This is a genomic window from Brevibacterium renqingii, assembly GCF_017808095.1.
GTDB lineage: Bacteria > Actinomycetota > Actinomycetes > Actinomycetales > Brevibacteriaceae > Brevibacterium > Brevibacterium renqingii.
Genome location: NZ_JADBHG010000005.1, coordinates 227,088 through 284,758, shown reverse-complemented (window position 1 = coordinate 284,758; position 57,671 = coordinate 227,088). Strand labels below are relative to the sequence as shown.

Genomic DNA, 57,671 nt, shown 5'->3' with positions numbered 1-57,671 from the left:
GCGGCACCATCCACCTCGTCGACACCGGGGTCGACACCGGCCCGATCATCACCCAATACGTCGTGCCCATCGGAGATGACGACACCGAAGAGACCGTCCACGAACGCATCAAGACCCGTGAGCGGGACGAGCTCGTGCGCCTGCTTGAACACCTCGCTCACACCGATCTCGTCATCGAGGGCCGACATGTCCGCGGATATGCCGCCTCGGCGACGGCCGCAAACTGAACCCCGCCGTGAGAAGAGTCGACCGGCAACCGAACCTCGAGGAGGATCTGTGACAGGAACCCGCGCGATCAAGAGAGCGCTGATCAGCGTCTACGACAAGACCGGCCTGGAGGACCTGGCGCGCGGACTCCATGCCGCCGGAGTCCAGATCGTGTCGACCGGGTCGACGGCTGCGAAGATCGCCGAGGCGGGAGCGGACGTGACGAAGGTCGAAGAGCTGACCGGGTTCCCCGAATGCCTCGAAGGGCGGGTCAAGACTCTGCACCCGCGAGTGCACGCCGGCATCCTCGCCGATTCCCGCAAACCCGCGCACCGGGACCAGCTCGCCGAACTCGAGATCGAACCCTTCGACCTCGTCATCGTCAACCTCTATCCCTTCACGGACACGGTGGCCAGCGGCGCCGGGTTCGATGAGTGCATCGAACAGATCGACATCGGCGGACCATCGATGGTGCGTGCGGCCGCGAAGAACCATCCCACGGTCTCGGTCGTGACCGATCCGGCCGACTACCCGGCCGTGCTCGAAGCCGCAGAAGGGGACGGGTTCGATCTCGCGGCCAGGCGCTCCTTCGCCGCCCGGGCCTTCGCACATACGGCCGCCTACGACTCTGCGGTCGCCTCGTGGTTCGCTTCCGAACTCGCCGAGGACAGCCAAGCGGCATTCGCCGGGGTCACCGGTGAGAAGATCGCGGACCTGCGCTACGGGGAGAACCCGCATCAGGCCGCCGCGGTCTACTCCGACGGCACTCGCGGCATCGCGGGCGCCGAACAGCTGGGCGGCAAGGCGATGTCGTACAACAACTACACCGACACCGACGCCGCGATCCGCGCGGCCTTCGACTACGACCAGCCGGCCGTGGCCATCATCAAACACGCGAACCCGTGCGGCATCGCCGTCGGTGAGACCGCGGCCGCTGCACACAGGGCCGCTCACGAGTGCGATCCGCTCTCGGCCTACGGCGGAGTGATCGCGACGAACCGTGAGGTCGACGCCGAGCTGGCCGGTTCGATCAAACCGATCTTCACCGAATGCCTGGCGGCGCCGTCGTTCAGCGACGAGGCCCTGGAGATCCTATCGGCGAAGAAGAACCTGCGGCTGCTCGAACTCGGCGAGATCGACGTTCCCGCCTCGGAAATCAAGCCGATCAGCGGCGGTTTCCTCGTCCAGGACCGCGACGCCTTCCAAGCCGAGGGCGACCGGCCGGAGAACTGGACGCTGGCTGCGGGCAAGGCCGCGACACCAGAGGTCCTCGCCGATCTCGCGTTCGCGTGGAAGGCCGGACGAGCCGTGAAGTCCAATGCGATCCTGCTGGCCAAGGGCCAGGCCTCCGTCGGCGTGGGCATGGGGCAGGTCAACCGGGTCGACTCGGCGAGGCTGGCCGTCGAGCGTGCCGGTGCCGAACGCGCAGCCGGCTCCGTCGCCGCATCCGACGCCTTCTTCCCGTTCCCCGACGGTCTCCAGATCCTCATCGACGCCGGAGTCACCGCCGTGGTGCAGCCGGGCGGATCGATCCGCGACGAGGAAGTCATTGCGGCCGCTGAGGAGGCCGGCGTCACGATGTACCTGACCGGGAGCCGCCATTTCTTCCACTGAGATGAAGCGACCTCACCCCCGCCACGCGCGGCGGGGGAGAGGCCCGATCGCCAAGCGATGGATCTACTGGAAGCGCCGGTATGCGCACCCCACGCGCCGCGATTGGGTGCTGCTCGGGTGTCTGCTGGGAGCCGTTGCCGCGGCTGGGTGCTCATTCGTCGATTTCCGCTTCGGCGCCGTCGTCCTGGCTGCCGTGCCGGCCGGCCTCGCCGTGTTCCGAGCGATGCCTCCGCCGTGGAACGAAGTGTGGACCAACCGCTCGAAGGCCGTCGACATCACCACCTGTCTCCTCTTCGCGGTGCTGCTGGTCGCCCTGGCGTTCCTCGTCCCACCGTCTCGGTGACGCAAGACAGGTCCCACCGTCCCGGTGATGCAAGACGGCTTGAGCTGACGACCGCGTCGGCCGGCTTTATGTGCATTCGCTGAGAAATGAGACTGTGCGGTGTCGCAACCTCGCTATAGATGGCAGGGTGAAAGACGTCAAGAGGTTCGCTTCGAACCTTTTCCGTTTGAAAGGAGACAGTATGGGACTGGACGATCTGACGAACAAAGCCAAGGACGCCATGAATAGCGACAAGGGTGAGCAGATCAGCGACCAGGGCCTGGACAAGGCTGCTGACGCCGCCAACAATGTCACCGGTGGAAAGTTCGAGGACCAGGTCAATAAGGGCCGCGACGGAGCCGATGGCAAGTTTGGCAACGAATGATCTTCACTCCATAGCCGCGTCCGGCATGGAACAGGCGCCGAGGAGAACTCATGTTCTCCTCGGCGCCTTCTTCGTCTGCCCTGCCCCGCGCGCAGGGTTCAGGTGGGCTGTTCGTCAGCCGAGTTTCTCAATCGGCGCGTAGCGCAGCAGCAGCCGCTTGGAACCGGCCGAACCGAAGTCGACGACCGCGACCGTCTTATCCCCGACCCCATTGACCTCGGTGACGGTGCCGAGACCGAAGGACTCGTGCGAGACCTTCTCTCCGACCTCGACAGTGATCACCTCGCGGTTGGGACGGATCCGATTGGGGAATCCGGCCACCGGCGCAGAGGAGCCGGCGCTCGCACGCGATCGGGAGGAACTGCCCGAGGAATGAGAAGATCCGAAACCGCGTGAGGATCCGGAATAGCCAGTCGAATAGCCGCCCGAACCGTATCCGCCGGAGAGCCCACCGGGGAGACCACCGGAGAAGCTGCCCGTGTTCTCCCAGGTGATGAGGTTCTCCGGGATCTCGGAGAGGAAACGGCTCGGAGGATTGTACTGCGGCTGACCCCACATGCTGCGGGTCTCGGCCCGGCTGACGAGCAGGCGCTGTCGGGCACGCGTGAGGCCGACATAGGCCAGACGTCGCTCCTCGGAGAGCTCCTGCGGGTTCTCGAACGACCGGGAATGGGGGAACCCGCCGTCCTCGAGGCCGGTGAGGAAGACGACAGGGAACTCCAGCCCCTTGGCCGTGTGCAGAGTCATGAGCGTGACCTGACCCAGTTCGGCGTCGGGGATCTGGTCGGTGTCCGAGGCCAGAGCCACCTGCTCGAGGAACTGATCGATGGCCGCAGGGCCCACGCCGGGCGCGGAGCTCGCCTCCGCAGCTGCGGCAGCGGAAGCGTCCTCGCTGTCGGCAGCACCCGAGTCGGCGCCCGTCTCGGTGTCGTCGCTGGCACTCTCGATCGCCTCGGCGTCGGAGACGACAGCGGCCTGCCGGGTGGCGACGAAGTCCTCTGCCACGGCGACGAGCTCGGCGAGGTTGTCCACTCGGGACTCGTCCTGCGGGTCGGTGCTCTTCTGCAGCGATTCGAGATAGCCGGACTGTTCGAGGATCGCCTCGATGACCCGCGACAGCGGAGACGACTCCGCCGTGGAGCGGAGGTCCTGCATGAGGTCGTAGAACCTCTGCACCGAGGTCATGGCCCGTGTGCTCAGGTTCGGGATCTCCTCGAGGCGTCCCAGAGCCGTATAGAAGCTGATACCCTCCCGGTCGGCGAAGTCCGCGATGAGACCTTCGGTGCGATCGCCGATGGAGCGTTTGGGGACATTGAGGATGCGCCGCAGGTTGACGTCGTCATCGGGATTCGCGATCACCCGCAGATAGGCCAGAGCATCCTTGATCTCCTTGCGTTCGTAGAAGCGCGTGCCTCCGACGACCTTGTACGGAATGCCCGAGCGCACGAGGGCGTCCTCGATCGCTCGCGACTGAGCATTCGTGCGATAGAAGACGGCGAAGTCGCCGTAGGTGTAGCTCTCCTCGTCGATGAGGTCATCGATGCGGTCGACGATGAACCGGGCCTCGCCCTGTTCGTTCTCGGCCACCCAGCCGACGATCTGCTCGCCCGTGCCCTCGGACGTCCACAGCTTCTTCTCCCTGCGGTCCTCGTTGTGAGCGATGACCGCATTCGCGGCGTCGAGGATGTTCTGCGTCGAGCGGTAGTTCTGCTCGAGGAGAATGGTCTCGGCGTTCGGGAAGTCCTTCTCGAACTCGACGATGTTGCGCACCGTGGCGCCGCGGAAGGCGTAGATCGACTGATCGGCATCGCCGACGACGGTGAGCTCGGCGCCCGTCGCACCGCCGGCGCAGTCCCCGGCCAAAGCCCTGATGAGCGCGTACTGCGCCGGGTTCGTGTCCTGGTACTCGTCGACGAGGATATGGCGGAAGCGCCGACGATAGGAATCGGCGACCTCCGGGAAGGCACCGAAGAGGTGGACGGTTTCGGCGATGAGGTCGTCGAAATCGAAGGCATTGGCCAGACGCAGCCGGGACGTATAGCGCTTGAAGACGTCCGCGAGCACCTCGTCGGCGGGGTTGTTCGGGCGGGGGACGAAGTCATCCGGGGTCTGCAGCTCGTTCTTGAGGTTCGAGATCCGGTGCAGAACGGACCGTGGAGCGTACTTCTTCGAGTCGAGGCCCAGTTCCTTGAGGATCTGTGCGACGAGACGCTGCGCGTCCTGTGCATCGTAGATGGTGAAGTTCGTGCTTCTGCCCAGGACCTTCGCCTCGCGACGCAGAATCCGCACGCACGCGGAGTGGAACGTCGAGACCCACATGGCGCGGGAGGCCGGCCCGACGATGGAGGACACGCGCTCGGCCATCTCTTTGGCGGCCTTGTTCGTGAAGGTGATCGCCAGCACCTCGCCCGGATGGGCGCGTCCTGTGGCCAAAGCGTAGGCGATGCGACGAGTGAGCACAGAGGTCTTGCCCGAACCGGCGCCGGCGACGATGAGCAGCGGGGAACCGGTGTAGATCACGGCTTCGCGCTGTCGCGGGTTGAGTCCGGTCAGGAGTTCGGCCGCTCGGGGGTCGGCGCCGGCGGCATGGTCGGTGTGTTCGGCTGCAGCAGTCATGTCGTCCCCAACGATACCGCCCGGGTCGGACACGGGACGATTCCCCTCACAGACAGCAGACGGCGGCCCTGACACCTCGCGAGGTTGTCAGGGCCGCCGTCAGGTGGTTCGGCAGCGATCAGTGGACGAAGACGGCCACGAGGACGTTGATGACCGCGAAGGCGAACGTCAGGTGCGCCATCGTCGCCGAGGGGTTCTTCACCGCCGTCGCCGCAGCACCTTCGGAGGGGGTGCCTGCAGTGAAGTCCTTCTGCTTCCTGTTGCCGATGAAGGCGAAGACAGTGACGAGGATCGCCATGACAAGCTTGATGCCGAGCTTCATATGGTTGACGTCGCCATCGCCCATCTCGGCCAGACCCATGAGCAGCAGGCCGGTGACCAGCTGCAGATAGGCGCCGTGCAGCATTCCGGGCATGACTCTGGGGGAGCGGATGACGGTGAAATAGCCACCGACGATGATGGCCATACCCAGCAGATGCAGGGTCAGAAGAATCTCGCGTAGAATTTCCATAGAGTTAATCGTAGTGGCATGATGGTGTCTCGTGAGCGCGGGCCCTCTACTGGTGCACGCTGTTCCGCCCTGGTGTAATGGCAGCACGCCGGCCTTTGGAGCCGTGCAGTATAGGTTCGAATCCTATGGGCGGAGCTGGCCCAATCCGACATGCGAAGGATTCAACTATGTCGCAGACTCGTCCGACCGCCGTCATCGTTCTCGCCGCGGGCCAAGGCACCCGAATGAAGTCTTCTCTTCCCAAGGTGATGCATCCCCTCGGCGGTCGTTCCCTGCTCCATCATGCCGTCTCGGCTGCGGCCGGCACCGCTCCCGAGCATCTCGTCGTCGTCGTCAGACATGAGCGCGAGCGGCTCGTCTCTCACCTCGACTCCCTGCCTCTGGCCGCGGAGCGCTCGCTGCTCATCGCCGATCAGGACGAGATCCCGGGCACCGGTCGCGCCGCCGAATGCGCGCTCACCCGGCTGCCCGAGGACATCAGCGGCACGGTCGTCGTCACCTACGGTGACGTGCCCCTGCTCACCGCGGAGACCATCGACGGCCTCGTCGAGGCCCACGAATCCTCCTCCAACGCCGTGACCGTCCTCTCTGCCGAGGTCGATGACCCGACCGGCTACGGCCGCATCGTCCGCGACGCCTCCGGAGCCCTGCTGCGGATCGTGGAGCAGAAGGACGCGAACGAGGACGAACGCGCCATCAGCGAGATCAACTCGGGAATCTACGCCTTCGACGCCGACGCCCTCAAGAAGGGCCTGGCATCCCTGACGACCGACAACGTGCAGGGCGAGAAGTACCTCACCGATGTCATCGGATTCTCCCGTGAGGCCGGCCTGCCCGTGGCCGCCAGCGCCACCGATGATCTGTGGCAGGTCGAAGGCGCCAATGACAGGGTGCAGCTGGCGAACCTGGGCAAGGAGCTCAATCGCCGCCAGTGCGAGAGATTCATGCGAGCCGGAGTGTCCATCATCGATCCGGACACCACCTGGATCGATGTCGACGTCTCGATCGCCGAAGACGTGACGATCCTGCCCGACACCCAGCTGCTCGGTGCCACCGACATCGCCACCGGCGCCGTCGTCGGCCCCTCCACCACGCTCAAGGACACCGAGGTGGGGGCCGGGGCGCACGTGGTGCGCACCCATGGCGAACTCGCCGTCATCGGCGCCGGAGCGGATGTCGGCCCCTTCGCCTATCTGCGTCCGGGCACCCGCCTCGGCGAATCCGGCAAGATCGGCACTTTCGTCGAGACGAAGAACGCGGACATCGGCGCCGGCGCCAAGGTTCCCCACCTGTCCTACGTCGGTGACGCCGAGATCGGCGAGGGCACGAACATCGGAGCCGCTTCGGTGTTCGTGAACTACGATGGGGTCAACAAGCACCGCACCGTCGTCGGCAAGCATGCACGCATGGGCTCGGACAACATGTATGTCGCCCCTGTCACCGTGGGCGATGGCGCCTATTCGGGTGCGAGCACGACCGTGCGCAAGGATGTCCCTGCAGGAGCGCTGGCCATCTCCGTGGCTCCGCAGCGCAACCTGGAGGGCTGGGTCCAGACAAATCGTCCCGGCACGCTTGCGGCGCAGGCGGCCGAAAACGCATCCGAAGGGGAACGGATTAGTGAATGAGATAACGACGGCGGGCGATAAGAAGCTCGTCCTGGTCAGCGGTCGGGCGAATCCCGAACTCGCCGAACAAGTCGCGGAGAATCTGGGGACCGAGCTCCTCCCCACCGACATCTACAACTTCGCCAACGGAGAGATCTACGTCCGGTACTCCGAGTCGGTCCGCGGCAGTGACGTCTTCGTCCTCCAGTCGCACTGTGCGCCCATCAACGAATGGCTGATGGAGCAGCTGATCATGGTCGACGCCCTCAAACGCGCCTCGGCCAAGCGGATCACCGTCATCGCCCCCTTCTTCCCGTACGCGCGCCAGGACAAGAAGCACCGCGGACGCGAACCCATCTCCGCCCGTCTCGTGGCCGATCTGTACAAGACGGCCGGCGCCGACCGCATCATCACCGTCGACCTGCACACCGCGCAGATCCAGGGCTACTTCGACGGCCCGGTCGACCACCTCATCGCGATGCCGATCCTCGCCGGCTACGTCAAGGACAAGTATCCCGGCGAGCTCGCCGTGGTCTCTCCCGACGCCGGTCGCATCAAAGTCGCCGAGAACTGGTCGAACTCGCTGGGTGGGGTGCCGCTGGCCTTCATCCACAAGACCCGCGACATCACACGCCCGAACGAGACGAAGGCCAACCGCGTCGTCGGTGAGGTCGAGGGGCGCACCTGCGTCCTCGTCGACGATATGATCGACACCGGCGGCACCATCGTCCAGGCCGCCGACGCCTGCATGGCCGCCGGCGCGAAGGGCGTCATCGTCGTGTCCACTCACGCAGTGTTCTCCGGGCCCGCCGTCGAACGCCTGTCGAACTCCGTGGCCGAAGAGGTCATCGTCACCAACACGCTGCCGCTGAGCGAGGACAAGGTGTTCGACAAGCTCACCGTGCTCTCGATCGCTCCGCTCATCGCCCGTGCCGTGCACGAAGTCTTCGAGGACGGATCGGTCACCAGCCTGTTCGAGGTCTGAGAGACTCTCCTCTCCGGGCAGGGGACTGCGCCGGTGGGACACGGGCCCCGAGTCGATGATCGGCTCGGGGTCCCGTCGTCTTCGGGGTCGTTCTACACTGGAGGCAACACCTAAGCGAAGGGATCCGCGACGATGTCGTCTCACGATTACAACCGGTACCGGGTGGACGTGGAAGGCGGGCAGCTGTCCGTGGGCGTCTGGGAACCCGTGGCCTCCGGGCCCGGACACGTGCCGACGGTGTGCGTCATCCACGGCATCACTTCGAACCATCTCTTCTTCGCCGGACTCGTCTCCGCTCTGCCCGGAGTCCGCGTCATCGGCCCCGACCTGCGCGGCCGGGCGGATTCCCGGACCCTTCCCGGGCCGTTCGGCATGCGTGCCCACGCCGAGGACGTCCTCGCCGCCGTCGACGCCTTCGCTGAGGACGGGCCCGTGACTCTCGTCGGGCACTCCATGGGCGGATTCGTCGCGATGACTCTGACCGGACTGAGCCGCCGCACCGGAGCCGAGGCGGTCCGACGCTTCCGCGGCCCCGTGCTCATCGACGGCGGCCTTCCCCTGCCCGTGGGACACTCGGGCGGCGGAGAGCCCGTCGATGACCTCAACGACGAAGACCTCGACACCGATGATCTCATCGCCGCAGTGCTCGGACCCGCCGCGGAGCGGCTGTCGATGAGCTTCTCGACGGTCGAGGAGTACCTCGCGTTCTTCGCCGCTCACCCCGCATTCGTCGACGGTCTCGACACCGTGGCCACAGAGAGCTTCGTCTACGACCTGGCGGCCAAGGACGATCATTCCTTCCAGCCCTCGACCTCGATCGAGGCGATGCAGGCCGACTCCGCCGATATGTACACCGGAACCGACTACCGGGAGGCGCTGCAGACGATCATGGGAGACGAGGAGTCGCAGTCCGAGGTCGTCTTCCTCTACGCCGAACGCGATCTCGTCGCCTCGGAGCCGGGACTCTACCCGCCCGAGCTCGTGTCCGACTACGCGCGACAGTGGCCGCATCTGAGGGCGATCGACGTGCAGGGAACGAACCACTACGACATCCTTCTGACGGAGACCGGCATCGACACCTGCGCCGCTGCCGTCGGCGACCGACTTGGTGCCGCGCCGGACGGTGCCGTAGAATAGCCTGGTTGCCTCGGCGAGGGAGACCCCGGTCTCCGTGATCGACGCGGCCGACGTCCCACGAACTGCGCGAACCGATCGGATTCGACGGTCGACGGTTCGCAGCGGATCCAGGCTGTTTCGCCGTGGTGCTCGAAGGTAAGTTCACCACGAAGGAGAGAAAATGGCTGACTTCAAACTTCTGGCCGAAGCTCGCAGCGAGTTCGGCAAGGGCGCAGCGCGCCGCATCCGCCGCTCCGGCCGCATTCCCGCCGTCATCTACGGTCACGGCGGAGACCCCGTGCACGTTTCGCTCGAGGGCCATGCCACCATGATGGCGCTCAAGCACGCCAACGCCCTGCTCGAGATCGAAAGCACCGACGGTGCCAAGAACGTTCTGGCCATCGCCCGTGACGTGCAGATCGAGCCGGTGCGCCGCGAGATCGAGCACCTCGACCTCATCATCGTCAAGCGCGGTGAGAAGATCGAGGTCGACGTGCCCGTTCACGTCGTCGGTGAGGCCGCACCCGGCACCATGGTGTCGCAGGAGGAGTCGACCATCGCCGTCAAGGCTGATGCGACCAAGCTCCCCGAACTCATCGAGGTCACCGTCGAGGGACGTCCCGCCGGTGAGCACGTGCTCGCAGGCCAGGTCGAGCTGCCCAACGGCGTCGAGCTCGTCGCCGACGAGGAGCTGCTCATCGTCAATGTCTCCGAGGAGATCGAGATGGATGTCGAGTCCGACGCCGAGGAAGAGGGTGCCGACGCCCCGGCCGAGGCAGAGGCCGCCGACGAGAAGGCGGATGCGGAAGCGGGCTCCGAAGAGGAGTGAACCCATCTCGGCACAGCACCTCGGTGCTGTGGTGAGCGCAGACTGAATACGGATTTCGGTGGGTCGTCGATCGGGCGGCCCACCGAATCCGTATCCGTCCGGGGCTTCTCGGACACCACCGGTCCCGGCCGGGCAGCGGACACAGATGAGCGGAGGACGGCAATGACGAACGAGGCATGGTTGGTCTTCGGGCTGGGCAATCCCGGCCCGAAATACGAAGCGACCCGTCACAACATCGGACAGATGGTCATCGTCGAACTCGCCTCGCGGATCGGGACCTCGCTGACGCGGACGAAGCTGCGGTCGAACGTCGGAACCGGCCGACTGCCCACGGGCAGCACACCGGGACTGCCCGGCCCGCGTGTGATCGTGGGCACCTCGACCGGCTACATGAACGACTCGGGCGGCCCGGTGCGACAGCTGGCCGACTTCTACGGCATCGCCACCGAGCGGATCATCGCCGTCCACGACGATGTGGACATCCCCTTCGACGCCATCAAGGCCAAACTCGGCGGGGGAGAGGGCGGGCACAACGGTCTGCGCTCGATGACCTCGGTGCTGGGGACGAAGAACTACCTGCGCGTGCGAGCGGGAGTCGGACGTCCCTCGGGGCGACAGGACACCGCCGACTACGTGCTCCGGCCGTTCTCGAAGGAGGAGCGGACGACACTGCCGATCTTCGTCTCCGATCTCGCCGACGCCGTCGAGATCCTCATCAATGACGGGCTGGAAGCAGTGCAGCAGAAGTTCCACTCACGCTGACGGTCTGACCATCGCAGCCGAGCGGAGGGGGCTCACTTCCTGCCAGCCGGTTTCTGCCGCCTGCGGTGGAGGAGCCAGGCGGCGAAGACGCCCCCGGCGAAACCGAAGAGATGCCCCTGCCAGGAGATGTCATTGGCCTGCGGCAGCATGCCGAAGACCATGGAGGCGCCGTAGGTGATGAAGATGAAGAAGCCGATCGCGAAGTAGACGATCTTGCGCAGAACATCATCGGTGAACCAGGTCCGCACGGCCAGGTAGCCGAAGAATCCGAAGACGATGCCGGAGGCGCCGACGATGTGCTGACCCGGCAGGGTGGTCAGCCACGCTCCGAGACCGGAGCTGAGCGCGGTGATGCCCGTGACCTGCCAGAATCGCCGCGACCCCTCGAAGGCGATGACGATGCCGAGGACGAGGAACGGGAATGTGTTGGCCACGAGATGGCCGAATCCGGAATGGAGCAGAGGCGAGGTGACTAGACCGTAGAGGGAGAGCGGGTTCCATGACTGCAGGCTGAAGGCGTCGAGACCGAGCGGGAGGACGGTGTCGACGATCTCGACTGCCCACATGACGGCCAACAGCACGAGCACCGGGACGAACCGCGACAGGTGGTGGTTGCGATCGACGCTGGTGTTGAGGTGCGCCACGGGTGGGTGCGAGGCACGACCGGACTGGGGAGAGCCGACGTCGGAGGCATCGGAGCCGAAGAGGATTCGGGCTTCCTCTGCGGAGAAACGGGGGGAGTGGTTGGAACTCATGCTCCAATTGTGTGCGATGAAGATTGGAGAACCCCGAAAAATCGGGGTTGTCGGATAAACGTGACCGTACCGTTAGTCCCGTTATCCGTCCGAAATGTTCTCAGCCCAGCCGTCGGTGGTCGCATCCGCTCCGCGGCCGCGGTCACGGCCGATTGTCGGCCCCGGTCTCAGCCGGTCCGAGTGCCCACCCGCGTCGAGCCGAGAGACTTGCCTTCGGCATCGAGCGCTTCCACCACGATCGTCGACCCGTGCGGAGTGATGTCGGCGGCGGTCTCGAACCCTGTGCGCTCGACCTCGGCGTTCTCAACGAGCTGGTCCTCGCCGTCGCCGCTGAGGATCCTCCAGGAGGCGACTTCGGTGGCGCCGTTCCAGCTCATGTGGATGCGGGTGACCCCGGCTCGGGGCTCGGACTTCGTCGCTGTCGGCGGTGCGGACGGCTGGGCATGCCAGTCGAAGCGGTAGGCACGGTAATTCGAGCCGCCGGTGAAGGTCAGGTCGGTGAGCAGCTTCCCGTCCTCGGAGAACTCCGAGACATAGGGCTGCGAACCCCAGCCGATCACGACGTTGCCGTTGTCGAGCTCCTGCAGATTGCCCTGACTGCCCGAGGACCGATCGTCGGGCGCAGGATACTCGGTGACCACCTCGGCGCGTCTGTGCTTCTCGTCGACGTCGAGACGCAGACCGCGGGTGTCGCCGAGCCGCGGTGCGGCATGGTTGTCGAAAAGTGTCAGTGTGCCGTCGGCGCGACGCTGGGCGTCGTGCTGCCACGCGAAGGTCGCCCCCTGACCCATCTCGAAGTCCGAGGCCTTGCCTCCGAGGACCCAGTTCAGCTCCGCCGTCTTCCGATCGAGCTGATAGACGGCATGCGTATTGCGGGCCGAGACGAGAAGTGCTGAGCCGTCATCGTCCTCGCTGACCGAGTTGAGGTGGATGTAGTCGAAGGGCTCGTCCTTCGTGCCCTCGCCGTCCTTGAGCTCGGCCTCGGTCTGCTCCACCGGAACGTCGTCGAGAGAACGCCATTCGACGAGGGGTTCGCCGGTGGCGATGTCGACCTCCTGAGCCACGCCCTCCCAGACCCAGCCGTCGTCGTCTCCGCCGATCTCGCTGAGGTCGGCCTGCGTCTTGACATAGGAGAGCAGGAACATGGTGTCGTCATCGGTGATCGTCGTCTCGTGCAGATCCGATGTGTCCTTGGCCAGCTCGCCGCCCATGCCCACCCGCGCGATCTCCTCATAGGAGGAGTTGAGGACGACGACCTCTCCGGCCGTGTGAGGGGTCTCGGCCAGGCCCTCCCACCAGGTGAGCACGGGCTGGTCCTGATATTCCTGGACGCGCAGATCCCACAGGGTGCCCGAATTCTCGCGCACCCAGACGGGGTCGCCGGCCGCATCGAGGATGAGCCCGCCCACCCAAGACTTGTCGTCGGTCTTCGTCTGCCCCTTCGGGGCCAGGAAGGTCTTGAGATCACCGTTGTCGTCGGGGAAGGCACCGGAGTCGATGTCGACCTTCGGCGGTGCGAGATCAGGCCGGGTGTGGAAGTCCCAGCGTTCGGCGATCTCGACGTCGTCGTCGGCATCGCTGGTGCAGCCTGTGAGCAGGAGTGCCGTGGCGGCCAGTCCTGCCAGGAGGGTTCTCATCATGGCCATGCACTCATCCTCACACGTTTCCGTCGCTTCCGCTCGGTCTCCCACCGCGGCGGGGCGGACGTGGGTGTCAGGTGCGTGGCCTAGAATGTTCGGGTGCTCAACGGACTCGATCTCACACGCCAGAATCCCACCATCACCGGACTCGTCGAAGCCTTCAACGATCCGAGCACGAGCGGTGGGACGATCGATGCGATCAAGGGACTGTGGCCCTCGATCCTGCGCCGGACCGTCACCGCCGCTGCGGCCGCGTCATCGGGTCAGGACGAGGGTGAGGGAAGGATTCGAGCAGCGGATGCCGCGGCCTCGGCGCCGCAGCTCATCGTCACCGCCACCACACGTGAGGCCGAGGATCTCGCCCAGGCGCTGGCCGACTGGGTGCCCGCCGCGACTATTGCGATCTTCCCCAGCTGGGAGACTCTGCCGCACGAGAAGCTGTCGCCGCGATCGGACACCGTCGGCCAACGGCTCGAGGTGCTGCGTCGCCTCACGCATCCTCGCACCGACAGGGAACTGACCTTCATCATCGCTCCCGTCCGGGCCTTCCTCCAGCCCTTGGCGAAGGGCCTCGGCGACATCGCTCCGGTGGAACTGGCGGTCGGCGACGAATGCGAGATCGACGAGCTGTCCGAACGGCTCACCGAACTCGCCTATTCGCGGGTGGACATGGTCTCTCGGCGAGGCGAGTTCGCCGTGCGCGGCGGCATCGTCGATATCTTCCCGGCCACCGCGGAGCGGGCGCTGCGTGTGGAGTTCTTCGGCGATGAGGTCGACGAGATCCGCGAGTTCTCGGTCAGCGATCAGCGCTCCGTTCCCGCGGACGACGAGGCGGATCCTCTGCGCCTGTCGGCACCGCCGTGCCGAGAGCTGCTCCTGACCGACTCGGTGCGGGCCAGGGCGGCCGAACTCGCCGAGACCGTGCCCGGTGCGGCCGATATGCTCGAGAAGATCGCCGGCGGAGTCGCTGTCGAAGGCATGGAATCCCTCTCCGCCGTCCTCGCCGACGGGATGGAGCCGATCATCGCGCTGCTGCCGGCCGAGTCGAAGATCATCATCACCGAGCCCGAGCGCGTCGAGGCTCGGGCGGCGGACCTCGTGGAGACGACGAACGAATTCCTCGAAGCAGCCTGGACCGGAGCCGCGGCTGGGGGAGAGTCGCCGATCGACCTCTCCGCCGCGAGCTTCCGCACGGTGGCCGAGATGGAGGAGGGCGCTCGCCTCATCGGCCTGGCGTGGTGGGAGATCGGCGGTTTCGCCGCCGATGAGGAACTGGCCGGTCCCGAAGAGAACATCTTCGCCGTGCCGGCTCGAATCCCAAAGGGATATGCCGGAGACGTCGAAGCGATCCTGGCTGACGTCAAGGGACTCATCCACGACAGATGGCGCATCCTCGTCCTCACCGAGGGGCCCGGCCCGGGCAGGCGGATGGTCGAGGTGTTCTCCGAGGCCGGTGTGCCTGCGAGCTTCGTCGACGACCCCACAGATCTGCCCGAAGCCCTCGTGACCGTGACCACGGCGGCGTCCTTCGGCGGCTTCGTCTTCGACGATCTCAAGCTCGCCGTTCTCACCGAGGCCGATGTCCTCGGGCGGGCTGCGGCCACCTCGACGCGGGACATGCGGCGTCTGCCCACCCGACGCAGGCGCAACCAGGTCGACCCGCTCAACCTGGCACCGGGTGACTACGTCGTCCACGATCAGCACGGCGTCGGTCGGTTCGTCGAGATGACGCAGCGGACGACGGGAAGGGGCGCGAACAAGCACACTCGCGAATACCTCATCATCGAATACGCCCCGGCCAAACGGGGCCAGCCCGGGGACCGGCTCTATGTTCCCAGTGATGCGCTCGACCAGGTCACCCGATATGTCGGCGGGGAGAGCCCGAGTCTCAACAAGATGGGCGGCGCGGATTGGCAGACGACGAAGGCCAAGGCGCGCAAGGCCGTCAAAGAGATCGCCGGAGAGCTCATCCGCCTCTATTCGGCGAGGCAGGCAACGGTCGGACACGCTTATGGGCCGGACACTCCGTGGCAGCGGGAACTCGAGGACGCCTTCCACTACGTCGAGACCGCCGACCAGCTGACCACTATCGACGAGGTCAAGTCGGACATGGAGAAGACGGTGCCCATGGACCGTCTGATCTGCGGCGATGTGGGCTACGGCAAGACAGAGATCGCAGTCCGCGCCGCGTTCAAGGCGATCCAGGAAGGCAAGCAGGTGGCAGTGCTCGTGCCGACCACGCTGCTGGTCCAGCAGCACTATGAGACCTTCGCCGAACGCTATTCGGGGTTCCCCGTCACCCTCGGCGCGCTCTCACGGTTCCAGACCAAACAGGAGTCCGAGAAGGTCAAGGAGGACCTGGCGGCCGGTAAGCTCGACCTCGTCATCGGCACCCACCGGCTGCTCAGCGGTGAGGTGAGATTCAAGGAACTCGGACTGGTCATCATCGATGAGGAGCAGCGCTTCGGTGTCGAGCACAAGGAGACGCTCAAGGCCCTGCGGACCAATGTCGACGTGCTCGCGATGTCGGCGACCCCTATCCCGCGCACCCTGGAGATGGCCGTCACCGGCATTCGCGAGATGTCGACCCTGGCCACGCCGCCGGAGGAACGGCATCCGGTTCTGACCTATGTGGGCAGACGTGAGGACAAGCAGATCAAGGCCGCGATCCGCCGTGAGCTCATGCGCGAGGGGCAGGTCTTCTACATCCACAACCGGGTCCGGGACATCGAGGCCGTGGCCGGGCACATCGCCGAGTTGGTGCCCGAAGCCAGGATCGCCATCGCCCACGGAAAGATGAATGAGTCTCGCCTCGAACAGGTCATCGTCGATTTCTGGGAGAAGAAGTACGACGTGCTCGTGTGCACCACGATCGTCGAGACCGGCATCGACATCGCCAATGCCAACACCCTCATCATCGACAATGCCGACCGCTACGGACTCTCACAGCTCCACCAGCTGCGCGGACGGGTCGGGCGCGGACGGGAACGCGCATATGCGTACTTCCTCTACCCGCCGGACACACAGCTGACGGAGACCGCTCACGACCGCCTGACGACACTGGCCGCGCACACGGAGCTGGGTGCCGGAATGCAGGTGGCGATGAAGGACCTCGAGATCCGCGGTGCCGGCAACCTGCTGGGCGGCCAGCAGTCCGGTCACATCGAGGGCGTCGGATTCGATCTCTACGTCCGCCTCGTCGGCGAGGCGGTGGCGAAGTTCCGCGGCGAGGACACCGAGCCCGAGGCTGACATGCGGATCGAACTGCCCGTCGACGCCCACCTGCCGGCCGAATACGTCGATCATGAGCGGCTGCGCCTCGAGGCCTACCGGAAGCTCGCGGCGGCGACGAACGAAGCCGAACTGCAGGAGGTCCTCGACGAACTCGTCGACCGCTACGGGCCCTACCCCGACGCCGTGACCGTGCTCGCCGACGTCGCCCGGCTGCGCATCCGCGCGCGTGCATCCGGCGTCAGCGACATCGTCGTCCAGGGCAATTTCATCCGCTTCGGGCCCCTCGAGCTGGCCGACTCCCAGGTGGTCAGACTCAAACGGCTGTACCCGAAGTCGCTGCTCAAGCCGGCGCTGCGGTCGGTGCTCGTGCCCAAGCCGATGGCGGGAACCGGATTCGATGCGAAGGAGATGACCGATTCGGACATCCTGCGCTGGGCCCACCAGTTCCTCGACGCGATCGTGCCTGTCGTCGAGTCCGAGGCAGCGGCCCCGGAGCAGAGCTGAGAAGGCTGTGCGAATCCGCTTCGGCACCGCCGGCAGACTGCAGACGTAGCGTAGAGTGCGCAGTGCGGAGCAGACCGCAGTGATCGATGAACTATCCTCAGCAATCGATGAAGGAGAGATGTCATGGGCGTTGACGACAGGTTCCAGAATAAGGCCGAAGACCTCGGCGGACGAGCCAAGGAGACCATAGGCGACATCACCGATGACGACGAGCTGAAGGCCGAGGGAGCAACCGACCAGCTCAAAGCCAAGGCCAAGGACGTCGGCGAATCCGTCAAGGACCTCGGAGACTCGGTCAAGGACAGATTCTCGAAGTGACCATTCCGGCCCTCACCGCATCTGCGGTGGGGGCCGTTCCTGTCAGCAGGAGGACGATTCAGCAGGAGGACGTTGCGTGGACGAGCCCACAACGGGGCAGGTGGTGGCGGCGATGGCGACTCTGCGGCAACGCTGCCCATGGTCGAGCAGGCAGGACCATCGCAGCCTCGAGAAGTATGCTCGCGAGGAGACCGAGGAGCTCATCGAGGCGCTCGAGGACTTCGGAGCCGCACCGACGGCGGACAATCGTGCGGCAGTGGTCGAGGAGCTCGGGGACGTGTTCTACCAGGTGCTGTTCCACTCCGCGCTGCTCGACGAGAGCGGAGGGCACGACTACGGGCACAGCCTCGGCGTCATCATGGACGGTCTGGAGGAGAAGCTCGTCCGCAGACACCCACTGGCCTTCGGCGACGATGCCGGCAACGAGATGGCTTCGCTCGAGGACGTGGAACGGGAGTATCGCCGAATCAAGGCGGAGGAGAAAGAGGAGACCGCGCGGCGGGGACAGGAAGGGCAGCGATGAGTCTGGAGCGGCTCCCGATCGAGGGCACGTTCAATTTCCGAGACCTCGGAGGCGCTCGCACCCGGGCGGGGGATTCCGCAGTGCGTCGCGGGATCGTGTTCCGTGCCGACGGACTGGCCCAGCTGACCGACAGCTCGCGTGCCGACATCCGTGCTCTGGGCATCGGGACCGTCATCGACCTGAGGGACATCGGCGAGCGGGCGAAGCTTCCCGATGCACTCGAGGGACTGGGGGTGGAACGGATCGAGCTGCCCGTCTTCGACGACCACTTCTTCCCCAGCCGACCGATGAGCGCCGAGGAGATGAAGGCCGCTGCCGAGGCGACCGGAATGGACCTCAGCGATCGCTCGCTGAGCCGGATCTACGATCTCATGATCACCCATTTCGGGCACAGGCTCGCGCTGGCCGTCGACACCGTGGCCGAACACTGTGCCGAGGGTGTGGTCTTCCACTGTTCCGCCGGCAAGGACCGGACCGGGGTGGTGGGGGCGTTCCTGCTCGACCTCCTCGGGGTGGGACGCGAGGAGATCATCGACGAATACGCGATCACCTCGACCCATCTCTCCGGGGGCTTTCTGCAGTCGATCACCCGGAACTTCGCCGATGCCGGCATCTCCGGCAACCTCGCTGAGACCGCCACGGCCTCCCCTCCCGAACTCATGCACGGAATCCTCGAACGGCTCGAGGCCGAGCACGGGGCCGCCTCGGCGGGGGAGGATGGAGCCGACAGTGCGGTGGAAGACTATCTGCGCAAGCACGGAATGGATCCGGCGACACCCGAACGGCTGCGTGCCCGCCTGCTCGGACCCGCGGACTAGATCCCGGACCAGAAGTCTGTGCATCGGCGGGCCCGAGTACTCGCGCAAAAAGCGTTCGTGCCGTGTCGGGCGAGAAGGAAGTGAGCCCGGACCCCCGGTGCATTATGCTGATCCGCAGGCACATGTTCCCCATGTGAAACCAAATGTGAAGGAGTACTCAGTGGCTGAGATCGTTGCCGCAAACGCCCGTGAAATCCTGGATTCCCGGGGAAACCCCACCGTCGAGGTGGAAGTGCTGTTGGCCGATGAGTCCGTCGGTCGGGCCGGAGTCCCCTCCGGTGCCTCCACCGGCGAGTTCGAAGCCGTCGAACTGCGCGACGGAGATCCGGAACGCTACCTGGGCAAGGGTGTCACCCAGGCCGTCGACGCCGTCGTCGACGAGATCCACGAGGTCATCGTCGGCCTCGAGAGCGACGATCAGCGTCTGGTCGATCAGGCTCTCATCGAACTCGACGGCAGCGACAACAAATCCCGCCTCGGTGCGAATGCGATGCTCGGCACCTCGCTGGCGGTGGCTCGGGCGGCAGCGGTCTCGGCCGATCTGCCTCTCTACCGCTACCTCGGCGGACCGAACGCACACGTCATGCCCGTGCCGATGATGAACATCCTCAACGGCGGATCCCACGCCGACTCGAACGTCGATATCCAGGAATTCATGATCGCCCCGATCGGTGCCGCAAGCTTCCATGAAGCGCTGCAGTGGAGCGTTGAGGTCTACCACGCGCTCAAGGGCGTGCTCAAGGAGCGTGGCCTGTCCACCGGGCTCGGCGACGAGGGCGGATTCGCTCCGAACCTCGACTCGAACGCCGCGGCGCTCGACCTCATCATCGAGGCCATCGACATCGCCGGTCACCGTCCCGGACGAGATATCGCCGTCGCCCTCGATGTGGCCTCCTCCGAGTTCTACAGCGACGGAGTCTACGAGTTCGAAGGCGGCAGGAAGACGGCCGAGGAGATGGCCTCATACTACGAGGAGCTGCTGGCGAAGTACCCGCTGGTGTCCATCGAGGACCCCCTCGACGAGAACGACTGGGACGGGTGGGCGACGCTCACCGAAACGATCGGTTCGAAGGTCCAGCTCGTCGGCGACGATCTGTTCGTGACCAACCCCGAGCGTCTGCAGCGCGGAATCGACAACGCCACCGCGAACTCGCTGCTGGTCAAGGTCAACCAGATTGGCACCCTGACCGAGACTCTCGACGCCGTCTCCCTGGCGCAGACGAACGGGTACACGACGATGATCTCGCATCGTTCGGGCGAAACCGAGGACACGACGATCGCCGATCTCGCTGTCGCCACGAATGCCGGTCAGATCAAGGCCGGCGCACCGGCACGGTCCGAGCGGGTCGCTAAGTACAACCAGCTGCTGCGCATCGAAGAACAGCTCGGTGACGCCGCACGCTACGCCGGCCGCAAAGCATTCCCGCGCTTCGAGGCCTGAGCCGGCGGCCCGGACCGAGGGTTCGGAACCGGGCACCGGTTGAGCTCGCCGAGGCGGGGTCGGACGATCAGCAGCGATCGCCGGCCCCGCCTCGACGTTCCTGGCGATAGGGCGCTGCGGCAGCCCGTGAGGTCGAGCATCCGCCACCGCTGCCGTCGCTTCCGAGCCGGAGCAGAATCTTCGAGCGCTGCTGGCATTCCGCACCGCTGCTTCGGGAAGAGACGGCATTTGCGGTGAGGGATCAGGCCTGTATCTTCTGTGCGGCCCGGATGGCCCGCCTGATCTCTTCGAACTTCGCCTCCTGAAACAGCTCCTTCCAGCTGATCCGCACCACCCGCCAACCGCGGTCACGCAGCCACTGCTCGCGGTGGCGCTCCCTCTCGAGCTCCTCCCGGGGAACTCCCGACCCGAGGTAGAGCTTGCCGATGCCGTCTATCTGGACGATCAGCCGTGCCTCTTGGTGGCGGAAGTCGACGCGGACGTCCGAGTGCAGGGACTCGGCGCGGAACATGATCTGCGGTTCCATTCCCGTGATGCCGTGTTGGAAGAACCTCACCGCGGCAATCGACTCGGCGGGGGACTCTCGACGAGGGTCGGAGAGATCGATCGCCGACCTGACCTTCGAGACGTTCCTCTTCTCCAGGCACTGTGCGAGAGTCTCGAAGGTCTTGGTCTTGCTCGTCAGTCCGCGGCGCAGCGCATCGTCGAGCATGGCCACGGAGATGTCGAGGTTGTAGCTGCGTGCGACGTCGATGAGTGTGCGCTCGAGGGTCGTCACCTCGGCGCCTCCGATGGTGGTCCGATGCGAGCGAGGGATGCGACTGCCGCGGACGTGGATGCTTTTGAACCGACGGTTGATGCCGGGGCGGACGACCTCGACCTGATGGGTGACGGGGTAGGCGACGGGAAGGCTGTGCATGAGGGCCGCTGAGATGTGTGAGAAGACCTCTGGCGGCGGATTCGATTTCCCTGCGTCGGTCAGTCGGTCGGAACGCTGGGCGTAATGAGCCATCACCGAGGCGTTGAGCTCTTCCACCTGGTCGCGCATGTCGCCGTGTTCAATGAAGACCTGGTGCACCTTCTCATCGATGCTGGCCCACAGAGGTCGGTGGAAGTCCTGGTCGCAGACATGTCTGACGAGGTACGTGCCCCTCGACAGCCGGCGCAGACAACAGGAACGGGCGCGTCTGATATCGCTGTGGTTGAATCCGAGCCGGACGATCTCTTCGGTACTCACTAGTTTGTACATGGATACAAAGTGCATCAAACTACATGAAAGCGCAATGGCAGCGTGCCTGCCTGTGGATAACCCTGTGGATGACTGTTCGTCGTGTGCGAAGAGTCTGAACGGCATGACGTATGTGACGGGACCAGTCCCGCGCGCCACGCACCCGCAGCGTCGAAACATCGTGCAGGAACAAGAGGTCATGGTGCCGATGGTGATGGGTGCCTCAGTACGTGTAGGCGAAGCTGCTCGTGCGAGGGTGTACCGGCAGCGGTGCGGAATCGAACACGCCATGAGGGCGAAATCCTCGCGCTGCGTGTGCGGACACGGCAGACTTGGAGATGTTGCGACACCCTTCCCCGATCCCCGGTCGCAGAGGAAAGAAGCATGGTCCCGAGCAAGCCCAGAAGAAGTGCCCCGAAATCGGCTCCTGGCAAGGCCTCCCCTCGTCGACGCCCGAAACCGGTCGTCGAAGCCGATGCCTCCGCTGACGTGCACCGGCACCGCATGTCCTGGCGCACCGGAATGTTCCTCGTCGTCATCGCCATCGTCCTCTTCGCCTTCCTCGCGCCTTTGAATTCCGCGCTGAAGCAGGCCCAGCAGATCGCTGCGCTGAACAATGAGATCGAGACCACGCGCGCCGAGGTCAAGAGCCTCGAGAAGAAGAACGAGAACCTCAAGGATCCCGAATACATCAAGAGGAAGGCCCGGGCGGACCAATACTACGTGGAGAAGGGCAAGAACGCGGTCATCGTGACCAACCAGGAGGCCGTCGACGAGGAGTCCGAGTCGGATCGGACGGTTCGCAAGCAAGCCTGGTACCTTGAATTGCTGGAGTCGATTCAAGAGGTCGGCAATACCGTGGAGAAGAGCTGATGATCACAGAGTGCACCGAGGCGGATTTCGCGATCCTGAAGGACCAGCTCGGCCGCATTCCCCGCGGAGTCGTCGGCATCGCCGCCCGCAGCGGCTCCGGTGAGCCTCTCGTCGTCGCGACGGCTCCGCGACTCGAGGACGGCACCCCGTTCCCGACGACCTACTACCTCACCCATCCGGCCTATGTGGCGGAATGCTCTCGTCTGGAGGCCTCGGGGATCATGGCCGAATGGACAGCCGAGCTCGGCGACGACGAGGAGCTCGCCGGCGAATACGCCGCCGCGCACCGAGCCTATCTGGCCGTCCGGTCGGAGATCGGCTCCGCAGCGGGTCTCGCGGAGGTCGAGGAGATCAAGGACTACTCGGCCGGCGGTATGCCCAGTCGGGTCAAATGCCTGCACGCGCTCGTCGGCCATTCGCTCGCCGCCGGTCCCGGAGTCAACCCGATCGGGGATCGCGCGCTGACGTTCATGGACGATGTGCCGCCGGTGGCCGAGACGGTCGCCGAGCCCGCTTCCCGGGCCGAGACGGACGCGCCCGGGCGTGCGGACGTCGCCGAGGCCACCGCCCCCACCGAATCGACTGACTAGGACCCGACCATGCGTGTTGCTGCCCTCGACTGCGGAACGAACTCCCTGCGCCTGCTCGTCGCCGATGTCTCCGCCGACGGCGCACTCACCGATCTTCGCCGCGAGACCAGGATCGTCCGTCTCGGCCAGGGCGTCGATGCGACGGGCGAGTTCGCTCCCGAAGCTCTGGAGCGCACTTTCAGCGCGGCAAGGGAATTCGCCGAGGTGGCTGCGGAGTATGAGCCGGAGAAGCTGAGGTTCGTCGCCACCTCTGCCAGCCGTGACGTGAAGAACCGCGATGAGTTCTTCGCCGGCATCTTCTCGATCTTCGGCGTCGTCCCCGACGTCATCACCGGCGATGAGGAGGCGCGACTGTCCTTCCTCGGGGCCACCGCCGAGCTCGGCCCAGCAGACGGACCCTTCATCGTCATGGACCTCGGAGGCGGCTCGACTGAGCTCGTCCTCGGCACAGAAGACGTCGAGGCGGCCGTGAGCATGGACATCGGATCCGTGCGCCTGACCGAACGGCACCTGCCTGTCGAGACCCCTGACGACGAGCAGATACGGGCGGCGATCGCAGACATCGATGCCCAGCTCGACCAGGCCGCGCAGATCGTCGACTTCTCGGCCCCGCGCACCTTCATCGGAGTCGCCGGCACCGTCACCACTGTCACGGCAGGCGTTCTCGGCCTCGGCAGCTACCAGCGAGAACGCATCCACGGTGCCCGCATCAGCGTCGCCGACGTCGACCACGAGGCCCGGCGGCTGCTGGCGATGGACCGCCAGTCCCGTGCGGATCTGCCGTACATGCACCCGGGGCGCGTCGACGTCATCGGTGCAGGCTCCCTGCTCTTCGCCCGCATCGTCGCACGGATCGACCGCGCGGTGACCGAGGCCGGCGGTGAGCTCGGCATCCGCATCTCTGAGACCGACATCCTCGACGGGACAGCGCTGGATCTCGCGCTGACGCGGTCGTGAGAGCGGCAGCCAGACTCGCCGCCGTCGCCTTGCTGGTCCTCGGGCTCGTCGTCGGCACCACGCACCCGGTCATCGCTGCGCCCAAAGCCGGGCCCGGTCAGTGGTTCATCAAGGACTACGGCATCGACAAGCTCTGGAAGACATCCACCGGCAAGGGCGTCAAGGTCGCCGTCATCGACTCGGGCGTGAACGCCGACCATGAAGACCTCGGCGGTGTCGTCGGCAAGTCCAAGGACTTCAGCGGACTCGGCAAGGACGGCAAGACTCCGATCGGTGGGAAGACGACGATCCACCACGGCACCGCAGTCGCCGGAGTCATCGCCGGGAAGGGGACCGGGGCGGGTCCGATCGGTGTCGCCCCTGATGCGACGATTCTCTCGGCGTCGATGTGGCTGGGCCCCGACCGGCCGAAGGAGTCCGGCTCAACCCGCGAGCAGGCCGACAAGGCCATCCGCTGGGCCGTCGACTCCGGGGCGAAGGTCATCAACATGTCCCTGGGGTGGGACGATCCGGGGTGGCCGGAGAGCTGGGACAAAGCCTTCTCCTATGCCTACAAGAAGGATGTGCTCGTCGTCGCCTGCGTCGGAAATGCCTCCCAGGGCGCGACCCAGGCCTGGTCTCCTTCGACCGTGCCTGGGGTCATCGGCGTCGGGGGGCTGGACAAGAAAGGCAAGGTGCTCGAGGACTCCACCGCTCCGGGCACCGCTGTCGACCTGATGGGGCCGGCCGAAGACATCCCGATTCCGTACTACAGCGGAGGCTACGCAGAGGGCCAGGGCTGTTCCTTCGCCTCGCCGATCGTCTCCGGAGTCGCGGCCCTCATCCGAGCGGACGACCCGAAGCTCAGCGCCGATGAGGTGAGAGCGAAGCTGCAATCGAGCGCGAAGCCGGTCTCCGGACACAAAGGAGTGAGCAAGAAGGGTGATCCGGATCCGATCGTCGGATGGGGCCGTCTCGACCCGAAGGCCGCGCTCAAGGCCGAAGTCCCCGCGAAGGTGCCCTCCGCGGAGAAGCAGCTGGAGGACTGGGTGAAGATGCACCGCCGCGGGGAAGCGAAGGCGAAGGAGACCGAAACCGCGTCGCCGGACGAGAGCGAGAGTCCGCAGGCCGTTGCACCCATGGACATCGCCTCCTCGCAGCCGACGCCCACACTCGGCTTCGTCGCCCTCGGGGCGGGTGCTTTGGTTTCGGTGGTCCTCATGGTGGCCTCGCTGCTCTCCTTCGCCCGCCGCAGACGCTGATTCCCCGGTCCGGGACAGCTCTGATCTGGGTGTTCGAAGCCTGTGGAGAAACAATTAGTGAAAGTTTTCACAAGGGTCTAGCATGGGAATATGGCACTCATCAGAAACTCAAAACTGCGTCCACGAATCCTCGTCGTCGGTGGCGGCTACCTCGGCCTGACCACCGCCCAGAATCTGCTGAAGAACCTCGGCCGGGGCGAAGCCACCGTCACCGTGGTCGACCCCAACCCGTATATGACCTACCTGCCGTTCCTCCCCGAGGTGGCAGCCGGTTCGATCGAGCCCCGCCACGCCGTTGTGCCGCTGCGTCGCAACCTGCCGGGCGCCGAGGTCATCACCGCGAAGGTCACTTCGATCAACCACGCCGAGAAGTTCGCCACCATCGAACCCGAGAACGACGAAGCATTCGAGCTCGACTACGACCACATCGTGCTCGCCGCCGGTTCGGTCGCTCGTGCGCTGCCGATTCCGGGTCTGAAGGAGAACGCGATCGCGCTCAAGCGCATCGAAGAAGCGGTCGCGCTGCGCGATCACTTCCTCTCCCGTCTGGCCGATGCCTCACTGATGGAAGACGACGAGGAACGCCGCAAGGCTCTGACCTTCGTTTTCGTCGGCGGCGGGTTCGCGGGCATCGAGGCTCTTGCCGAGCTCGAGGACATGGTCCGCTCGGCCATCGCCCAGTACGAGACGCTGACCGAGGCCGATGTGCGCTTCGTCCTCGTCGAGGCTGTCGACCGTGTCATGCCGGAGGTCGGCGAAGCTCAGGCCCGCTGGGTCGTCGAGCACATGCGTGAGCGCGGAATCGACGTCTACCTCGAGACCTTCCTCCAGGACTGCACCGATAAGCACATCAAGCTCTCCAACGGTGAGGAATTCGACGCGGACACCATCGTATGGTCGGCCGGCGTCAAGGCGAATCCGGTGCTCATCGACTCCGATCTGCCGATCAACGAGCGCGGCAACGTCACCGTCCGCGCTGACCTGCGGGTCGAAGGCGATGACGGCGTCGTCGAGGGTGCCTGGGCCGCCGGTGACAACGCCGCAGTCCCCGACCTCTCCGGCGGCGGCGTGGGCGGCTACTGCGTGCCCAACGCCCAGCACGCAGTGCGTCAGGCTCCGGTTCTGGCCGCAAACGTACTCGCTGCGCTGCGCGGAGAGACCGAATTCAAGCAGTACTTCCACAAGACGATCGGCACCGTGGCGGGCCTCGGTCTGTACAAAGGCGTCTCGCAGATGGGCGATTTCGAGGCTCGCGGTCTCCTCGCCTGGCTCATGCACCGCGCTTACCACGGCTACGCCATCCCGACCGTGGACCGGAAGGTCAAGGTCTTCGGCAACTGGTTCTTCAACGCCATCCTCGGACGGGACACCATGCCGCTGGTCGATCTCGACGTTCCGCGCAAGAACTTCGTCGAGGCCGCGAACTCGAAGCCGGCACCGAAGAAGGAGTCCGCGAAGGCCTGATCTCAGGCATTCGCAGCCGGTGCCATCCGGTATCCAGCCCTGATGAGGCGAAAGCGCCGGGGATGCAGTCATGCATCCCCGGCGCTTGCCTATTCAGCACCCTCTGCGTCAAGCGCAGCCACCGTCAAGTCCAGTCTGCGTCTGTGAAAGGCGCCGGCGACGGCAGGGCACGCTTTGCCCCCGCCTGCGGGAGCCCGGCTCAGTTCGCGACGGTGAACCGGGAGTCGATGTGCTTCGGATCGAGGATCTCGTCGACCATGGCCACAGCGAAGTCCTCTGCGGAGATCGAGTCGCCGGCCGGAACGTCGAGTTCGCTGGTATAGATGGCGGTGCGTTCGCCCGGTGCGATCTCCGGGGCGGGGGAGATGAGCGTCCACGGCGAGGGATTCGCCGAGCGCAGCAGCTCGAGTGCCTTCGTGCCGGTCTCGGACTCGGCCTTGTAGGCGGGCGGGAATCCCGGAGTGTCCTTGAGCATCACATCACCGACGAACAGCGACCCCGCACCTCCGACGACGAAGAGACGGGTGTCGCCGCTGGCCTTCGCCAGAGTCGACAGGGCATCGAGCCATTCCTGGTGGTCCCCGCCGGTGCGGCTGGGGCCGGTCGTGGACACGATGACATCGTGAGTGGCGGCCATCCGGGCGGCGAGCTCGGCATCGGACATATCGCCTGTGAGCGAACCAGCCGCATGGGGGACCTCGGTGCCGGAGCGGGTGATGGCAGTGACCTCGATTCCGCGGGAGGCCGCCTCGGCGGTGACGCGTGATCCGATCATGCCCGATGCTCCGAAGAGTGCGATCTTCATCTGCTTCCTTTCGTATGGCATCGCAGATGCGATGCGTGGAGTCGTATGCCGACATGATCACAGTATCTTTGAGATATCGAGTACCTCAAAGATACTATTGGATCATGGCCATGAGAGTTCACTGGGAAGGCGATGCCTTCGACCCCGAATGCCCGACCCGGATCGTGCTCGACCGGGTCGGGGACAAGTGGACGGTGCTCATCGTCGATGTCCTCGACGCCGGCCCGAGGCGATTCAGCGAAATCCGTCTGGCCATCGGCGGGATCACTCCGAAAGTGCTCACCTCGACGCTGCGCTCCCTCGTCGCAGACGGGCTCGTCGACCGAGAGGTGTATGCCGAGACTCCGCCGCGGGTGGAGTATTCGCTGACCGAGCTCGGGCGGTCCCTGCAGGAGCCCGTCACGGCATTGCGCCAGTGGGCAGAGGCGAATGTCGCGGCGATCGCCGGGAATCGGAATCGTCACGAGGAGAGGACCGCTCGCGTCTGAGGACTCGGACGACGAGGATCGCGGCGATGATCAGCCGCGGGTGAGCTCGCCGAGAACGGCGACGAACTGGCGCAGACGGCCGGCGACTCGGTAGACGCGAGGGGTGCCGGAATAGACCCAGTTGTTCGTGATGAGCGAGGCGCTTGCACCATTGGTCGCCTGCTTGAACTCCTTCACGTCGAGCGTCGCTCGGGTGTCGTCGATGAGCCGCCGACGCAGCTCGTCGGTCATCTGAGTCCAGTGGTCGGCCGCTTCGAAGTCGACCTCGACCCAAGCGCCGTCCTGCTCACGGCAGGCGAGTGGTCGGGAGGCGATGACACCGGTGATCTGACGAGTCTGCGAAGTTCGACCGGAGGAGTCCGGGGTGGCGGCCGCGTCCACGATCACAGCCGGTCCCGGGAGCACCTTCGAATCATCGAGAGCGGGAATTCCCTGATCTGCGAACTCGTCGATTCGCTGTGGCTCGAGGCGCCTGTCGAGAAGAAGGATGGACATGAGTCGATCATGCCCCAAACGGGGCCGGGAAGCGAGGAGCTGGGAAGGCGCCCCAATGTGCGGTCTCAGCTCGTCGTCCACCGCGCCTGATTTTGCTCTCAATTGAACAGTGTTCAATAATGACGATATGGATAGCTACTTGTCACTCGCGGAGCGGGTGCTCTCCGGTACTCCGGCTGCCGTTTCTGATGCCCGTGCGATTCTGTCGTCTCCTGATGAGGATCTGCTCGACCTCGTTGCGGCCGCAGCCCGGCTGCGGCGCGAGCACTTCGGCAATCGGGTCAAAGTCAACTACCTCGTCAACCTCAAGTCCGGTCTGTGCCCGGAGGACTGCAGCTACTGTTCGCAGCGACTGGGCTCCGAGGCGGAGATACTCAAATACTCGTGGCTGCCCCAGGCGGAGGCCAGACGGCAGGCAGAATTCGGCCTGGCCGGAGGCGCCTCACGCGTCTGCCTCGTCGCCTCCGGCCGCGGTCCGTCGAATCGGGATGTCGAGCGCGTCTCAGGCATGGTCGAGGAGATCAAGTCCGCCAGTCCCGACGTCGAGGTCTGCGCGTGCCTCGGATTCCTCAGGGACGGCCAGGCGCAGCGTCTCAAAGAAGCAGGTGTCGATGCTTACAATCACAATCTCAACACTGCGGAGTCCCATTACGCCGACATCTGCTCGACTCACACCTTCGCCGATCGCGTCGACACCGTCGACAAGGCCCGCGGCGCGGGGCTCTCTCCCTGCTCGGGCCTCATCGTCGGCATGGGCGAGACGAACGACCAGATCATCGAGACGATCGAATCGCTCAAAGCCGTCGATTCCGACTCGATCCCCGTCAACTTCCTCATCCCGTTCGACGGCACTCCTTTGGAGGGAACCAACACGCTGACTCCACAGCACTGTCTGCGGATTCTCTGCGCCGTGCGCTTTCTGTGTCCGGACCGCGAGCTGCGCATCGCGGGAGGCCGCGAGATGCACCTGCGCTCGCTGCAGCCGATGTCGCTGCACGTGGCCAATTCTCTCTTCCTCGGCGACTACCTCACCTCTGAGGGACAGGCTGCCGAAGAGGATCTCGACATGATCGTCGACGGCGGGTTCGAGATCGTCGGCACGGACAGTGCCCAGCAGCTGCGCGACGAGCTCAAGGCCTACCGGGCAGCCCAACAGGCCGCCTTCGACAGCGCAGCGCCCGTCGACACGAAGCGCGACGAGACGAGGGGCGAGGGCACAACTGCTGTCGATGCCGAGAGCGTGCCCGCCTCGGCGCCGACCGCGGCCACCACCCTGCCGTGCGGCAAACCGCTGCCGCCCGTCGGTCACGAGGCCGATGGTTCGGGTGTGAGGATTCCGACGATCCGTCGCCGAGGTGCCGGCACGGAGCTCTCTCCCAATGCCTGAGCCTGCACGGAGTCCCGGTCGAAGTCGCGCACAGGCTCGCCATCCCATGCAAGCGAGCCCGCGGACGCGACCGCAGACGCTTTCTCTCTCTCTCGAGTGCTTCAGCGGTTTCACGTCGCATCGTTGTCGGTCGGAGCCAATTCTGTAGTCCCCAGCGCTTTCAAGGACATTGTGGCTCAGGCAAGCTCTTTCCCTGAGGCGGAGTGATCCGTTCTGTGATCTCCGCAGGAGAGAAGCGCATCAGGTGCGTCGCCGATGCGGCGGATCGGCCTCCAGGGGCTCGAGCAGGGCCATTCTGATGTTCTTCGACATCAGCGTGGCCAGGAAGAGGAGGAGGAACATCATGACCGTGTTCAGGAGCACGACTGTGAGGAATACCAAGGGATCCTCGAAGCTGCCCTGGGCGACGATGACCGCGGCGGCAGTGTTGCGCTGGGCCGTGCCCAGAGCCCCGATCTGCGATTCCGTCGGCTGCGCCAGGCCAGCACCGTGACCGACGGAGAAAGCGATGAGCAGTGCCAGCACACCGGTGCCGAGCGCGACCCACATCCGCACGTCTGTGAAGACGTCGATGTTGCCGACCAAGGTGGCCGCGAGCATCGCGTACAGAGTCACATTGGACAGTCGTGCCACCCATGGCTGGACGACAGCAGCGAATGATTCAGCCGCTGCGTGCAGGACCATCCCCACCGCCATCGGGGCGATCGTCTGCAGCAGGAGGCTGGCGATCATCGCCTGCACATCGATCTCGACTCCCGTGATCAGCAGCGGCAACAGGATGGGAAGGACGATGACGGTGCCGACCATGAGCACCGTCTGCACAGTGGCCCCGGCCGCGACGTCGTTGCGGCTGCGGGCAGTGAGTTTGATGAGCAGTGGGGCACCGGCCGCGGCCGAGAAGATGATCAGGCCCGATGCGTACGGCCCATCGACGCCGAAGATGCCGATGAGGAAAATCATCAGCGCGGGGACGATGATGAAGTTGGCCAGAGCCATTCTCAGCAGGTACTGCCAGTGGCGCAGGTGAGAGAGAATATTTGCGGGCTTCTGCGTCAATCCGACATTGAGCATGGCCGAGACGACGAACACCGGCGTCAGCCAACCCACCATGGACTGCGCAAGCTCCTGCATCCGCCGACTCCTTCGCTTTCTTCTTCCGCCCCGGATATTCTCAGACTAACCGGTGGCCGGCGGGCCCTGACCGGCTGGGAGGGCGGCGTGCCGCTGTGACGACGACGAAAGGGAGTGGAAATGGCGCACAAGCGACCGAACATCCTGTACATCCTGGCCGATGACTTGGGACAGGGAGACGTCTCCTGCTTCAATCCCGACGCACAGTTCACCACGGAGAACATGGACCGCCTGGCCCGAGAGGGCATGCGCTTCACCGATTCCCATTCGACGTCGGCCCTGTGCACTCCCTCACGCTATGGACTGATGACCGGCCGCTACAACTGGCGCTCCCCGCTGAAGCGCTCGGTGCTGCCGGGAGACTCGATGGCCCTCATCGAGAAACATCGTCTGACGGTGCCCGAGTTCCTCCGCTCGGCGGGATATCGCACGGCGGTCGTGGGCAAATGGCATCTAGGACTCGACTGGCAGCTCAAAGACTCCGGCGACGATCTCGAGTCATTCGGACTCGACCCTGACGAACACCCTTGCCCCGAGCATCGGTATGGCCGGAACGGGAACTTCGACCCGCAGCACCTCTACGAAGTGGAAGGCCTCGATATCGACTATTCCAAGCCGGTGACCTTCGGTCCCGACGAGATGGGCTTCGACTACTCTTTCATCACGGCGGCCAGTCTCGACCAGCCGCCATTCGTGTACATCGAGAACGGGCAGGCGCAGGGCATTCCGACGACCTTCGGCGGGGACCAGTACCATCTCGACCGCCGCACCGACTCCCAGCAGCAGCAGATCCAGAAGGGTCCGATGGTCGACGGCTACGACGTCGCCCAGGTGGCTCCCCGCTTCCAGGCGAAAGCGCTGGAAGTCCTCGACGACATGCTCGCAGCCGACGATCCGTGGTTCCTCTATGTGCCCAGTCACCTCGTGCACGGTCCGACCATCCCGAACGAGCCGTGGCAAGGCCGCAGCGGTGTCGGACCGTACGGCGATTTCGTGCTGCAGTTCGACGACTACGTCGGACAGCTCGTCTCTCGGGTCGACGAGGCCGGGGCCGCTGATGACACGATCATCATCGTGACTTCGGACAACGGAGCCTCCGGGGTGGCCGGACTGCCCGCTCTGCGTGCCCAGGGGCATGACCCGTCGAACGGCTGGCGGGGGCACAAGACGGACATCTGGGAAGGGGGCCACCGTGAGCCGCACATCGTCAGGTGGCCTGGGCAGATCGAACCGGGATCGTGCAGTCGTTCTCTCATCTCGCACTCTGATCTGTTCGCCACGATTGCCGAGGTGCTGGGGCTGGGCGTCCCTGATGATGCGGCGGAGGACTCGATCAGCAACCTGCCGCTGTGGCGAGGGAGCGAGGGCCCCGTGCGCACGGACGTCGTCTCCCACTCGGGCGGAGGGGGCTTCGCCTTGCGTCAGGGCGAATGGAAACTCGCCTTCACCACGACCGGAGACGGCATGGATGCCGACTGGGAGGCTGCTCACGGTGGTCCTGCCACTCGTTATGTCCCGGCCCAGCTGTATCATCTCAGCGAGGATCCTGGCGAGCAGAACAATGTGATTGACGATCACCCGGAGCGTGTGCACATGATGCAGGCTGTGCTCGAGGACCACATCGCTCGCGGCAGGAGCACCCCGGGGCGGGATCAGCCGAATCATCGCAATGATCCTACGGGGGAATGGTCGCAGATCGACTGGATGAGCAGTGCGGATGAAGTGCGTGCCCGGGCGAAGAGCCAAGGTCTCGAGTGAAGACCTGCACGCCGAGTTTCTGCAGATCCCTACGAGCGCCAGCGGCTCTGCAGGTGTCGGAGATCCTCCGGCATTAAGGACTGAAACGAAGCAGTTGGGTTTCCGATGACTGCTCGATCTCCCGTTGAAGTCGACTGATCTTCGCAAATGGCATCGTCGCAGATGCCTTTTCCATGGTCCCCCCAGTGGGACTCGAACCCACACTGAATCGATTTTAAGTCGACTGCCTCTGCCGATTGGGCTATAGGGGGACACTCCAGAACACACTGTATCGGCTAACCGACGATGCCGCGATCTGAGACGCGCCGCAGACGCTTCCCCGACGGAGTTAGCCTCGAGCCATGACGACGAGCCGACCGAGCCTCCAGGCCTGGGTGATCCTCGTCGTCGGCGTCCTCACCCAGATGGCCGCCACCATTGCGATCGCCGGTCCGGCGTTCCTCATTCCCCATATGCATGCCGACCTCGGCTTCACGCTGACTCAGGCCGGCACCGTCGCCGCGGCACCCAGCTTCGGTCTCATCCTGACCCTCATCGCTTGGGGCGCCTTCGCCGACAGGTACGGTGAACGGCTCGCCATGACCTTGGGGATCGGCTTCACGGCCCTGGCCTCCGCGGTCGCAGTGCTCGTCGTCGACTCACCGATCTGGATGGTGATCGTCATCGCAGCCTCCGGAGCGGCCGCGGCATCGGTGAATTCCGCCAGCGGCCGCGTGGTCATGGGGTGGTTCCCCCGCCATCGGAGGGGACTGGCGATGGGTATCCGACAGATGTCTCAACCCCTGGGCACCAGCGTTGCGGCCGTGACCGTCCCGCCGATCGCTGCGGCCGGCGGCTTCCCCGCCTATCTGTGGTTCGTCGTCGCCGTCTCCGGGGCACTGACCCTGACCTGCTTCGCCGTCATCCGCAACCCACCGCAGGCGTCCACCCGCACCGAGGTGGCCGACCTCGACCGTGCCCCCGCCTCCGAGCCGACGGCGACCGGGAGCGGATCTGCCGGGCCGGGAGCGGCCTCGGCGGGGGAGTCGTCAGGGAGTCCTGCCTCGGGGGTCAACCCCTACCGCAGCGATTCCTTCCTGTGGCGGATCCACGCGGTCTCCGCCCTCCTGGTCATTCCGCAGTTCGCCTTCTCCACCTACGGACTCATCTGGCTCATCGCCGTACAGGGAATCGGTGCGGGAGCTGCCGGCGGGATCGTCGCCACGGCCCAGATCGTCGGTGCCCTCGGTCGCATGGTCGTCGGCGGGCTCTCCGACCGCACACGGTCGCGGGTCGGGCTCATGCGCATGGTGGCGATCGCCGCCGTGGTGTTCACGGGCGCGATCGCCTTCCTCTCACTAGATCGGATGCCGATCGCGGCGGCCATCGTCTTCGTGCTCGCCTCGGCGGTGTCCGTCGCCGACAACGGCCTCGCGTTCGCCTCCGTGGCCGAGGCGGCGGGACCTTGCTGGTCGGGGAAGGCGATGGGCGCGCAGAACACGGGGCAGTTCGTCATGTCGGCCCTGCTGGGGCCGGGCTTCGGCGCACTCGTGACTGCCTTCGGCTGCCCTCTGTCCTTCGGTGTCATCGCAATCGCACCTTTGCTCAGCCTCGGAATCATTCCCCAGCGCGACTTCGATCGCATAACCTGAAGTTCATCCGGGAGCGCCAGCACGCACCGGGCACGGCACGTGTCGACATCGGAAGGGGAGGATCTCGTGAACGATCTGTTCCAGGAGAACCTGCGGGAGTACATCGACAAACTCCGCCTCGAAGGCTATGCCGTCGAGGACAGCCAGACCACGGACCCGCACCTCATCGACCCCCTGGGCCGAGCCGTCGAGACCTGGCGCGAGGGGTATCCCTATGCAGAGCAGATGGACAGAGAAGCCTACGAACTCGAGAAGTACAGGCTGCAGGTCGAGCTGCTGAAGTTCCAGTACTGGGGTCAGGACACCGGCGCCAAACATGTCATCGTCTTCGAAGGCCGCGACGCCGCCGGCAAGGGCGGAACGATCAAGCGGTTCACAGAACATCTCAACCCTCGTGCGGCGCGCGTCGTCGCACTCAACAAGCCCTCGGACAGGGAAGCCGGTCAGTGGTACTTCCAGCGCTATATCTCGCATCTGCCCACGAGCGGAGAGATCGTGATGTTCGACCGCTCCTGGTACAACCGGGCGAACGTCGAGCGGGTGATGGGCTTCTGCACGGACGAGGAGTACGAGACATTCATGGAGCAGGCTCCCGTGTTCGAGAAGATGCTCATCGATTCCGGCGTCCACGTGACGAAGTTCTGGTTCTCCGTGACCCAACGCGAGCAGCGCACTCGGTTCGCGATCCGTCAGATCGATCCGGTGCGGCGGTGGAAGCTGTCTCCGATGGATCTCGAATCACTCGACCGATGGGACGACTACACGAAGGCCAAAGAGGAGACCTTCCGCCGCACGGACACCGACCACGCCCCCTGGATCACGATCAAGAGCAACGACAAGAAGCGAGCCAGGCTGAACGCGATGCGCTGCTTCCTCAACCAGTTCGACTACGAGGACAAGGACACCTCGGTCGTCTACGACGCCGACCCGCTGCTCGTGCGCCGAGGGCGTGACGCCGTCGACGACTGAGACAGCTGGCTTCGGCAACCGGCTGCCGACCGGTCCACGGTCCGATCAGTGACCGGCCTCGGCTCGTCGACGATTGTTGCCGGGGAGGAATCTGGTCGGTTCGCTGCGGGTGGATCCACTGCGAAATCCGACGCTGGATCGCGATGGATCCACCCGCAGCGAACGCGGGACGAGATTCCGCTGGTGCCGGGGGAGAAATTCGGCCGGGTGGAAGGGGAAAGACCACCCGGCCGGAACCGTGGAGCGGGAATCTCACCCGCAGAATCGCTGCCGATCAGCTGTTCAGGCGTCGGCCTCTTTCCGGGCCTTGCGCAGAGCGCGGCGCTTCTTGTGACCGGTGAAGCTGAAGCAGAAGAGGACGATCGCCAGGAGGACGAACAGGCCTCCACCGGCGATGCCGGCATCGACCCAGAACTGCGGCGGGAACAGCCGGATGAGCGAGTCGTCGGCGTAGAACTCCCACGTTCCGTCAGCGAAGAAGACTTTGTGGAAGCTGCGGAAGAAGCTGTCCCAGCCGAGCAGTGCGACGACGGCGACGGCACCCATGACGATGATGCTGAAGATCGCTCCCAGGCGCACTCCCGTGTGGATGCCCATGCCGCCTCGACGGCACATGTAGAGGCCGAAGAGGACCGCGCCGATGAGTCCGATGAGAGCCACGAGGTAGAGCAGGGAGATCAGTCCCTTGACATCGGCCATGTGGCTGAGCTCTTCCGAGATGAAGATCGGTTCCCCGTTGGGCATGACGACATCGGCGAGGTAGCGCCGGGAGTCGAAGTTGTGCAGATAGTCGATGACGTACGTGGCATAGTGCTCGCGATCGGCCGAGCCGAAGCCGAACCGGTCGGCAGGGAAGCCCGGGCGGAAGTACTCGAACTTCAGGAACACGCCCGAGGCGATGAAGCGCACCGCCAGTGCCAAGAGGACGAACGGGGTCGCGAGCACGATCCAGATCGTGCCGATGACGTCGAGGACCGACCGGCGCTTCTCCGGGACCTCGGGATCGCGGGCATCGGTCGAGGTCGCCGCCTTCGACACGGCCGCCCAATCGGCTTCGCTCATCACCGAGGTGCGCGCATTCGCAGGCACCTCACGTGTCTGACCGGTGTCGGCCGCTGCGAGCTGATCGCCGGCACGCGTGCTCGCGGTCGTCTGCTGGGCGTGCGGATTCGTCGAATGGGCGGGAGCCACCCGAACAGGACCCGTCGACGGTTTGGCGTCCGTGCCGTGCCCGGGGGTCTCCTCGGCGATGGGATCCGTGATGGGATCGAACGCCTCGGTGTCCGTCGACGGATCGTTGGCAGCCTCCAGCGAGGTGTCCGACTGCTTTTCGGCAGCCTTGCCGGATCCTGAACTCATCCGCCTGCTCAGGAGGTCTTCGGTGTCGTTCTTCTCATCTCCAGCCACATCCCCATTGTCAGTGAACGGCAGGACCATCTCGGGTAGGACACGCCACAGGTCCGCAGATCACCGTCGCGCGGGGAGAGGCGCCTGCGGCAGACCCGCCGGTGCCGCCCGGTCACGTGTCTCGCTCCTGCGCTCAGCCCAGGAACGCGGCCACGATGACGAGCGCGGGAACGGCGAGGACGGTGGTGATGAAGACGGCATCGCGCATGAGTGCCTCGGACTGCCGATACTGCATCGAATAGATGTAGACGTTCTGGGCCGTGGGCAGGGCGGAGGTGACGACGATGGCGAACAGGTCGATGCCTCCGTATCCGAGCATCGGGCCGCCGATCACCCAGGCGATGACGGGCTGGCCGATGAGCTTGGCGCCCGTGATGTAGCCCAACTGCGAACGTGTGCCCTTGGCCGGCAGCGCCCACCCGTCCTTGAGCGAGATGCCGAAGGCCAGCAGAGCCCCGGGCACGGCAGTGGCACCGATCATGTCGATGGGTTCGAAGACGAAGCGGGGGAGTTCGAACCCGGTCGCCGAGGCAGCCACGCCGGCGGCCGCGCCGAGGACGATAGGATTCCGCAGGACCTGGAACAGGGCGGAGTGCCAATGCGAATCGTGCTGCTTCCGACCTGCACCGTCGAGCACGGCCATGCCGATCGGTGCGAGGACGAGCAGTTGGAACAGCAGGACCGGGGCGACGTAGCCGATGTCGTGGAGCACATAGGCGGCGATGGGGATGCCCAGATTGCCGATGTTGACATAGCTGGTCGCCCAGGCCGAGAACATCGCCTCGCCGGTGCTGCGCCGGCGGACCCAGCGTGTGAGTGCGAAGAGGGCGAGGCCGACGATGATCGCCGAACCGCCTGTCGCGAACAGGGCGGTGTTGAAGATGAGGCCGAGGTCGGTGTCGGCGACGGTGACATAGAGCAGGGCCGGGGTGCCGGCATAGAAGACGAGTTTCGCGATGACCTGCTGACCGTGTGGTCCGAGCACACCCGAGCGGCCGAGGACGAAGCCGACGAGGATGACCGCCGCGATGACGGCGAAGCCTTCGAACACAGCCAGCATGGGTTACTCGCGGTCTCGCTTTCCGAGGTGGTGGGCACCGGGGGCCCGATGCCGGCCGGGAGCCCGGTGTCGATCAGGCGGCGCTGTCCGAGACGATGTAGGACGCGGCCGCGCTGACCGCGCTCACGGTGAGGACCGCGGGCCACGCACCGATCTTCTTCGCCAGGGGATGGGAGGCGCCGAACCCGCCGAGGTAGGTCAGCCCGAGTGCGGTCGCCGCAGGCCAGCCCTTCTTCGCGTACCAGGAGCGGGCGGCATAGGCGCCCGCGGCGGCGAGCACGACCCCGCCGAGCGGGCGGACCCCCGTCTCACGGGCAGTGAGGAAGCCGCCGACGAGTCCGACGGCGACGAGCGGGGCAGTGGAGACTTCGAGTGCGTCCTTCATGGACACCAGTGTAGGCAACGCAGCAGTCGGCTCGAACGTCGGTCTCACAACGAGGAACGATCGCGGACCTCGGGGAGGTCGAGGACCGCTGGGCGGTTCATGAGAGCAGGGCCTTGGCGATCCCGTTCTTCTGGATCTCGTCGGAGCCGGTGAGCATCCGGAACATCCGCAGGCGCCGCCAGATCCCTTCGATCTCGGACCCGTGGACCATGCCGGCCTTCCCGTGCAGCTGCATTGCGGAATCGACGATCGAGAAGGCCTTCTGAGCGACGAAGAGCTTGCACATGAAGGCTTCGGGCATGATCGCCTCACCGCGGTCGAGGGCGGCGAGGGCGTCGAAGGTCATCGAGCGCGCCGCGTAGTAGTCGGTGGCCATCTCGGCGAGCGTGTGCTGGACGGACTGCAGCTGGGCCATCGAGCCCGCAGCGACCTGGCGATTGCGGACGAAGTCGACAGTCAGCGTCAGCGCTCGCCGCACCTGCCCCAGGACCGTCGGGCAGTGCAGCAGCCGATTCGTGGTCACCCTGCCGAGACCGATCTTCAGTCCCTGACCGGCCTCACCGAGGAGCTGGTCGGGCTCTACGCGCACATCGTCGAGGATGATGTCGGACTCGATGTGCTGGCCGGACAGGGGGACCTCGCCCTCGACGACCTGGACGCCGGGGGAGTCGAGATCGACGAGGAAGGCCGAATACGCCTCCTCCTCGCCGGCCATGCGGGCGATGAGGATCGAGAAGTCGGCGAACGGTCCGGCTGAGGAGAACACCTTGTGGCCCGAGATGCGCCACCCCTCGCCTTCCGGCGTGGCCACGGTGTGCATCGCGCGCACATTCGACCCGGCGTCGGTCTCCGTCAGGGAGAAGCAGCATGCGCGCTCCCCGCGGACGACGGGCAGCAGATACCGTTCGATCTGGGCCGGGGTGGCGAAGCGGAAGATCGAACCCACTCGCAGAGGCCCTCCCATGTCCCCGAGCACGCTCTGGGACAGCACCCGTCCCGAGGCGGAGACCTCCTCCTTGAGGATGGCCAGATCCGTGTGGCTCAGTCCCCGTCCGCCGAGCTCCGGCGGGAGGTGGATGCCGTAGAAGCCGAGCTCATGGGATCGCTTCCACACCGTCTGCAGGGTCGCGCGGTCGAAGCGGGACTCCGGATGCAGCTCGTGCTCCTGTTCGTATTCGGCGAGCTCCCCTTCGAGGTAGGTGCGCAGGCTCGCGATGGTCTCGGCGAGCGGATGGTCGGAGTAGTCGGGGTTGAGGGTGAAGGACATGTCTGGCTCCAATCGACATGGGTGGTTGCGGCTGACCGAAGGCGGTGGGCCGGTCGCTCAGTTGACGCTGCGTTCGGCCCCGGCCCAGTAGCCGGAGCGGACCTGACGGCGATCGATCTTGCCGTTGCGGTTGACGGGCAGCTCGGTGACGAAGTCGATGCGCCGCGGCTTCTTGAAGCGGTCGAGGCGCTGACCGCAGAAGTCGATGATCGACTCCGCGCTCGGCTGCGATCCGCTGCGGGCGACGACGACGGCGGTCACGGACTCGCCCCACCGGTCATCGGGGGCACCGACGACACAGACCTCGCTGACATCGGGGTGCTCATAGACGGCGGCCTCGACCTCGGTGGAGTAGATGTTGAATCCGCCGGAGATGATCATGTCCTTCTTCCGATCGACGATGAAGACGTACCCGTCGGGGCGGATATAGGCGATGTCACCGGTGAGCACCCAGCCGTCGCGGAACGTCTCCGCGCTGAGCTCCGGAGCTCCCCAGTACTCGCTCACGCAATCGGGCCCCCGCACTGCGAGCTCTCCGAGCTCCCCGGCGGGCACGCGCCTGCCGTCGTCGTCGAGCACTGCGACCTCCGAATCGAAGACGGCGCGACCGCAGGAGAGCAGCAGCTGCGGATCGGACTCGATGCCGCGGACGATGTCGTCCTTGGTCAGCGCCGTGACTCCGCTGGTCGTCTCCGCCTGTCCGTAGCCCTGTTCGATGATCGGGCCGAATGCCTCCACGGCTTCCCTCAGCCTCTGCGGGCTGACCGGTGCGCCGCCGACGGTCAGAGATCGCAGCGTAGCGACATCGGCCGGATCCACGCCGTGATCGAGGAGCATGTGCAGCATGGTCGGGACGACGAAGGAAGAGGTCACCCGCTCGTCGCGGACCAGGCGCAGGAACTCGCCGGCGTCCCAGGTCGGCAGGACGACGATCGTCGAGCCGCGGCTGAGAGCGGCCAGGACTCCCATGCCCGAGGCGTGGGTGATCGGTCCGGCGACGAGGTACCTGGTCTCCTCGTCCGTCGACTTCGAAGGGTCCATGAGCCGTTTGCGCATATTCGCCAGACGGTTGCCGACCGTCTGGACCGCGGCCTTGAGCTTGCCGGTCGAGCCCGAGGTGAAGTTGAGCACGCAGGGATCGGACTCCTCGGCGTCGATCATCACCTCGGAGGGCTCGGTGCCTGCGCCCTCGGAGAGGAAGTCCGCGTAGCCGCGCTCGCCGTCGTCTCCGAGGACCACGAGGCGCACATCCGCCTCTGCCGCCGCGACGGCGGCTTCGGCGGAGGCGAGATGGGCGCGATCGACGAAGAGGACCGCGACGCCGGCATCGCCGAGGATGTGGGCGGTCTCGGCCACCCCGAGGCGGGCGTTGATGGGCACTCGCAGCGCCGAGAGCTTGTAGAGGGCCGCCTCGATGACGACGAGCTCTCCGGTGTTCCCGGCGAAGGTCGCCACCGGTGTGCCCCGCGTGACGCCGTGGGCGGCGAGGGCGCCGGCCAACGCCGTCGACTGGGCGTCGAGCTCGGCGAAGCTCAGGCGCAGGCTGCCGGCGACCACCGCCTCGGTGGCGGGCCAGTGCTGGGCGGCGCGGGCGATGTAGTAGCCAAGGTTGAGCATCCGAGATCTCCTCACGACAATGTGACTAGAATTAGACACAGTGTACAACTTTGGGCACTGAAGTCCAGAAGTGACGATGTGTCGGTACCGTTGTGGCTGAGGTGTCGCCGGATGTGACGGCTCGAATGCAGGAAGGGTGGAAATGGCCGAGAATCGCCGGACGCGCAGGACTCAGCGCGCGCTGAAGTCGTCGCTGATCGATCTCGTCCTCGAGCGCGGCTACGATGCCGTGACCATCGAGGACATCGCTGCCGAGGCCGAAATCTCGCGCGCGACCTTCTACGCCTACTATCGCGACAAACCCGCGCTGCTCACTCGGATCGTCCTCGATCTGCAGGATGAGCTCGCCGCGCGGCTCGAGCAGCTGCGACTGCGCGAGACGTCCTACTTCTCCGGCGAAGCGCTGCGGATCCTCTTCGAGCACGCCGAGGAGCAGCGAGACGCCTACCGTGTGATCCTGCGCGGGGAGGGCGACGGCACGGCGCTGCGGATCTTCGTCGACACGCGCACCGAGGCGGCCAAGGAGATCTTCCTCAAGCGCGCCGAGGTGACCGGGACGCAGTTCCGGATCGATCCGGAGATCCTCACGCGCGCCTGGGTGGGCGAGCAGGTCACGGTGCTGCTGTGGTGGCTCGAACCCGAGGAGCGGCCGATTCCCGCTGTCGAGGTGGCGCAGGTGCTCACCGAGCTGTCCGTGCACGGTCGTATGTGGGCCAGCGGCTTCGACGAGGTCCCCGAAGGGACGTTCTGAGCGCAGTCGTCCGCCTGCAGGGCTCTGCTGCGCCTGCTGAGTGCGCGTCTTGAGGTCCGGGCGTCACTGTGGGCCGATTCATCTGCGCCCGAGAGTTCTGCGTCTCGACTGAATCTTGACAGTGTGTCTAAAAGCGGACAATATGTAATTCAGGCCACGTCCTCGAGCGCACTGTTCCGTGCCGAGGCGAACCAGGCAGTCGCACACGACACGAGGAGGTGTTGTCTTCATGGCCCTGTCCATCACGTCGACTCGGGGCGCCAGTCCCAACGCCCGGCGCCGGAGGCCCACCGAGCACCCATGGACCCGGTTCCTCATCCGCCGCGGCGGGGGAGTGCTGCTGTCTTTCGTCCTGCTCATCGTCATCACGTTCTTCATCGTGCCGCTGCTGCCGGGCGACCCTGCCGTCGTTGCGGCGGGCGAGGGCGCGACCGCCGAGCAGATCGAGGCCACGCGAGCCGCGCTCGGGCTCGAGGCACCGCTGGGAGCGCAGTTCGTCAACTACGTCGGCGGCATCTTCACCGGTGACATGGGCGCATCCTTCGCCACCGGCCTGCCGGTGTCTTCGGTCGTGCTCGCTCGCCTGCCCTTCACCGCCGAGATCGCACTCATGGCGATCGTGCTGACCCTGCTGCTCGGGGTGCCCGCCGGCACCGCGGCGGCTCTGCTCACCCGCGGTGGCCGCCGCCCCGGCCTCGACCATGCGTTCAACGCCGCGACGAGCTTCGTCTTCGCCGTACCGAACTATGTCCTCGCCACACTCATCGTCTACATCTTCGCGGTGCTCCTCGGCTGGTTCCCCGCCTCGGGTGCGGCGACCCTGTCATCGCTCGTGCTGCCGACGGCCGCGATCATGATCGGCCCTGCCTGCGCGCTCGCCCGCATCGTGCGGCGGGAGGCGGCGAGCATCCTCGAACAGGACTATGTGCGCACCGCACGCGGCTGGCGTCTGAGCACCTGGAAGATCACCACTGCCTATGTGCTGCCGAATCTGCTCACCACCACTCTGACGCTCTCAGGCCTGATCCTGGCAGGCATGCTCGGCGGTGCCGTCGTCATCGAGACCGTCTTCGGCTGGCCCGGGCTGGGCACCGGAATCGTCACGGCGATCACCGATCGCGACTATCCCGTCATCCGCGGCACCATCCTGCTGCTCGGGATCATCGCCACCCTTCTCATCCTCGTCGTCGACATCGTGCTGGCCCTCGTCGATCCCCGAACCCTGGAAGCGGGTGAATGACCTATGTCCACTGCCTCACGTCGGACCGTCTGGCGTCCGGCCTTCACGCTCGGTGTCGTGCTCATGGCCGCGGTGGTGCTCATCGCCGTCCTCGCCCCGATCTTCGTCACGGGTGCGGCGACAGCCATCACCGATGACACAGCTCTGCCTCCGGGCAGGGGCCACCTGCTGGGGACGAACGACTTCGGCCAGGACAACCTCGCCCGGGTCCTCGTCGCCACCCGCCTGACCCTCGTCATGACCGTCTGCGCCTCGGCGATCTCCGTCGTCGGCGGTCTCGTCGTGGGAGTGGCGATCTGGCTGGCGCCGCGCACCGTGCGCGAATGGTGCCTGCGTCTGCTCGAGACCACCGTCGCCTATCCGACGCTGATCACCGCCCTCATCATCGCCGCGATCCTCCTGCCCGGTGCGACCACGGCCGTCTTCGCCCTGGGCATCGCGGGAATTCGAGGATTCGCCCGCGTGACGGCAAACCTCGCCGGTCGCACGGCCCGCAGCGAATACTTCCTCACCTCACGCTTTCTCGGCGTCGGCTCCTACCATCTGGCCGTGCGGCATATGATCCCGGCGATGGCCGAACCGCTGCTGGTGCTGGCGACGACGATCTTCTCCGCCACACTCGTCGAGATCTCCGCCCTGTCCTTCGTCGGTCTCGGTGTCCAGCAGCCCCAATACGATCTGGGTTCGCTGCTCAACGACAGCCTCGAATCCCTCTACACCCAGCCGATCGAGGCGCTGGGACCTGCCGTGATGATCGTGCTCGCCTCCGTGGCGGCCATGCTCATCGGCGACGGCCTGGCCGCTCACGCCGATCCCCGCACCGCCCGGACCTGGTCCCCGCGCACCCCCGAGGCGAACGCCGCAGCCTCGCCCGCGGCAGACGATGAGGCACTGGTGCGGGTGCGCCAGCTCGCCATCCGTGGCGGCGAGGACCGCCGCACCCTCGTCAAGGGGATCGACCTGCACGTGGCCCCCGGCGAGATCGTCGGCCTCGTGGGTGAGTCCGGGTCCGGAAAATCACTCACCGCGATGTCCGTGGCCGGTCTCCTCGCCGATGACCTCGATCTCGAGGCGGCAGAGCTGCGGGTCGGCGATATGAACATGAAGGGCACGCCGGCGGCGGCGCAGCTGGCGCAGGAGATCGCACTGATCTACCAGGACCCCGGCACCACCTTCAACCCCTCACGCACCATGGGCCCACAGCTGACCGAGGTCCTGCGTACGCACTCGGGATATTCCCGCCGGGAAGCTCGGGAGGCCCTCATCGAAGCCCTCGCGACCGTCGGCATCGATCAGCCCGAACTGCGGATGAAGCAGTACCCGCACCAGCTCTCCGGAGGAATGCGCCAGCGGGCGATGATCGCCGCTGCCGTGGTCAACCGCCCGCAGCTGCTCATCGCCGATGAGCCGACGACGGCTCTCGACGTCACCGTGCAGGTCGAGGTGCTGCGCATCTTCCACGAGCTGCGTCGGCGGCTCGGCACAGCGGTGCTCTTCATCTCCCACGACCTCGGCGTCGTCGGAGAGCTCTGCGACCGCGTGGTCGTCATGCGCGACGGCGCCGTCGTCGAGGAGCTCAGCGCCGCCCAGCTGGCCGCCGGCGACGTCGCCGATCCCTACACCGCAGCACTGCTCGACGCCGTGCCCCAGATCGATATGAGCCGAGGACTGCCGGAAGGGAGCAGGTCATGACCGTCACCGTGGAAGAGGAGACGCCGCCGATGCCCGCCGAGGCTGATGTGATCGTGCGCGCCAGGGAACTCAACCTCTCCTTCGGCCACCACCACGTGCTCAAGGACATCGACCTCGACATCCCGCGCGGACGCGTCGTCGGACTGGTCGGAGAATCGGGCTCGGGAAAATCGACTCTGGCCAAAGCGCTCGTGGGAATGAACAGGATCTCCTCGGGCAGCCTCACCGTCGCCGGCACCGATCTGGCCCGGGCGAGCAGACGAGCCCGGCACGCGCTCTATCGGAGGATCCAATACATCCCACAGGATCCGTACTCCTCGCTGGACCCCCGTCGGACCATCGCTCAGACCCTGGCCGAGGCGTTCGCGCCGAAGAGCGGCAGCCCCCGGACCTACGCCGAGGCGATCGCCGCGGTCCTCGAAAGCGTCCAGCTGCCGGCATCGGCCGCCGAACGCTACCCGCACGAGTTCTCCGGCGGACAGCGGCAGCGCATCGCCATCGCCCGCGCGCTGGCCGTCGGGCCAGAACTCTTCGTCGCCGACGAGATCACCTCGGCCCTCGACGTATCGGTGCAGGCCGAGATCATCCGCCTCCTCGCCCGACTGCGCGAGGGCGATGCGGAGCACTCGATGGTCTTCATCACCCACAACCTCGCCGTGGCCCAGGCGGTCTGCGACGACATCGTCGTCATGAGAGCCGGACGAATCGTCGAGACCGGCGAGCTCGACCGCGTGTTCGCCGCACCTCAGGCAGAGTACACCCGGACGCTGCTCGACTCCGTTCCGGGCGGAAAGGGGTTCACGTTCTCATGACTTCGACGGCGAGGCCCGGTCGACACACGGCCGCAGAGGCAGCCGAGCAGGCACGATTCTCCGATCCTGCCGCCATCCGCGCCCATATGGTCAATGACGAGGAGCGCATGCCGGTGCGCACGGTCCGTGCCCGCCGTGGGGACGGAGCGCACGCAGGCCGGCAGAGCGGGGGATCGGCTGCGAGCGCGGCAGCTGGCTGCTCAGTGAGTGACAGCGAGGCCTCGACGGGCAGGACCGACCGCCTCGGCGAGGTCATGGTGCCGGGGGTCGACGGCAGCGAGGTGAGCCTGCGCAGGTTCTGCGACAGTGCGGACACGACCGGCCTGCTCGTCCTCCATCGCGGCCGACTCGTCCACAGCGACTGGCGCCACGGTTTCGGTCCCGATGACAGGCACGTCACCGCTTCGATCTCGAAATCCGTGTTCGCTCTGGTGCTTGCACCGCTGATCCACAGCGGGGACATCGACCCCCGCCGGGCCATCGGCGACTACGTGCCCGAACTCGAGGGCACCGGCTTCGGCCTCGCCGACGTCGACGACGCCTTCCATATGCTCACCGCCGTCCGCTACGGACAGCGCCCCTTCCACAAGGAGACCGAGGCACGGGCCTTCTTCGCCGCCGTCGGCATGGTGCCCGCACCCGCGGACTACGCCGGGCCCCGAACCCTGCTCGAGAGGTTGGCGACATCGCGAGAGGACGGCCCCAGCGGGCAGTCCTTCCGATACGAGAACGGCAACACGGAAGCACTCGGCGAAGTCGTCCGCCGGACGACCGGAGCCACCGTTTCCGCTCTGCTCGAAGAACTGGTCTACTCGCGCATCGGAGCGAACGGCGACGCTCATTTCGGACTCGATCCCACCGGCCGCGAACTCGTCTCCGGTCGCTTTTCCTGCACTCTGGGCGACCTCACCCGTCTCGGGCAGCTCATGGCCGCCGGAGGCGCGGTCGGTGAGGACCAAGTGCTGCCGGCGGACCTGATCGCCGACTTCTGGACGGTGCCCGAAGGCCCCGCATCCGATGTCGTGGGCACCGGCGACGAACGGATCGACCGACCTGTGCTGGCCTATCGGCGCGGATGGTGGCTGCCGCTGGACGGCGAAGGGGCCCTCGTCGCCCGCGGTCGCTCCGGGCAGCGGCTCTACATCAACCCCTCCCGGCAGACGGTGATCGCCCATTTCGGCGCCCACCCAGTCGCCGAGGCCTTCGACACGCCCCGCTTCGAACCGGTCTTCGCTCGCCTCAGCCGTGAACTCGAGGCACGCGAGGCCGCGCTGACACCCCACTGATCCACCCGCCCACCACCACGAGGAGACAGCATGTCCAACACCAGACGCCGGTCGATGACGACCGGCCTCGTTCACGCCGTCGCAGGTCTCGCCGCGCTGACACTGGGACTCAGCGCCTGCACGACCGGAGCCACCGGAAGCGCCGGCGAGGGAACCACCGACACCATCCGGTCGACGATGATCGCCGACCCCAACAGCTTCTACCCCTACACCGCCTCGGGCACGCCGGGCACGCAGGCCAGCAGTCTGCTCTACGCTTCGCTCGTGGCACTCGACTCCGATGCGGAAGACGGCGTCAGCGGGGACCTTGCGACGGATTGGGACGTCACGCCGAAGAAGGGAACGTTCACCCTGCGGGAGGGAGCGACCTGCGCCGACGGAACGGCGATCACCCCGAACATCGTCAAGGACTCGCTCGAGGAGTTCGCGAAGACCTCGAAGCAGAAGAGCCAGGTGTTCGGGCCCAGCACCCCGAAGATCAGCGCAGATGACGACGCCGGGACTGTGAGCATCGAACTCGACAAGCCCTGGGCGGACATGCTGCGTGGACTGTCGCAGCCCGAAGCCGGAATCGTCTGCCCGGCAGGACTCGAAGACCCCGAGAAGACCGCCACCGGAGAGGTGGAAGCGGCGTTCTCCGGGCCCTACACCTTGGAAGACTTCAAACCGGGCGCCAGCGTGGAGTTCACGCTGCGCGACTCCGGATACACTTTCCCCGAATTCGCCGAACCGCTCAAGGGCGATCCGGCGAAGACCGTGCGCTACACGGTGTCGACCGACTACAACAGCGTCGCGAACAGCATGATCACGGGCGACCTCGACGTCGCCACCATCACCGGCGAACCGATGGTCCGCTTCAAGGACGAAGAGGACTTCGGTGCGGAGCGCTTCTCGGTGGGCACGATGTTCCTCGTCTTCAACGAACGCGACGGACGCGTCTTCGCCGAGGCGGACAAGCGACGGGCAGTGGCCCAGGCGATCGATCGCTCGGCGTATGCGAAAGCGGCGACGAACGGTCTGGGCGAGCCGTCGACGAGCTTCGTGTCCGAGACTGTTCCCTGTGCCAACACAGACGAATCCGGCCTGATCGCCAATGATCCTGCGGCCGCGGCCGAGGGCCTCGACGGAGCGGAGACGGTGCAGCTGGGGACTCCGGCCGTCGCCAAGGGCGCCGGCAACAAGTACGTCGACCAGGTCATCAGCGAAGCCGGAGCGAAGAACACGCTGCGATCGGTCGACCCGGCAGGACTGGCCACAGAACTCGCCTCCAAGCCCGAGTCCTGGGATATGGCGATCCTCAACTTCATCAACACCTCGGGCACCGTCTACGACGGGATCTCCCGGTTCACCGGAACGGTGACCGAGGACGGAGGACGGAACTCGACCGGAGACGAGCACAAGGATGTGCAGAAGCTGCTCGCCCAGGCCATGGCGGAAGGCGATGAGGGCAAGCGCTGCGACATCTATGCGAAGCTGCAGGAGAGGGTTTTCGACCAGGCCTACGCCGTGCCGCTGAGCGGCATCCCGGCCCAGCTGACGACCGCTCCGGGATTCGAGCAGCGGATCTATGACGGTCTGCCGGCGACGAAGACGATGCGCATCACGCAATGATGCCCAGGCACCGCGCCTGAGCGGATGATGCCGGAGCGGCCGGCGGGGACAGCCCCCGCCGGCCGCTCAGATGCTGTTCGGGCGCTGACGTCTCCTCGAACCCGATTTCAGCAGGGGCCGGGGACCCTCATCGGGGTTCGACGATGGGGAACCCGCGCCGCGCGGTGGTGAGCAGCGCACGCAGACGATCCCACACCTGCGTATCGCCGGAGGTGGCGAAGCCCGCGAGGCCGTGCGCGGCCAGGCGCGAGGCGCCGCCTAGCGGGACCTCGACCCTCAGGTCCGCCTCAGCGCTGGAGGACGACGCGCTCGAAGGATCCCGTGTCGTCCCTGTCGCGAGAGGTTCACGGTGGTGGCGGAGGACCCCGTTGCTGACTTCGACGCGGTGGACGGCCCGGGCCGAGTCCTCGGCGTCGAGTTCGACGAGATCGATGCACATCCGCGTCGAGGCCGCTGCGTGGCCGTCGAGGCGCACGGACATCGCGTCGAGCACATCGGCGATGCCGAGATCCGCTGCGATCCGGTTGCGCGACCGGCCTCGCTGCGGTCGCCCGCCCGCATCCTCGGGTGCGGCGAGGAGCTCGGCGGCGGCAGTGAGGTACTCATTGCGCCACACGGCATTCTCACACCCGTGGCCCAGGCGCTGCAGCACTTCGGCGAGGAGCTCGCGGGCCCTGCTGTGGCCGGGGTCGGCGAAGACGCAGGCATCGAGCACCTCGGCGGCGAACCGCAGGTCCTCGGTGCTCGCATCGGTCAGTGTGACCGTCATCCGCGATACCGCGGAGTCGACCCCGCCGAGCAGGGAGATCCAGCGCCCTGCGCTCTCCGACTTCGGCAGCGGCCACAGATGTGAGGGATTGCCGTCGAACCAGCCGAGGTAGAACTGGCAGATGCCCTTGACGTTGTGGCTGACCGAGCCGTAGAACCCGCGGACGACGGGGGAGGAGGCCAGGGCGTCGGGCAGTTCCAGGCGTTCGGCGATCTCATCGGCGGTGAAGCCGTCATTCATCAGCCGCACTGTCTGATCGTGCAGGAAGCCGTAGACATCGCGCTGAACGGTGAGGAAGTCTGCGACTCTCTCGCGTCCCCACGTGGGCCAGTGATGCGTCGCGAAGGCGACGGAGGTCCGCGGCCCGAAGAGCCGCAGCGTCTCATCGAGATAATCGGACCAGCGTTTGGCGTCGCGGACCTGTGCGCCGCGCAGTGTGATGATGTTGTGCAGGGTGTGGACCGCGTTCTCCGCAAGACACAGTGCGCCGAGGTGGGGGAGGAGGAAGTTCATCTCCGCCGGAGCCTCGGTGCCGGGAGTGAGCTGGAAGACGAACTCCAGGCCGTCGATGGTCCGGGTCTCACCGGTGGCAGTGATCGCATCGGTGGGAGCAGTCAGCGTCGTGGTCCCCGTTGCCACCCGCTGACCGAGACCGCAGCCGATGTGGCCGGCCGGGCCCGGCTCGAGTTCGGTGCCGTACATGAAGACCGAGCGTCGGCGCATCGCCGGACCGGCGAGGAGGTTCTCCCGCAGAGCGTGGTGGTGGAAGCCCTCCGGAGCCAGGACCGGCGCCTCTGGCGCAGCATGGGAGAGGAGGGCTTCGACCCCGCCGAAGTGATCGACGTGCGGATGGGTGAGGATGATCCCGGTGATCGGTCTCCTGCCGCGGTGGGCGAAGTAGAGCTCAAGGGCCGCCTCGGCGGTTTCCGTGCTCGTGAGCGCATCGACGGCGATGACACCCTCCTCGCCCTCGATGAGGGTGAGATTGGCGAGATCGAACCCGCGCACCTGGTAGACGCCTTCGGTGACGAGGAAGAGCCCGTGCCGTGCGACCCGGGCCGAATGCTCCCACAGCACAGGATCGGCGGCGGCAGGAGCCGGACCGGCGAGGAAGTCGTAGGCGCTGAGATCGTAGACGAGACTGCCGTCATCGGCCGTGATGAGAGCCTGTGCGCGGGTGCCGAGGAAGCCCCGTGCGCTGTCCTGTCGGATCTGCTCCAGCGCCGTGGGATCGGGTTCGGGAAACGCCAAGGGAACTCCTTCGTACCGGGTTTTCTCTCAGCCTACAAGGAGTATGGAAGTTTACATAGTGTCTGATTCTGGGAGGAGGTGCCGACCGGTTCAGCTCACAGAGATCTTCAGCACGCTTGCGATGCCGAGCGCGGAGATGAGGCAGACCGAAGTGGTGAGGAACGCGATCGCCCACGGGGTGGGGCGCCCGCGTTCATTGCGGATCGATTGGATGCCGAGACGGTAGCGCCGCGACTGCAGAGCCACCGCCGCAATCGCCAGACCCACGCAGACGACGAAGACGATGACCGAGAGGGCCCCGAAGGCGTCGATCCACCGGATGAAGATGAGGCTGACGACGGTGAGAGTGAGACTCGTGCGCAGCCAGGATTGGGTCGTGCGCTCGGGCTGCAGACCGGGGTCGGAGTGAGGCGGTTGCCGGGGAGGTGTCACAGGAGCCCTGCGAACACGAGCACCAGCAGACCTGCACCCAGGGCGGAGGCGAGGCTGACGATCGGCACGATCAGCGGCAGCGGCAGAGACCTCTTGTGGCGCATCGCCGATTCGATGCGGTGCCACCGGAACGCGGCGCCGGAGGCGAGGATGAAGCCGATGACCATGAGCACGATCGACAGAGTGGCCCGCAGCTCGGTCGAGAAGATCTCCGAGGTGAAGGCCTCGACCGCGATTCCGCCGCCGATGAACGCCAGAGCTGTGCGGATCCACGACAGGAATGTGCGCTCGTTGGCCAGGGTGAATCGCGGATCCGGGTCCTCCCCGTCGGGGAAGATCCGGCGGGCGATCCGGCTGCGGGTGTTCTCGGCGGAATCATGGTCACTCACACCTCGAGGATAGCGGCAGACGCTGGGCTGTGGGTGTGGAGGCCGGGCCGATGAGTCGAATACGATTGCTCACTGAAGACGAATCCCGTCGCAGCGATGCTGTTCCGCGAACTCCGGCGTCGCCTCCGTGCGCGCGGCACAGGAGAGCCGCGAGCGCAGACGAGCATGCGGCCGAACGCGAAGGTGAAGCAGTATGAGCGAGAACGCATCCGGACCGGATGGAGCGGGACCCGACGACGCAGCCGGCTCCGGAGCCGTATCCGGAGTCGAAGAGGCATCCGGCCCGGCCAGATGGAAGGTCATCGGCCCCGGGCTGGTCGTCGCGGCGACAGGCGTCGGCGCCGCCGATATGGTCGCGACCCTGGTGGCCGGCAGCCAGTTCGGCTACGGGCTGCTCTGGGCGGTCATCGTCGGCGTCATCCTCAAAATCGTCCTCGTCGAAGGCGCCGGGCGGTTCAGCCTCGCGACGGGAAAGACGATCTTCGAGGGCTGGCGGTCGCTCGGACGTTGGACGACCTGGTATTTCGGGCCCTACATCATCATCTGGGGCTTCGTCTACGGGGCTACGGCCATGAGTTCGGCGGCGCTGCCTCTGGCCGCTCTCTTCCCCGGCCTCAACCTCACCGTGTGGTCGGTGGTCATGGGGCTGGCCGGCTTCGCGATGGTCTGGTTCGGACGCTACGCGGTGTTCGAGAAGATCACCGCCGTCCTCGTCGGCATCATGTTCATCACCGTCGTCGGCCTGGCGATCATCGCCGCGCCGAACATCCCCGACATGCTCAAGGGGCTCGTTCCGCTCATCCCCGAAGGCGGAGTGATCTACACACTCGCGTTGGCCGGGGGCGTCGGCGGCACCATCACCTTGGCCGCCTATGGGTACTGGCTGCGCGAGAAGGGCTGGCACACCCCGAAGTGGATGCGCGTGATGCGCATCGACAACTCGATGGCCTACGTGATGACGGGGATCTTCGTCATCGCCATGCTCATCGTCGGCGCCGAGGTCGTCCGTGCCGCAGGGGTCTCGATCTCCGCCGACGACAAGGGACTGCTCGACCTCGCCGACGTCCTCAAGGCCCGCTACGGCGAGGTCGTCGGCATCGGCTTCCTCATCGGCTTCTGGGCCGCTTCGTTCTCCTCGATCATCGGGGTCTGGAACGGCGTCTCGCTCATGTTCGCCGACTTCTGGGGCCATATGCGCAATAAACCGGGTGGCCACCCGGACACTCTCACAGGAGGGAAGTACTTCAAGTTCTATGTGCTGTGGCTGACGTTCCCGCCGATGCTGCTGTTCATCCTGGGCAAGCCGATCGGCCTGATCCTCGCCTACGGAGTCCTCGGTTCGCTCTTCATGCCGTTCCTGGCCATCACTCTCCTCGGGCTGCTCAACGGCAAGAAGATCCCGAAGGAATGGGCGAACAGGGTGCACACGAACATCGCCCTGGCGATCACGGCCCTGCTGTTCATCATCCTCGGTGTCCAACAGCTGTACTCGGCTCTCGCGCCGCTCTGGAGCGGCGGGGCCTGAGCCCCGAGCGCGGCGGTGGGGTCGGAGCGCGAAGCATTCGGCGTCGACGGTTGGGGATGAACCAGCACCTCCTCGGGTTCACACCCGCCTCGGCGGGCTCGAGCTCCGGCATTGCCGCTAAGCTGGGAGGCGCAATGGCAGAAGAGAATCCGACCCCGTCACCTGAGCCTTCGGACACGACTCCTCAACGGGCGCCTCGGCGGCGCAGCAAGGGACGTCGGCAGTCCGGACGCTCGCAGCAGCGACGGAAGACCACCGCCGCCCACCACCAGGAACGTCGCGCCCGGCTCAAAGCCGCACGCGCCGCCCACCCGGTCACCGTCACCTACCCCGAAGACCTGCCCGTCACCGGGGCGAAGGACGAGATCGCCGAGGCGATCAGAGACAACCAGGTCGTCATCATCGCCGGCGAGACGGGCTCGGGCAAGACCACGCAGCTGCCGAAGATCTGCCTCGAGCTCGGCCTCGGCGTCGACGGACTCATCGGCCACACCCAGCCACGGCGGATCGCGGCGCGGACGGTTGCCGAGCGCATCGCCGAGGAGCTCGGCGAGGACCTCGGCAACACCATCGGCTACCAGGTGCGCTTCACCGCGCAGGTCGCCGACCCCACCCGGGTGAAGGTGATGACCGACGGCATCCTCCTGTCCGAACTCTCCCGCGACAGACTGCTGCGCGACTACGAAGTCATCATCATCGACGAGGCGCACGAGCGCAGCCTCAACATCGATTTCCTCCTCGGCTATCTCAAGGAGGTGCTCGTTCGCCGTCCGGACCTCAAGGTCATCATCACCTCGGCGACGATCGACCCCGAGTCGTTCTCTGCGCACTTCGGCGACGCTCCGATCATCTCGGTCGAAGGGCGGACCTTCCCGGTCGAGGTCCGCTACCGGCCGCTCGGTGACGAGCCCGATGACGACGACGTCGACGGACCGGGAGACTCCGGGAACTACGAGACCGGGGTGGAGGAGCAGACCGACGGGATCATCGCGGCTGTCGACGAACTGGCCGCAGAGGAGCCCGGCGACATCCTCGTCTTCCTCTCCGGCGAGCGCGAGATCCGCGATACCGCCGATGCACTCTCAGACCACCTGCGCCGGCGTCCGCGGATGGGCAATTGGGAGGTCGTGCCGCTGTTCGCCAGGCTTTCGGCAGGTGAACAGCAGAAGGTCTTCCAGCCGCACACCCGGCCGCGCATCGTGCTGGCCACGAACGTGGCTGAGACCTCGCTGACGGTGCCCGGGATCAAATACGTCATCGACGTCGGCACTGCTCGGATCTCCCGCTATTCCAACCGCACCCGGGTGCAGCGGCTGCCGATCGAACGGATCTCCCAGGCGAGTGCGAACCAGCGCAAGGGGCGGTCGGGGCGTACCAGCGAAGGCATCTGCATCCGGCTGTACTCGCAAGAAGACTTCGAGACCCGACCCGAATTCACCGATCCGGAGATCCTCCGCACGAACCTCGCCAGCGTCATCCTGCAGATGGCCGATCTCGGATTCGCCTCCAGCGACCAGGAGATCCTCGACTTCCCGTTCCTCACCCCGCCGGATCCCAGAGCCGTACGGGACGGTCGGACGATGCTCACCGAACTCGGGGCTCTGGTCAGTGATGGAGCAGGGAAGATCCGCGTCACCGAGATCGGACGGAAGCTCACGGTCCTTCCGATCGATCCGCGCCTGGCCAGGATGGTCATCGCCGGCGCCGAGGCAGGGTGCGGGGGAGAGATCACGGTCATCGTCGCGGCACTGTCGATCCAAGACCCCAGGGAGCGCCCGGCAGAGGTCCGTGCCGCAGCCGACGAGAAACATGCCCGCTTCACCCACCGCGGAAGCGACTTCCTGTCCTACCTCAACCTATGGAACTACCTGCAGAGTCTGCAGGCCGAGATGGGCTCCTCGAAGTTCCGGCGCCGGTGCAAGGCCGAATTCCTCAATTTCGTGCGCATCCGCGAATGGCAGGACCTCGTCGGTCAGCTGCGGTCCCTGCTCGGCTCCGCCGGCATCCGGATCGACAAGGCCGTCTGGCAGCCGGCAGCTGATGCGGACCAGGACCCCGCCTCGGGCGACACTGTCGGCACGAGTGGCACGGGCGAACGAAGGCACCCAGGCGGTGGCAAGCCGCCGGTCGACAGCGCACCGGGCAAGGGAAAGATCGGCTTCGCCGAACTCAGCGCGGCCAACCGCAGGGCGAAGAGGCAGGGAGGCTCGGGTGCAGCCGCGGACGCCGGCAAGCAGGTGGCGGCAGTGAAGCTCGACCCCCACGCCGCCGCCATCCACCGTGCTCTGCTCACCGGGCTGCTGACGATGATCGGCTCACGGTCCGAACGCCATAAGGACTACCAGGGAGCGCGCGGCACGCGCTTCGCCATCTTCCCCGGCTCCGGGCTGTTCAAGACCAACCCGGACTTCGTCATGGCCGCAGAACTCGTCGAGACCTCCCGTCTGTGGGCCCGAACGGTCGCCGCCATCGACCCCGATTGGGTCGTCGAGGCCGCCGGCGATCTCGTCACCCGCCAGCATTCGGACCCGCACTGGTCGACGAAGGCCGGGGCTTCGATGGTCTACGAGAAGATCTCGCTCTACGGAGTCACACTCGTGAGCGACCGACGGGTCGGATACGGCACCTTCGACCGTGAGGCCGCGCGGGACATGTTCATCCGCAAGGGGCTCATCGAAGGCGACTGGCACGAGCGCTTCGGGTTCCTCACGCACAATCTCGAAGTCGTCGAGGAGGCCGAGGAATTGGCCTCGCGCACCCGGAACCGACGTGTGCTCGATCAGGACGACGCCCTGTTCGACTTCTTCGACGAACGCATCCCTGCAGGCATCACCTCGGCGGCGGATTTCCGCTCCTGGTGGAAGAAGCAGAAGCGCCGGGACGCACATCTGCTCGATCTCACGACATCGGTGCTGCTGAGCGACGACAGCGAGGAGCTGACCGCCTCGGTGGCGGCGGATTTCCCGATGGAATGGGAACTGGCCGATGGCACACAGGCGAAGCTGCGCTACTCCTTCGACCCCGGAAGCACCGACGACGGGGTGACCGTGGAGATCCCCGCCGAGGCGGTGCCCGCCGTCGACGCCGAGGAATTCAGCTGGCAGGTGCCCGGCCTGCGCGAGGAGCTCGTGGCCGCCTATATCCGTTCGCTGCCGAAGAGCAAGCGACGCTATTTCGTGCCTGCCCCCGATGTCGCCCGCGACATCCTTCCCTCGCTCACCCCGTATCAGGGCAGCCTGCCGGAGGTGCTGGCGGCACATCTGAGCGAACGTGCCGGTGGGGGAGGGCTGAACGACCTGGTCCCCATCACGGTCACCGCCGCCGATTTCGACCGGACGCGGATCCCCTCGCATCTGCGTCTGACCTTCCGCGTCGTCGACGGAAAGAAGACCGTCGGCCTCGGTGAGGACCTCGCCGCTCTCACCACTCGCGCCAAGCCCCAGGTGCGCAAGGCACGGCAGAAGCAGACCTCGTTCGCCCCGACGACGGGTCTGACCGGCTGGACGTTCGGGCAGCTCGCCGAACCGGAGCAGGCCGCTGCAGGCGTCGTACCGGGGCTGGCCGACCGGTCGCGATCGGTCGACCTCGTGGCCTTCGACACTGCTCTCGAGGCCAGACTGGCGACGCGGGAGGCGCTCATCACCCTTCTGGCCCGCGATGCGAATGAGGCCCTGAAATACCTGCAGGACGGGCTCACGACCGAGGAGAAACTCGTCCTCGCCGGTCATCAGAGATCCGCCGACGCCCTGCTCACGGGCCTCATCCGGGTCGGAATCCGCGGACTCGTCGCAGACCGACTGGGCCCCGCCGAATCCGGATGGGTGGCCACAGCGGAGGAGTTCGAACGGCTGCGCACGCACGTGCACGCCCAACTGCCGCTGAGCTGTTCCTCGCTGCTGCCGCACCTGATGAAGGCACTGAAGACAGCGACCGAACTCGACAAGTCGGTCTCGAAGGCCTCGTCGCTGGCCATCCTGTCGAACCTCGCCGACGTGCAGGCCTGGCGCAGCTCTCGTACGAGCGAGACTGCGGTGGCTGCGATGACACCGCAGATGCTGCGCGAGCTGCCCCGCTGGGTGCAGGCCGAAGTGGTGCGCATCGCAGGGATGCAGGAGTCGCCGATCCGCGACAAGCAGCTCATGGACCGGGTATCCGGCAGCGGCGATGATGTGGCCAAGAAGATCGGCAACCGTTTCCCACCGCTGGCGAAGGCCGAATGGTCGCAGCTGATCGTGTCGCTGCCCGAGGACTGGATCGAGGTCGTGCTCATGCTCGAAGAGCTGCGAGTGTCGCTGTTCGCGAACTCGCTGGGCACCGCGCACCCGGTCTCGGAGAAGAGGATCGCGAAGGCGCTCGCCCAGCTCTGAGGCGGGGCGAGCGCGAGGTGGTCATCGGCAGCGGTGGTGCGTGCAGGGTACCCCTCGTCGAGCTCGCCGCCGGCATCCTTCACCGTTGCTGGTATGACGACCCGTTGCACCAGGGCGTCTCGGCACTGCCGGTGACTGATGCGTTGCGGACTGTAGGAGGTGCGGCGGAGTGTAGGCGATGCTACGAAGTGTAGGAGACGCCGCGACCTGTAGGGGCTGTGTGCAGTGCTGCGTGATGCGTGCTGGAGGCGAGGCAGGAGTCAGGTCCGGAGGCAGGGCGGGAGTCACGCGGAGGCGCCGGAGAAGAAGCCTCCGAACAGCCACCACAGCGGCAGCACTCCGGCCACGAGCACCGTCGCCACAGCCCACTGGATGCGCCACTTCCACGTGCGCCGACGGGTGCCGATGAAGAGGAACGCGAGGTAGAGGATCAGGCAGAAGCCGCCGGAGAGGCTGAGCAGCACCATGACGACGGCGTCCCAGCCCGAGGTGCCGAGATCGAAGAGATATTTCGTCATCTGGGCCATCTGCACGGAGAAGTAGATCGCGGCGGCCAGCAGCGGGAGCCCCAGCACCGCCGCGATGATGAGCGGCAGGGCCTTGAGCCAT

General features: G+C 66.0%; 49 protein-coding genes and 2 tRNA genes (2 of these 51 cut by a window edge). 33 read left to right on the top strand and 18 right to left on the bottom strand.

The genetic code is table 11. The features are described 5' to 3' along the window. The 4 genes from purN to IIE29_RS11755 form a co-directional block, all read left to right on the top strand. Positions 1-227: the final stretch of a phosphoribosylglycinamide formyltransferase gene (gene purN, locus IIE29_RS11770; RefSeq protein WP_209325431.1), read on the top strand. Its footprint begins 397 nt before the window's first position; 227 of the gene's 624 nt are visible here — the last part of the coding sequence; the start codon falls outside the window, past its left edge; it ends in the stop codon at positions 225-227. Between the two features lie 49 nt (positions 228-276). Next, on the top strand, positions 277-1,821 hold the full coding sequence (purH, locus tag IIE29_RS11765; protein ID WP_343071888.1) for a bifunctional phosphoribosylaminoimidazolecarboxamide formyltransferase/IMP cyclohydrolase: 1,545 nt from the start codon (positions 277-279) through the stop codon (positions 1,819-1,821). 1 nt (position 1,822) lies between these two features. After that, on the top strand, positions 1,823-2,164 hold the full coding sequence (locus IIE29_RS11760; RefSeq protein ID WP_209325430.1) for a DUF3017 domain-containing protein: 342 nt from the start codon (positions 1,823-1,825) through the stop codon (positions 2,162-2,164). Between the two features lie 181 nt (positions 2,165-2,345). Continuing rightward, on the top strand, positions 2,346-2,528 hold the full coding sequence (locus IIE29_RS11755; protein WP_209325429.1) for an antitoxin: 183 nt from the start codon (positions 2,346-2,348) through the stop codon (positions 2,526-2,528). A gap of 114 nt (positions 2,529-2,642) precedes the next feature. On the opposite strand, the gene IIE29_RS11750 is transcribed toward IIE29_RS11755, so the two are convergent. Then, entirely contained in the window at positions 2,643-5,144 is a 2,502-nt protein-coding gene (locus tag IIE29_RS11750) for a UvrD-helicase domain-containing protein (RefSeq protein ID WP_209325428.1), read from the bottom strand. Between the two features lie 118 nt (positions 5,145-5,262). Beyond that, positions 5,263-5,655 carry a hypothetical protein gene (locus IIE29_RS11745; protein WP_209325427.1) on the bottom strand — a complete coding sequence of 131 codons (393 nt, stop codon included), beginning with the start codon at positions 5,653-5,655 and terminating at the stop codon, positions 5,263-5,265. A gap of 63 nt (positions 5,656-5,718) precedes the next feature. On the opposite strand from IIE29_RS11745, the gene IIE29_RS11740 reads away from it, so the two are divergent. The 6 genes from IIE29_RS11740 to pth all read left to right on the top strand — a co-directional run bounded on the left by IIE29_RS11740 (position 5,719) and on the right by pth (position 10,951). Further along, a tRNA-Gln gene (locus IIE29_RS11740) sits at positions 5,719-5,790 on the top strand. A gap of 32 nt (positions 5,791-5,822) precedes the next feature. Then, the gene (gene glmU, locus IIE29_RS11735; RefSeq protein ID WP_209325426.1) at positions 5,823-7,280 is read left to right on the top strand and encodes a bifunctional UDP-N-acetylglucosamine diphosphorylase/glucosamine-1-phosphate N-acetyltransferase GlmU; all 1,458 of its coding nucleotides are present in this window, start codon (positions 5,823-5,825) and stop codon (positions 7,278-7,280) included. Continuing rightward, positions 7,273-8,244, top strand: coding sequence for a ribose-phosphate diphosphokinase (locus IIE29_RS11730; protein WP_209325425.1), 972 nt, complete (start codon positions 7,273-7,275; stop codon positions 8,242-8,244). The genes glmU and IIE29_RS11730 overlap by 8 nt, the downstream gene beginning before the upstream one ends. 132 nt (positions 8,245-8,376) lie before the next feature. Beyond that, entirely contained in the window at positions 8,377-9,381 is a 1,005-nt protein-coding gene (locus tag IIE29_RS11725; RefSeq protein ID WP_209325424.1) for an alpha/beta hydrolase, read from the top strand. A gap of 160 nt (positions 9,382-9,541) precedes the next feature. Then, a complete protein-coding gene (locus tag IIE29_RS11720) occupies positions 9,542-10,189 on the top strand; it encodes a 50S ribosomal protein L25/general stress protein Ctc (protein ID WP_209325423.1) in 648 nt (215 codons plus the stop codon). A 162-nt stretch (positions 10,190-10,351) separates the two neighbouring features. Further along, a complete protein-coding gene (pth, locus tag IIE29_RS11715) occupies positions 10,352-10,951 on the top strand; it encodes an aminoacyl-tRNA hydrolase (protein ID WP_209325422.1) in 600 nt (199 codons plus the stop codon). 32 nt (positions 10,952-10,983) lie between these two features. Here the strand turns inward: pth and IIE29_RS11710 are convergent, their stop codons facing one another. Together IIE29_RS11710 and IIE29_RS11705 are read right to left on the bottom strand one after the other, a co-directional pair. Then, complete coding sequence (locus tag IIE29_RS11710) at positions 10,984-11,706, bottom strand: rhomboid family intramembrane serine protease (RefSeq protein WP_209325421.1); 723 nt, start codon at positions 11,704-11,706, stop codon at positions 10,984-10,986. A 167-nt stretch (positions 11,707-11,873) separates the two neighbouring features. Next, entirely contained in the window at positions 11,874-13,352 is a 1,479-nt protein-coding gene (locus IIE29_RS11705) for an arylsulfotransferase family protein (RefSeq protein WP_209325420.1), read from the bottom strand. A 93-nt stretch (positions 13,353-13,445) separates the two neighbouring features. Here IIE29_RS11705 and mfd point away from each other — a divergent pair, with 93 nt between their 5' ends. From mfd to eno, 5 genes are all read left to right on the top strand, one after another. Then, complete coding sequence (mfd, locus tag IIE29_RS11700; protein ID WP_209325419.1) at positions 13,446-17,084, top strand: transcription-repair coupling factor; 3,639 nt, start codon at positions 13,446-13,448, stop codon at positions 17,082-17,084. 123 nt (positions 17,085-17,207) lie between these two features. After that, positions 17,208-17,402 (top strand): CsbD family protein, encoded by a 195-nt coding sequence (locus IIE29_RS11695; protein WP_209325418.1) that lies wholly within the window; start codon positions 17,208-17,210, stop codon positions 17,400-17,402. 76 nt (positions 17,403-17,478) lie between these two features. Next, positions 17,479-17,925, top strand: a complete 447-nt coding sequence (locus IIE29_RS11690; protein ID WP_343071887.1) for a MazG nucleotide pyrophosphohydrolase domain-containing protein — start codon at positions 17,479-17,481, stop codon at positions 17,923-17,925. After that, positions 17,922-18,743: a tyrosine-protein phosphatase gene (locus IIE29_RS11685; RefSeq protein ID WP_209325417.1), complete on the top strand. Its 822-nt coding sequence runs from the start codon at positions 17,922-17,924 to the stop codon at positions 18,741-18,743. The genes IIE29_RS11690 and IIE29_RS11685 overlap by 4 nt, the downstream gene beginning before the upstream one ends. 160 nt (positions 18,744-18,903) lie before the next feature. Next, entirely contained in the window at positions 18,904-20,184 is a 1,281-nt protein-coding gene (eno, locus tag IIE29_RS11680) for a phosphopyruvate hydratase (protein WP_209325416.1), read from the top strand. Positions 20,185-20,425: 241 nt separating this feature from the next. Here eno and IIE29_RS11675 read toward each other — a convergent pair whose 3' ends face one another. After that, the gene (locus IIE29_RS11675) at positions 20,426-21,448 is read right to left on the bottom strand and encodes a DUF559 domain-containing protein (protein ID WP_246475904.1); all 1,023 of its coding nucleotides are present in this window, start codon (positions 21,446-21,448) and stop codon (positions 20,426-20,428) included. A gap of 348 nt (positions 21,449-21,796) precedes the next feature. Here IIE29_RS11675 and IIE29_RS11670 point away from each other — a divergent pair, with 348 nt between their 5' ends. From IIE29_RS11670 to IIE29_RS11650, 5 genes are all read left to right on the top strand, one after another. Further along, complete coding sequence (locus tag IIE29_RS11670) at positions 21,797-22,285, top strand: FtsB family cell division protein (RefSeq protein WP_209325415.1); 489 nt, start codon at positions 21,797-21,799, stop codon at positions 22,283-22,285. Then, on the top strand, positions 22,285-22,875 hold the full coding sequence (locus tag IIE29_RS11665) for a DUF501 domain-containing protein (RefSeq protein WP_209325414.1): 591 nt from the start codon (positions 22,285-22,287) through the stop codon (positions 22,873-22,875). Before IIE29_RS11670 ends, IIE29_RS11665 begins: the two co-directional genes overlap by 1 nt. Before the next feature lie 9 nt (positions 22,876-22,884). Further along, complete coding sequence (locus IIE29_RS11660) at positions 22,885-23,832, top strand: Ppx/GppA phosphatase family protein (RefSeq protein ID WP_209325413.1); 948 nt, start codon at positions 22,885-22,887, stop codon at positions 23,830-23,832. Beyond that, positions 23,829-25,073 carry a S8 family peptidase gene (locus IIE29_RS11655; protein WP_209325412.1) on the top strand — a complete coding sequence of 415 codons (1,245 nt, stop codon included), beginning with the start codon at positions 23,829-23,831 and terminating at the stop codon, positions 25,071-25,073. Before IIE29_RS11660 ends, IIE29_RS11655 begins: the two co-directional genes overlap by 4 nt. Before the next feature lie 90 nt (positions 25,074-25,163). Further along, positions 25,164-26,537, top strand: coding sequence for an NAD(P)/FAD-dependent oxidoreductase (locus IIE29_RS11650; protein WP_209325411.1), 1,374 nt, complete (start codon positions 25,164-25,166; stop codon positions 26,535-26,537). A gap of 199 nt (positions 26,538-26,736) precedes the next feature. On the opposite strand, the gene IIE29_RS11645 is transcribed toward IIE29_RS11650, so the two are convergent. Continuing rightward, positions 26,737-27,342 carry an NAD(P)-dependent oxidoreductase gene (locus IIE29_RS11645; RefSeq protein ID WP_209325410.1) on the bottom strand — a complete coding sequence of 202 codons (606 nt, stop codon included), beginning with the start codon at positions 27,340-27,342 and terminating at the stop codon, positions 26,737-26,739. A gap of 110 nt (positions 27,343-27,452) precedes the next feature. On the opposite strand from IIE29_RS11645, the gene IIE29_RS11640 reads away from it, so the two are divergent. Then, positions 27,453-27,830 (top strand): winged helix-turn-helix transcriptional regulator, encoded by a 378-nt coding sequence (locus tag IIE29_RS11640; RefSeq protein WP_209325495.1) that lies wholly within the window; start codon positions 27,453-27,455, stop codon positions 27,828-27,830. Positions 27,831-27,860: 30 nt separating this feature from the next. On the opposite strand, the gene IIE29_RS11635 is transcribed toward IIE29_RS11640, so the two are convergent. Then, entirely contained in the window at positions 27,861-28,325 is a 465-nt protein-coding gene (locus tag IIE29_RS11635; protein ID WP_209325409.1) for a hypothetical protein, read from the bottom strand. Positions 28,326-28,452: 127 nt separating this feature from the next. Here IIE29_RS11635 and bioB point away from each other — a divergent pair, with 127 nt between their 5' ends. Further along, entirely contained in the window at positions 28,453-29,712 is a 1,260-nt protein-coding gene (gene bioB / locus IIE29_RS11630; RefSeq protein WP_209325408.1) for a biotin synthase BioB, read from the top strand. A gap of 240 nt (positions 29,713-29,952) precedes the next feature. Here bioB and IIE29_RS11625 read toward each other — a convergent pair whose 3' ends face one another. Then, positions 29,953-30,843: a bile acid:sodium symporter family protein gene (locus IIE29_RS11625; protein ID WP_209325407.1), complete on the bottom strand. Its 891-nt coding sequence runs from the start codon at positions 30,841-30,843 to the stop codon at positions 29,953-29,955. A 120-nt stretch (positions 30,844-30,963) separates the two neighbouring features. On the opposite strand from IIE29_RS11625, the gene IIE29_RS11620 reads away from it, so the two are divergent. After that, a complete protein-coding gene (locus IIE29_RS11620; RefSeq protein ID WP_209325406.1) occupies positions 30,964-32,601 on the top strand; it encodes a sulfatase family protein in 1,638 nt (545 codons plus the stop codon). 174 nt (positions 32,602-32,775) lie between these two features. Here the strand turns inward: IIE29_RS11620 and IIE29_RS11615 are convergent. After that, positions 32,776-32,852: transfer RNA gene (locus IIE29_RS11615), tRNA-Leu, on the bottom strand. 90 nt (positions 32,853-32,942) lie between these two features. Between IIE29_RS11615 and IIE29_RS11610 the strand changes: the two genes are divergently transcribed. Then, positions 32,943-34,232 carry an MFS transporter gene (locus IIE29_RS11610; RefSeq protein WP_209325405.1) on the top strand — a complete coding sequence of 430 codons (1,290 nt, stop codon included), beginning with the start codon at positions 32,943-32,945 and terminating at the stop codon, positions 34,230-34,232. 66 nt (positions 34,233-34,298) lie between these two features. Next, positions 34,299-35,201 (top strand): polyphosphate kinase 2, encoded by a 903-nt coding sequence (ppk2, locus tag IIE29_RS11605; protein WP_209325404.1) that lies wholly within the window; start codon positions 34,299-34,301, stop codon positions 35,199-35,201. Between the two features lie 282 nt (positions 35,202-35,483). Here ppk2 and IIE29_RS11600 read toward each other — a convergent pair whose 3' ends face one another. From IIE29_RS11600 to IIE29_RS11580, 5 genes are all read right to left on the bottom strand, one after another. Further along, on the bottom strand, positions 35,484-36,608 hold the full coding sequence (locus tag IIE29_RS11600; RefSeq protein ID WP_343071886.1) for a TIGR01906 family membrane protein: 1,125 nt from the start codon (positions 36,606-36,608) through the stop codon (positions 35,484-35,486). 133 nt (positions 36,609-36,741) lie between these two features. Further along, positions 36,742-37,668 carry an AEC family transporter gene (locus IIE29_RS11595; RefSeq protein ID WP_209325403.1) on the bottom strand — a complete coding sequence of 309 codons (927 nt, stop codon included), beginning with the start codon at positions 37,666-37,668 and terminating at the stop codon, positions 36,742-36,744. Positions 37,669-37,741: 73 nt separating this feature from the next. After that, the gene (locus tag IIE29_RS11590) at positions 37,742-38,053 is read right to left on the bottom strand and encodes a hypothetical protein (RefSeq protein WP_209325402.1); all 312 of its coding nucleotides are present in this window, start codon (positions 38,051-38,053) and stop codon (positions 37,742-37,744) included. A gap of 97 nt (positions 38,054-38,150) precedes the next feature. After that, positions 38,151-39,320 (bottom strand): acyl-CoA dehydrogenase family protein, encoded by a 1,170-nt coding sequence (locus IIE29_RS11585; RefSeq protein WP_209325401.1) that lies wholly within the window; start codon positions 39,318-39,320, stop codon positions 38,151-38,153. Between the two features lie 57 nt (positions 39,321-39,377). After that, on the bottom strand, positions 39,378-40,937 hold the full coding sequence (locus IIE29_RS11580; RefSeq protein ID WP_209325400.1) for an AMP-binding protein: 1,560 nt from the start codon (positions 40,935-40,937) through the stop codon (positions 39,378-39,380). 142 nt (positions 40,938-41,079) lie between these two features. Here IIE29_RS11580 and IIE29_RS11575 point away from each other — a divergent pair, with 142 nt between their 5' ends. The 6 genes from IIE29_RS11575 to IIE29_RS11550 all read left to right on the top strand — a co-directional run bounded on the left by IIE29_RS11575 (position 41,080) and on the right by IIE29_RS11550 (position 48,329). Beyond that, positions 41,080-41,688, top strand: a complete 609-nt coding sequence (locus tag IIE29_RS11575) for a TetR/AcrR family transcriptional regulator (protein WP_209325399.1) — start codon at positions 41,080-41,082, stop codon at positions 41,686-41,688. Between the two features lie 229 nt (positions 41,689-41,917). Then, positions 41,918-42,928, top strand: coding sequence for an ABC transporter permease (locus tag IIE29_RS11570; protein ID WP_209325398.1), 1,011 nt, complete (start codon positions 41,918-41,920; stop codon positions 42,926-42,928). A 3-nt stretch (positions 42,929-42,931) separates the two neighbouring features. Next, positions 42,932-44,620 carry a dipeptide/oligopeptide/nickel ABC transporter permease/ATP-binding protein gene (locus IIE29_RS11565; RefSeq protein WP_209325397.1) on the top strand — a complete coding sequence of 563 codons (1,689 nt, stop codon included), beginning with the start codon at positions 42,932-42,934 and terminating at the stop codon, positions 44,618-44,620. Then, positions 44,617-45,432, top strand: coding sequence for an ABC transporter ATP-binding protein (locus IIE29_RS11560; RefSeq protein WP_246475903.1), 816 nt, complete (start codon positions 44,617-44,619; stop codon positions 45,430-45,432). The genes IIE29_RS11565 and IIE29_RS11560 overlap by 4 nt, the downstream gene beginning before the upstream one ends. Next, positions 45,429-46,718: a serine hydrolase domain-containing protein gene (locus IIE29_RS11555; RefSeq protein ID WP_209325396.1), complete on the top strand. Its 1,290-nt coding sequence runs from the start codon at positions 45,429-45,431 to the stop codon at positions 46,716-46,718. The genes IIE29_RS11560 and IIE29_RS11555 overlap by 4 nt, the downstream gene beginning before the upstream one ends. 30 nt (positions 46,719-46,748) lie before the next feature. After that, positions 46,749-48,329 carry an ABC transporter substrate-binding protein gene (locus tag IIE29_RS11550; RefSeq protein ID WP_209325395.1) on the top strand — a complete coding sequence of 527 codons (1,581 nt, stop codon included), beginning with the start codon at positions 46,749-46,751 and terminating at the stop codon, positions 48,327-48,329. Positions 48,330-48,456: 127 nt separating this feature from the next. Here IIE29_RS11550 and IIE29_RS11545 read toward each other — a convergent pair whose 3' ends face one another. The 3 genes from IIE29_RS11545 to IIE29_RS11535 all read right to left on the bottom strand — a co-directional run bounded on the left by IIE29_RS11545 (position 48,457) and on the right by IIE29_RS11535 (position 51,170). After that, positions 48,457-50,349, bottom strand: coding sequence for an alkyl/aryl-sulfatase (locus tag IIE29_RS11545; RefSeq protein ID WP_209325394.1), 1,893 nt, complete (start codon positions 50,347-50,349; stop codon positions 48,457-48,459). 90 nt (positions 50,350-50,439) lie between these two features. Further along, positions 50,440-50,781 (bottom strand): DUF202 domain-containing protein, encoded by a 342-nt coding sequence (locus IIE29_RS11540; RefSeq protein ID WP_209325393.1) that lies wholly within the window; start codon positions 50,779-50,781, stop codon positions 50,440-50,442. Further along, positions 50,778-51,170: a YidH family protein gene (locus tag IIE29_RS11535; RefSeq protein ID WP_209325392.1), complete on the bottom strand. Its 393-nt coding sequence runs from the start codon at positions 51,168-51,170 to the stop codon at positions 50,778-50,780. The genes IIE29_RS11540 and IIE29_RS11535 overlap by 4 nt, the downstream gene beginning before the upstream one ends. A gap of 193 nt (positions 51,171-51,363) precedes the next feature. Here IIE29_RS11535 and IIE29_RS11530 point away from each other — a divergent pair, with 193 nt between their 5' ends. Together IIE29_RS11530 and hrpA are read left to right on the top strand one after the other, a co-directional pair. Continuing rightward, the gene (locus tag IIE29_RS11530) at positions 51,364-52,695 is read left to right on the top strand and encodes an Nramp family divalent metal transporter (RefSeq protein ID WP_209325391.1); all 1,332 of its coding nucleotides are present in this window, start codon (positions 51,364-51,366) and stop codon (positions 52,693-52,695) included. Between the two features lie 134 nt (positions 52,696-52,829). Beyond that, a complete protein-coding gene (gene hrpA, locus IIE29_RS11525) occupies positions 52,830-57,062 on the top strand; it encodes an ATP-dependent RNA helicase HrpA (protein WP_209325390.1) in 4,233 nt (1,410 codons plus the stop codon). 284 nt (positions 57,063-57,346) lie between these two features. On the opposite strand, the gene IIE29_RS11520 is transcribed toward hrpA, so the two are convergent. Then, on the bottom strand, positions 57,347-57,671 hold the 3' portion of the coding sequence (locus IIE29_RS11520) for a hypothetical protein (protein WP_209325389.1). Its footprint extends 50 nt past the window's final position; 325 of the gene's 375 nt are visible here — the last part of the coding sequence; its start codon lies off the right edge, out of view — the gene reads right to left on this strand; its stop codon occupies positions 57,347-57,349.

Coding starts and splice junctions, on each gene's coding strand:
- IIE29_RS11760 (WP_209325430.1), top strand. CDS start 1,823: ATGAAGCGACCTCACCCCCGCCACGCGCGGCGGGGGAGAGGCCCGATC.
- IIE29_RS11755 (WP_209325429.1), top strand. CDS start 2,346: ATGGGACTGGACGATCTGACGAACAAAGCCAAGGACGCCATGAATAGC.
- IIE29_RS11750 (WP_209325428.1), bottom strand. CDS start 5,144: ATGACTGCTGCAGCCGAACACACCGACCATGCCGCCGGCGCCGACCCC.
- IIE29_RS11745 (WP_209325427.1), bottom strand. CDS start 5,655: ATGGAAATTCTACGCGAGATTCTTCTGACCCTGCATCTGCTGGGTATG.
- glmU (WP_209325426.1), top strand. CDS start 5,823: ATGTCGCAGACTCGTCCGACCGCCGTCATCGTTCTCGCCGCGGGCCAA.
- IIE29_RS11725 (WP_209325424.1), top strand. CDS start 8,377: ATGTCGTCTCACGATTACAACCGGTACCGGGTGGACGTGGAAGGCGGG.
- IIE29_RS11720 (WP_209325423.1), top strand. CDS start 9,542: ATGGCTGACTTCAAACTTCTGGCCGAAGCTCGCAGCGAGTTCGGCAAG.
- pth (WP_209325422.1), top strand. CDS start 10,352: ATGACGAACGAGGCATGGTTGGTCTTCGGGCTGGGCAATCCCGGCCCG.
- IIE29_RS11710 (WP_209325421.1), bottom strand. CDS start 11,706: ATGAGTTCCAACCACTCCCCCCGTTTCTCCGCAGAGGAAGCCCGAATC.
- IIE29_RS11705 (WP_209325420.1), bottom strand. CDS start 13,352: ATGGCCATGATGAGAACCCTCCTGGCAGGACTGGCCGCCACGGCACTC.
- IIE29_RS11695 (WP_209325418.1), top strand. CDS start 17,208: ATGGGCGTTGACGACAGGTTCCAGAATAAGGCCGAAGACCTCGGCGGA.
- IIE29_RS11685 (WP_209325417.1), top strand. CDS start 17,922: ATGAGTCTGGAGCGGCTCCCGATCGAGGGCACGTTCAATTTCCGAGAC.
- IIE29_RS11675 (WP_246475904.1), bottom strand. CDS start 21,448: ATGCACTTTGTATCCATGTACAAACTAGTGAGTACCGAAGAGATCGTC.
- IIE29_RS11670 (WP_209325415.1), top strand. CDS start 21,797: ATGGTCCCGAGCAAGCCCAGAAGAAGTGCCCCGAAATCGGCTCCTGGC.
- IIE29_RS11665 (WP_209325414.1), top strand. CDS start 22,285: ATGATCACAGAGTGCACCGAGGCGGATTTCGCGATCCTGAAGGACCAG.
- IIE29_RS11660 (WP_209325413.1), top strand. CDS start 22,885: ATGCGTGTTGCTGCCCTCGACTGCGGAACGAACTCCCTGCGCCTGCTC.
- IIE29_RS11650 (WP_209325411.1), top strand. CDS start 25,164: ATGGCACTCATCAGAAACTCAAAACTGCGTCCACGAATCCTCGTCGTC.
- IIE29_RS11645 (WP_209325410.1), bottom strand. CDS start 27,342: ATGAAGATCGCACTCTTCGGAGCATCGGGCATGATCGGATCACGCGTC.
- IIE29_RS11640 (WP_209325495.1), top strand. CDS start 27,453: ATGAGAGTTCACTGGGAAGGCGATGCCTTCGACCCCGAATGCCCGACC.
- IIE29_RS11635 (WP_209325409.1), bottom strand. CDS start 28,325: ATGTCCATCCTTCTTCTCGACAGGCGCCTCGAGCCACAGCGAATCGAC.
- bioB (WP_209325408.1), top strand. CDS start 28,453: ATGGATAGCTACTTGTCACTCGCGGAGCGGGTGCTCTCCGGTACTCCG.
- IIE29_RS11625 (WP_209325407.1), bottom strand. CDS start 30,843: ATGCAGGAGCTTGCGCAGTCCATGGTGGGTTGGCTGACGCCGGTGTTC.
- IIE29_RS11620 (WP_209325406.1), top strand. CDS start 30,964: ATGGCGCACAAGCGACCGAACATCCTGTACATCCTGGCCGATGACTTG.
- IIE29_RS11610 (WP_209325405.1), top strand. CDS start 32,943: ATGACGACGAGCCGACCGAGCCTCCAGGCCTGGGTGATCCTCGTCGTC.
- IIE29_RS11595 (WP_209325403.1), bottom strand. CDS start 37,668: ATGCTGGCTGTGTTCGAAGGCTTCGCCGTCATCGCGGCGGTCATCCTC.
- IIE29_RS11590 (WP_209325402.1), bottom strand. CDS start 38,053: ATGAAGGACGCACTCGAAGTCTCCACTGCCCCGCTCGTCGCCGTCGGA.
- IIE29_RS11585 (WP_209325401.1), bottom strand. CDS start 39,320: ATGTCCTTCACCCTCAACCCCGACTACTCCGACCATCCGCTCGCCGAG.
- IIE29_RS11580 (WP_209325400.1), bottom strand. CDS start 40,937: ATGCTCAACCTTGGCTACTACATCGCCCGCGCCGCCCAGCACTGGCCC.
- IIE29_RS11575 (WP_209325399.1), top strand. CDS start 41,080: ATGGCCGAGAATCGCCGGACGCGCAGGACTCAGCGCGCGCTGAAGTCG.
- IIE29_RS11570 (WP_209325398.1), top strand. CDS start 41,918: ATGGCCCTGTCCATCACGTCGACTCGGGGCGCCAGTCCCAACGCCCGG.
- IIE29_RS11565 (WP_209325397.1), top strand. CDS start 42,932: ATGTCCACTGCCTCACGTCGGACCGTCTGGCGTCCGGCCTTCACGCTC.
- IIE29_RS11560 (WP_246475903.1), top strand. CDS start 44,617: ATGACCGTCACCGTGGAAGAGGAGACGCCGCCGATGCCCGCCGAGGCT.
- IIE29_RS11555 (WP_209325396.1), top strand. CDS start 45,429: ATGACTTCGACGGCGAGGCCCGGTCGACACACGGCCGCAGAGGCAGCC.
- IIE29_RS11550 (WP_209325395.1), top strand. CDS start 46,749: ATGTCCAACACCAGACGCCGGTCGATGACGACCGGCCTCGTTCACGCC.
- IIE29_RS11530 (WP_209325391.1), top strand. CDS start 51,364: ATGAGCGAGAACGCATCCGGACCGGATGGAGCGGGACCCGACGACGCA.
- hrpA (WP_209325390.1), top strand. CDS start 52,830: ATGGCAGAAGAGAATCCGACCCCGTCACCTGAGCCTTCGGACACGACT.